General features: G+C 41.5%; 64 protein-coding genes, 6 tRNA genes and 1 other RNA gene (1 of these 71 running past the window's edge). 59 read left to right on the forward strand and 12 right to left on the reverse strand.

What is annotated here, in order from left to right:
* Window positions 1–120 precede the first annotated feature (120 nt).
* From PHC85_01690 to PHC85_01705, 4 genes are all read right to left on the reverse strand, one after another.
* Window positions 121–207: transfer RNA gene (locus PHC85_01690), tRNA-Leu, on the reverse strand.
* Window positions 208–232: 25 nt separating this feature from the next.
* Window positions 233–643 (reverse strand): 50S ribosomal protein L19, encoded by a 411-nt coding sequence (gene rplS, locus PHC85_01695; GenBank protein MDD5032810.1) that lies wholly within the window; start codon window positions 641–643, stop codon window positions 233–235.
* 21 nt (window positions 644–664) lie between these two features.
* Window positions 665–1,426: an RluA family pseudouridine synthase gene (locus PHC85_01700; protein MDD5032811.1), complete on the reverse strand. Its 762-nt coding sequence runs from the start codon at window positions 1,424–1,426 to the stop codon at window positions 665–667.
* Window positions 1,382–1,458, reverse strand: a tRNA-Val gene (locus PHC85_01705). Before PHC85_01705 ends, PHC85_01700 begins: the two co-directional genes overlap by 45 nt.
* 75 nt (window positions 1,459–1,533) lie before the next feature.
* On the opposite strand from PHC85_01705, the gene recJ reads away from it, so the two are divergent.
* Both recJ and PHC85_01715 read left to right on the forward strand, forming a co-directional pair.
* Entirely contained in the window at window positions 1,534–3,210 is a 1,677-nt protein-coding gene (gene recJ / locus PHC85_01710; protein ID MDD5032812.1) for a single-stranded-DNA-specific exonuclease RecJ, read from the forward strand.
* Window positions 3,207–3,665: a ribonuclease HI family protein gene (locus PHC85_01715; protein MDD5032813.1), complete on the forward strand. Its 459-nt coding sequence runs from the start codon at window positions 3,207–3,209 to the stop codon at window positions 3,663–3,665. Before recJ ends, PHC85_01715 begins: the two co-directional genes overlap by 4 nt.
* 34 nt (window positions 3,666–3,699) lie before the next feature.
* Here PHC85_01715 and PHC85_01720 read toward each other — a convergent pair whose 3' ends face one another.
* Window positions 3,700–3,915 carry a hypothetical protein gene (locus PHC85_01720; protein ID MDD5032814.1) on the reverse strand — a complete coding sequence of 72 codons (216 nt, stop codon included), beginning with the start codon at window positions 3,913–3,915 and terminating at the stop codon, window positions 3,700–3,702.
* A 37-nt stretch (window positions 3,916–3,952) separates the two neighbouring features.
* Between PHC85_01720 and PHC85_01725 the strand changes: the two genes are divergently transcribed.
* The 9 genes from PHC85_01725 (at window position 3,953) to PHC85_01765 (ending at window position 13,547) form a co-directional block, all read left to right on the forward strand.
* The gene (locus PHC85_01725; GenBank protein ID MDD5032815.1) at window positions 3,953–5,419 is read left to right on the forward strand and encodes a ComEC/Rec2 family competence protein; all 1,467 of its coding nucleotides are present in this window, start codon (window positions 3,953–3,955) and stop codon (window positions 5,417–5,419) included.
* Window positions 5,397–6,257: an MBL fold metallo-hydrolase gene (locus PHC85_01730; GenBank protein ID MDD5032816.1), complete on the forward strand. Its 861-nt coding sequence runs from the start codon at window positions 5,397–5,399 to the stop codon at window positions 6,255–6,257. Before PHC85_01725 ends, PHC85_01730 begins: the two co-directional genes overlap by 23 nt.
* An 84-nt stretch (window positions 6,258–6,341) precedes the next feature.
* A complete protein-coding gene (locus PHC85_01735; protein ID MDD5032817.1) occupies window positions 6,342–6,944 on the forward strand; it encodes a nucleoside-diphosphate kinase in 603 nt (200 codons plus the stop codon).
* A 286-nt stretch (window positions 6,945–7,230) separates the two neighbouring features.
* On the forward strand, window positions 7,231–8,604 hold the full coding sequence (locus PHC85_01740) for an MBL fold metallo-hydrolase (GenBank protein ID MDD5032818.1): 1,374 nt from the start codon (window positions 7,231–7,233) through the stop codon (window positions 8,602–8,604).
* A gap of 19 nt (window positions 8,605–8,623) precedes the next feature.
* A complete protein-coding gene (locus PHC85_01745; GenBank protein ID MDD5032819.1) occupies window positions 8,624–9,199 on the forward strand; it encodes a hypothetical protein in 576 nt (191 codons plus the stop codon).
* A 17-nt stretch (window positions 9,200–9,216) separates the two neighbouring features.
* The gene (locus tag PHC85_01750) at window positions 9,217–9,681 is read left to right on the forward strand and encodes an MgtC/SapB family protein (protein ID MDD5032820.1); all 465 of its coding nucleotides are present in this window, start codon (window positions 9,217–9,219) and stop codon (window positions 9,679–9,681) included.
* Window positions 9,668–10,777 carry an aromatic amino acid transport family protein gene (locus PHC85_01755; protein MDD5032821.1) on the forward strand — a complete coding sequence of 370 codons (1,110 nt, stop codon included), beginning with the start codon at window positions 9,668–9,670 and terminating at the stop codon, window positions 10,775–10,777. The genes PHC85_01750 and PHC85_01755 overlap by 14 nt, the downstream gene beginning before the upstream one ends.
* A 14-nt stretch (window positions 10,778–10,791) precedes the next feature.
* Complete coding sequence (locus PHC85_01760; GenBank protein ID MDD5032822.1) at window positions 10,792–12,048, forward strand: endonuclease Q family protein; 1,257 nt, start codon at window positions 10,792–10,794, stop codon at window positions 12,046–12,048.
* 245 nt (window positions 12,049–12,293) lie between these two features.
* Complete coding sequence (locus tag PHC85_01765; GenBank protein ID MDD5032823.1) at window positions 12,294–13,547, forward strand: PHP domain-containing protein; 1,254 nt, start codon at window positions 12,294–12,296, stop codon at window positions 13,545–13,547.
* A gap of 41 nt (window positions 13,548–13,588) precedes the next feature.
* Here the strand turns inward: PHC85_01765 and ssrA are convergent.
* The 4 genes from ssrA to PHC85_01785 form a co-directional block, all read right to left on the reverse strand.
* Window positions 13,589–13,928, reverse strand: a transfer-messenger RNA (tmRNA) gene (ssrA, locus tag PHC85_01770).
* Window position 13,929: 1 nt separating this feature from the next.
* Window positions 13,930–14,376 carry an SsrA-binding protein SmpB gene (gene smpB / locus PHC85_01775; protein MDD5032824.1) on the reverse strand — a complete coding sequence of 149 codons (447 nt, stop codon included), beginning with the start codon at window positions 14,374–14,376 and terminating at the stop codon, window positions 13,930–13,932.
* 107 nt (window positions 14,377–14,483) lie between these two features.
* A complete protein-coding gene (locus PHC85_01780) occupies window positions 14,484–15,248 on the reverse strand; it encodes a hypothetical protein (protein MDD5032825.1) in 765 nt (254 codons plus the stop codon).
* 112 nt (window positions 15,249–15,360) lie between these two features.
* Complete coding sequence (locus tag PHC85_01785) at window positions 15,361–16,104, reverse strand: hypothetical protein (GenBank protein ID MDD5032826.1); 744 nt, start codon at window positions 16,102–16,104, stop codon at window positions 15,361–15,363.
* A gap of 201 nt (window positions 16,105–16,305) precedes the next feature.
* On the opposite strand from PHC85_01785, the gene secE reads away from it, so the two are divergent.
* The 8 genes from secE (at window position 16,306) to PHC85_01825 (ending at window position 20,067) form a co-directional block, all read left to right on the forward strand.
* A complete protein-coding gene (gene secE / locus PHC85_01790) occupies window positions 16,306–16,491 on the forward strand; it encodes a preprotein translocase subunit SecE (protein ID MDD5032827.1) in 186 nt (61 codons plus the stop codon).
* 15 nt (window positions 16,492–16,506) lie between these two features.
* The gene (nusG, locus tag PHC85_01795; protein MDD5032828.1) at window positions 16,507–17,100 is read left to right on the forward strand and encodes a transcription termination/antitermination protein NusG; all 594 of its coding nucleotides are present in this window, start codon (window positions 16,507–16,509) and stop codon (window positions 17,098–17,100) included.
* 27 nt (window positions 17,101–17,127) lie between these two features.
* Window positions 17,128–17,328: a hypothetical protein gene (locus PHC85_01800; protein ID MDD5032829.1), complete on the forward strand. Its 201-nt coding sequence runs from the start codon at window positions 17,128–17,130 to the stop codon at window positions 17,326–17,328.
* Between the two features lie 5 nt (window positions 17,329–17,333).
* Window positions 17,334–17,681: a 50S ribosomal protein L20 gene (rplT, locus tag PHC85_01805; protein MDD5032830.1), complete on the forward strand. Its 348-nt coding sequence runs from the start codon at window positions 17,334–17,336 to the stop codon at window positions 17,679–17,681.
* Window positions 17,682–17,717: 36 nt separating this feature from the next.
* Window positions 17,718–18,233 carry a translation initiation factor IF-3 gene (gene infC, locus PHC85_01810; GenBank protein MDD5032831.1) on the forward strand — a complete coding sequence of 172 codons (516 nt, stop codon included), beginning with the start codon at window positions 17,718–17,720 and terminating at the stop codon, window positions 18,231–18,233.
* A gap of 1 nt (window position 18,234) precedes the next feature.
* The gene (gene rplK, locus PHC85_01815; GenBank protein MDD5032832.1) at window positions 18,235–18,660 is read left to right on the forward strand and encodes a 50S ribosomal protein L11; all 426 of its coding nucleotides are present in this window, start codon (window positions 18,235–18,237) and stop codon (window positions 18,658–18,660) included.
* 124 nt (window positions 18,661–18,784) lie between these two features.
* Window positions 18,785–19,636, forward strand: coding sequence for a thymidylate synthase (locus PHC85_01820; GenBank protein ID MDD5032833.1), 852 nt, complete (start codon window positions 18,785–18,787; stop codon window positions 19,634–19,636).
* Window positions 19,633–20,067, forward strand: a complete 435-nt coding sequence (locus tag PHC85_01825; protein MDD5032834.1) for a hypothetical protein — start codon at window positions 19,633–19,635, stop codon at window positions 20,065–20,067. Before PHC85_01820 ends, PHC85_01825 begins: the two co-directional genes overlap by 4 nt.
* 31 nt (window positions 20,068–20,098) lie before the next feature.
* Here the strand turns inward: PHC85_01825 and PHC85_01830 are convergent, their stop codons facing one another.
* Both PHC85_01830 and PHC85_01835 read right to left on the reverse strand, forming a co-directional pair.
* Window positions 20,099–20,926 (reverse strand): deaminase, encoded by an 828-nt coding sequence (locus tag PHC85_01830; protein ID MDD5032835.1) that lies wholly within the window; start codon window positions 20,924–20,926, stop codon window positions 20,099–20,101.
* 10 nt (window positions 20,927–20,936) lie between these two features.
* Entirely contained in the window at window positions 20,937–21,482 is a 546-nt protein-coding gene (locus PHC85_01835) for an adenylyltransferase/cytidyltransferase family protein (protein MDD5032836.1), read from the reverse strand.
* A gap of 82 nt (window positions 21,483–21,564) precedes the next feature.
* On the opposite strand from PHC85_01835, the gene argS reads away from it, so the two are divergent.
* The 16 genes from argS (at window position 21,565) to PHC85_01915 (ending at window position 38,514) form a co-directional block, all read left to right on the forward strand.
* The gene (argS, locus tag PHC85_01840) at window positions 21,565–23,106 is read left to right on the forward strand and encodes an arginine--tRNA ligase (GenBank protein MDD5032837.1); all 1,542 of its coding nucleotides are present in this window, start codon (window positions 21,565–21,567) and stop codon (window positions 23,104–23,106) included.
* A gap of 15 nt (window positions 23,107–23,121) precedes the next feature.
* A complete protein-coding gene (locus PHC85_01845; GenBank protein ID MDD5032838.1) occupies window positions 23,122–23,421 on the forward strand; it encodes a hypothetical protein in 300 nt (99 codons plus the stop codon).
* A 96-nt stretch (window positions 23,422–23,517) separates the two neighbouring features.
* Window positions 23,518–26,880 carry a class I tRNA ligase family protein gene (locus tag PHC85_01850; protein MDD5032839.1) on the forward strand — a complete coding sequence of 1,121 codons (3,363 nt, stop codon included), beginning with the start codon at window positions 23,518–23,520 and terminating at the stop codon, window positions 26,878–26,880.
* Window positions 26,881–26,883: 3 nt separating this feature from the next.
* Window positions 26,884–27,450, forward strand: a complete 567-nt coding sequence (recO, locus tag PHC85_01855; GenBank protein MDD5032840.1) for a DNA repair protein RecO — start codon at window positions 26,884–26,886, stop codon at window positions 27,448–27,450.
* Window positions 27,451–27,481: 31 nt separating this feature from the next.
* Entirely contained in the window at window positions 27,482–29,410 is a 1,929-nt protein-coding gene (locus PHC85_01860; GenBank protein MDD5032841.1) for a hypothetical protein, read from the forward strand.
* A 20-nt stretch (window positions 29,411–29,430) separates the two neighbouring features.
* A complete protein-coding gene (locus tag PHC85_01865; protein ID MDD5032842.1) occupies window positions 29,431–30,777 on the forward strand; it encodes a glycine--tRNA ligase in 1,347 nt (448 codons plus the stop codon).
* A 39-nt stretch (window positions 30,778–30,816) separates the two neighbouring features.
* Complete coding sequence (locus tag PHC85_01870) at window positions 30,817–31,053, forward strand: hypothetical protein (protein ID MDD5032843.1); 237 nt, start codon at window positions 30,817–30,819, stop codon at window positions 31,051–31,053.
* Between the two features lie 75 nt (window positions 31,054–31,128).
* Entirely contained in the window at window positions 31,129–32,415 is a 1,287-nt protein-coding gene (locus PHC85_01875; protein ID MDD5032844.1) for a pitrilysin family protein, read from the forward strand.
* On the forward strand, window positions 32,415–33,467 hold the full coding sequence (locus PHC85_01880) for an AI-2E family transporter (protein MDD5032845.1): 1,053 nt from the start codon (window positions 32,415–32,417) through the stop codon (window positions 33,465–33,467). The genes PHC85_01875 and PHC85_01880 overlap by 1 nt, the downstream gene beginning before the upstream one ends.
* Before the next feature lie 5 nt (window positions 33,468–33,472).
* Window positions 33,473–35,014, forward strand: coding sequence for a methionine--tRNA ligase (metG, locus tag PHC85_01885; GenBank protein ID MDD5032846.1), 1,542 nt, complete (start codon window positions 33,473–33,475; stop codon window positions 35,012–35,014).
* Window positions 35,015–35,017: 3 nt separating this feature from the next.
* Window positions 35,018–35,815: a TatD family hydrolase gene (locus PHC85_01890; protein ID MDD5032847.1), complete on the forward strand. Its 798-nt coding sequence runs from the start codon at window positions 35,018–35,020 to the stop codon at window positions 35,813–35,815.
* 11 nt (window positions 35,816–35,826) lie between these two features.
* A tRNA-Thr gene (locus tag PHC85_01895) sits at window positions 35,827–35,899 on the forward strand.
* Window positions 35,900–35,906: 7 nt separating this feature from the next.
* Window positions 35,907–35,979, forward strand: a tRNA-Thr gene (locus PHC85_01900).
* A gap of 26 nt (window positions 35,980–36,005) precedes the next feature.
* Window positions 36,006–36,884, forward strand: a complete 879-nt coding sequence (locus PHC85_01905) for a PCRF domain-containing protein (protein ID MDD5032848.1) — start codon at window positions 36,006–36,008, stop codon at window positions 36,882–36,884.
* Between the two features lie 10 nt (window positions 36,885–36,894).
* Window positions 36,895–37,575 carry a cell division ATP-binding protein FtsE gene (gene ftsE / locus PHC85_01910; GenBank protein ID MDD5032849.1) on the forward strand — a complete coding sequence of 227 codons (681 nt, stop codon included), beginning with the start codon at window positions 36,895–36,897 and terminating at the stop codon, window positions 37,573–37,575.
* A 12-nt stretch (window positions 37,576–37,587) separates the two neighbouring features.
* A complete protein-coding gene (locus PHC85_01915) occupies window positions 37,588–38,514 on the forward strand; it encodes a permease-like cell division protein FtsX (protein ID MDD5032850.1) in 927 nt (308 codons plus the stop codon).
* Window positions 38,515–38,521: 7 nt separating this feature from the next.
* Here the strand turns inward: PHC85_01915 and PHC85_01920 are convergent, their stop codons facing one another.
* On the reverse strand, window positions 38,522–39,166 hold the full coding sequence (locus tag PHC85_01920) for a formyltransferase family protein (GenBank protein ID MDD5032851.1): 645 nt from the start codon (window positions 39,164–39,166) through the stop codon (window positions 38,522–38,524).
* A gap of 124 nt (window positions 39,167–39,290) precedes the next feature.
* On the opposite strand from PHC85_01920, the gene PHC85_01925 reads away from it, so the two are divergent.
* The 24 genes from PHC85_01925 to PHC85_02040 all read left to right on the forward strand — a co-directional run.
* Window positions 39,291–40,154, forward strand: a complete 864-nt coding sequence (locus PHC85_01925) for a hypothetical protein (protein MDD5032852.1) — start codon at window positions 39,291–39,293, stop codon at window positions 40,152–40,154.
* A gap of 7 nt (window positions 40,155–40,161) precedes the next feature.
* Window positions 40,162–40,350: a hypothetical protein gene (locus PHC85_01930; GenBank protein ID MDD5032853.1), complete on the forward strand. Its 189-nt coding sequence runs from the start codon at window positions 40,162–40,164 to the stop codon at window positions 40,348–40,350.
* A gap of 183 nt (window positions 40,351–40,533) precedes the next feature.
* Entirely contained in the window at window positions 40,534–40,782 is a 249-nt protein-coding gene (locus tag PHC85_01935; protein ID MDD5032854.1) for a GIY-YIG nuclease family protein, read from the forward strand.
* Between the two features lie 12 nt (window positions 40,783–40,794).
* Window positions 40,795–40,865, forward strand: a tRNA-Gln gene (locus PHC85_01940).
* Between the two features lie 82 nt (window positions 40,866–40,947).
* Window positions 40,948–41,316, forward strand: coding sequence for a hypothetical protein (locus PHC85_01945; GenBank protein MDD5032855.1), 369 nt, complete (start codon window positions 40,948–40,950; stop codon window positions 41,314–41,316).
* Between the two features lie 64 nt (window positions 41,317–41,380).
* Entirely contained in the window at window positions 41,381–41,626 is a 246-nt protein-coding gene (locus PHC85_01950; GenBank protein ID MDD5032856.1) for a hypothetical protein, read from the forward strand.
* Window positions 41,619–42,071 carry an NUDIX domain-containing protein gene (locus PHC85_01955; GenBank protein MDD5032857.1) on the forward strand — a complete coding sequence of 151 codons (453 nt, stop codon included), beginning with the start codon at window positions 41,619–41,621 and terminating at the stop codon, window positions 42,069–42,071. Before PHC85_01950 ends, PHC85_01955 begins: the two co-directional genes overlap by 8 nt.
* A gap of 58 nt (window positions 42,072–42,129) precedes the next feature.
* Window positions 42,130–42,363, forward strand: coding sequence for a hypothetical protein (locus PHC85_01960; protein ID MDD5032858.1), 234 nt, complete (start codon window positions 42,130–42,132; stop codon window positions 42,361–42,363).
* Between the two features lie 12 nt (window positions 42,364–42,375).
* The gene (locus tag PHC85_01965; GenBank protein MDD5032859.1) at window positions 42,376–42,543 is read left to right on the forward strand and encodes a hypothetical protein; all 168 of its coding nucleotides are present in this window, start codon (window positions 42,376–42,378) and stop codon (window positions 42,541–42,543) included.
* A 12-nt stretch (window positions 42,544–42,555) separates the two neighbouring features.
* Window positions 42,556–42,753, forward strand: a complete 198-nt coding sequence (locus PHC85_01970; protein MDD5032860.1) for a hypothetical protein — start codon at window positions 42,556–42,558, stop codon at window positions 42,751–42,753.
* Between the two features lie 96 nt (window positions 42,754–42,849).
* On the forward strand, window positions 42,850–43,620 hold the full coding sequence (locus PHC85_01975) for a slipin family protein (GenBank protein MDD5032861.1): 771 nt from the start codon (window positions 42,850–42,852) through the stop codon (window positions 43,618–43,620).
* Window positions 43,583–44,347 (forward strand): DNA alkylation repair protein, encoded by a 765-nt coding sequence (locus PHC85_01980; GenBank protein ID MDD5032862.1) that lies wholly within the window; start codon window positions 43,583–43,585, stop codon window positions 44,345–44,347. Before PHC85_01975 ends, PHC85_01980 begins: the two co-directional genes overlap by 38 nt.
* A 144-nt stretch (window positions 44,348–44,491) precedes the next feature.
* Complete coding sequence (gene typA, locus PHC85_01985) at window positions 44,492–46,285, forward strand: translational GTPase TypA (GenBank protein ID MDD5032863.1); 1,794 nt, start codon at window positions 44,492–44,494, stop codon at window positions 46,283–46,285.
* A 117-nt stretch (window positions 46,286–46,402) separates the two neighbouring features.
* Entirely contained in the window at window positions 46,403–46,870 is a 468-nt protein-coding gene (locus PHC85_01990) for an 8-oxo-dGTP diphosphatase (protein MDD5032864.1), read from the forward strand.
* An 86-nt stretch (window positions 46,871–46,956) separates the two neighbouring features.
* Window positions 46,957–47,949 (forward strand): D-alanine--D-alanine ligase, encoded by a 993-nt coding sequence (locus PHC85_01995; GenBank protein ID MDD5032865.1) that lies wholly within the window; start codon window positions 46,957–46,959, stop codon window positions 47,947–47,949.
* A 24-nt stretch (window positions 47,950–47,973) separates the two neighbouring features.
* A tRNA-Ala gene (locus PHC85_02000) sits at window positions 47,974–48,047 on the forward strand.
* 43 nt (window positions 48,048–48,090) lie between these two features.
* Window positions 48,091–48,660, forward strand: coding sequence for an elongation factor P (locus tag PHC85_02005; GenBank protein ID MDD5032866.1), 570 nt, complete (start codon window positions 48,091–48,093; stop codon window positions 48,658–48,660).
* Window positions 48,661–48,727: 67 nt separating this feature from the next.
* Window positions 48,728–49,330 (forward strand): RNA polymerase sigma factor, encoded by a 603-nt coding sequence (locus PHC85_02010; protein MDD5032867.1) that lies wholly within the window; start codon window positions 48,728–48,730, stop codon window positions 49,328–49,330.
* Between the two features lie 61 nt (window positions 49,331–49,391).
* Window positions 49,392–49,733 (forward strand): hypothetical protein, encoded by a 342-nt coding sequence (locus PHC85_02015; protein ID MDD5032868.1) that lies wholly within the window; start codon window positions 49,392–49,394, stop codon window positions 49,731–49,733.
* A gap of 137 nt (window positions 49,734–49,870) precedes the next feature.
* Window positions 49,871–50,248 (forward strand): hypothetical protein, encoded by a 378-nt coding sequence (locus tag PHC85_02020; protein ID MDD5032869.1) that lies wholly within the window; start codon window positions 49,871–49,873, stop codon window positions 50,246–50,248.
* Window positions 50,249–50,309: 61 nt separating this feature from the next.
* Window positions 50,310–53,162: a class I tRNA ligase family protein gene (locus PHC85_02025; GenBank protein ID MDD5032870.1), complete on the forward strand. Its 2,853-nt coding sequence runs from the start codon at window positions 50,310–50,312 to the stop codon at window positions 53,160–53,162.
* Window positions 53,163–53,207: 45 nt separating this feature from the next.
* Window positions 53,208–54,239, forward strand: coding sequence for a sigma factor-like helix-turn-helix DNA-binding protein (locus PHC85_02030; protein MDD5032871.1), 1,032 nt, complete (start codon window positions 53,208–53,210; stop codon window positions 54,237–54,239).
* Window positions 54,236–55,414 carry a hypothetical protein gene (locus PHC85_02035; GenBank protein ID MDD5032872.1) on the forward strand — a complete coding sequence of 393 codons (1,179 nt, stop codon included), beginning with the start codon at window positions 54,236–54,238 and terminating at the stop codon, window positions 55,412–55,414. Before PHC85_02030 ends, PHC85_02035 begins: the two co-directional genes overlap by 4 nt.
* Window positions 55,415–55,462: 48 nt before the next feature.
* Window positions 55,463–55,508: the start of a type IV secretion system DNA-binding domain-containing protein gene (locus tag PHC85_02040; GenBank protein ID MDD5032873.1), read on the forward strand. 1,730 nt of this gene lie beyond the right edge of the window; only the first 46 of its 1,776 coding nucleotides appear in the window; the start codon lies at window positions 55,463–55,465; the stop codon falls past the right edge of the window.

Raw genomic sequence — 55,508 nt, forward strand, 5'->3', positions numbered from 1 at the left:
ATTCGGGTTCTTTTTTGGCGGATTCCCTTGCGGATTCTGGAAAAATTTTTGGCGAAACACAGTGGGCGTGCCTTCGGCACGCCCACACATTGGCTCGTTCAGAGCCTCTAAGTTCTATTCTGGTGCGCGGGAGAGGACTTGAACCTCCAAGGGATTGCTCCCATACGCCCCTCAAGCGTACGCGTATACCAATTCCGCCACCCGCGCCCGTCCGGCCAATTAGAGAGGTGATTTATTCCGTTTTATCTTCCGCTTCGGTCTTTGTTTCCGGGGCGCTTTCGGTGAGCACCTGTCCTATTTGCCGGGATTGTTTTATTTTCTTTCTCAGCGCTCTGGCCGCTCTTTCTCTTACATAATAGAGCTTGGCGCGTCTTGCCCTTTTCGGCCTTGATACGAGCTCAACTTTCTCTATTTTAGGAGAATATAAAGGAAAAGTCATTTCAACTCCGACTCCACTGGAAATTTTTCTCAAAGTAAAAGTCGCGCCCGGTTCCGAGCCGTGTTTCCTTGAAATCAGAAGTCCCTCAAAAGCCTGGCTTCTTTTTCTTTTGCCTTCCTGAATTTTTTGCCATACGCGGATTGTGTCGCCCGAGCGTATGTCTAATTTCTTTCTGTCTTCAATTTTTACCGGTGATAATTGCATGGATATTTCTTAACATATTATTTAAGCTGTTTCAAGCATTGTTAGAGTATTTTTCAAATCTTCGGGTAAATCGGCTTCCAGCTTGATTTTTCCTCCGTCGGGCAGGGAAATTTCCAAAGACGATGCGTGCAGAAAGTGTCTTTTCAGCCCGAAAGGGCATAGGGGGTTTTTGGAATACAATTTGTCGCAGACGACAGGCCGGCTTATCGCTTTTAGATGAACCCTTATCTGATGAGTGCGTCCGGTTTTGGGCGATACGCTAAGAAGCGTGAATTTATTTTCTCCCGCAAAAAATTTTTTTACTGTTTTGTATTCCGTAAGAGAATCGCGGAGTTTGCCAACGGCTTTTTTTGAGGCGACTCTTCTCGATGGATTTTTCGCGCTCCTTCCTATCGGCAGATTTATTTCTCCCGAATCTTCTTTTACTTCGCCTTCGACAAGGGCGGTGTAATTTTTTTTCGCTTCGTGTTCTTGAAATTGTTTTTTTAGAAATTCAAAAGATTTTTGGTTTTTGGCTATCACCATTATTCCGGACGTGTCTCTGTCTAAGCGGTGCACCAGCCCCGGCCTAAGTTTCGGTTCATCTCCGACCGTGGAAATTTCCGGCCGGTTTTCCAAAATCCAATCTGCCAGAGTTTTTTCTTCCGGTTTTGTTTTTTCGGCGCGATGCGCTAAAAGTCCGGCAGGCTTGTTTATTGCCAGGACGTTTTCGTCTTCATAGATAATTTCCGGATTCATTGGTGGGCGGTAGAGGACTCGAACCTCTGACCTCGTCGATGTCAACGACGCACTCTAACCAACTGAGCTAACCGCCCTTGCGCGCCTGCGTATTATATATTGCATCTTATCTTTAATTTGGGGAGTTTTTCAAGAGAATGTATACTTAGCATATGAAAAAAGAATGGAAACTTGCCGAGCAGGTGTCCGATGATTTGGAAGAACAGCTTCTTTTCACTCGAGGGATAAAAACGGAAGAAGAAAAAGAAAAATTTCTCAACCCTGATTATGAACGGGGTCTTTTTGATCCGTTTGAGATGTTGGATATGGACAAGGCGGTTTCCCGAATTTTGAAAGCGATACGCGGTGATGAAAGAATCGTTTTATACGGCGATTATGACGCGGACGGAGTTTGCGGCACCGCGATAATGCACGATTTTTTCAAAAAAATCGGATTTGAAAATTTTGAGGTTTTTATTCCGGACAGAAACATTGACGGTTACGGGTTAAACGAAAAAGCGATAAATGAAATAGTAAAAAGCGGCTGCGGACTGATTATTACCATTGATTGCGGAATAACCGACGTGGAAGAAGTCGCGCTTGCCGCGGAAAAAGGAATTGATACCGTTATCTTGGACCATCATCTTGAATCCGGCCCGATTCCCAAAGCTGTGGCGGTGGTTGACCCGAAGCGGAAAGGCGACGTCTATCCTTTTAATTTTCTTGCAGGCGCCGGGGTCGCTTTCAAAACCGTTCAGGCTTTAATACGGAAAGGCGAATTCAAAATTGTCCCAGGCTGGGAAAAATGGCTTTTGGATTTGGTCGCCATCGCGACAGTTGCCGATATGGTTCCGCTTGAAAGCGAAAACAGGGAACTCGTTTTTTACGGGCTTAAGGTTCTTCAAAAAACGGCAAGAACAGGTCTTCTTGTTTTTTTTAAAAAATTCGGGATAAACCAATCCAGCGTAAACGAAGATGACATCGCTTTTACGATCGGGCCAAGAATAAACGTGGCAAGCAGAATGGATCATGCCAACGCTTCTTTCGCCTTGCTCACGACCGAATCAAAAGAAGAAGCTAAAAGCATTTCAGAACACCTTTTTTTATTGAACCAGGAGCGCCGCGATTCGGTTGATTCCATTCTTGAAGAAGTAGGGAGAAGGATTTCTTCAGGGGAAATTCCTCTGGCTATAATAGAAGGTGATGAATCATGGAAAGCCGGAGTTTTGGGGCTTGCGGCAAACAGGATTTTGGAAAAATATCACAGGCCGGTATTTTTGTGGGGCAAGAACGGAGAAGCCGGAATGAAAGGTTCCTGCAGGGCCGAAGGAGAAGTTAATTTGGTGGAAGTGTTGAATCTTTTGCCCGAAGGCGTGCTTATTGAAGCCGGCGGGCACGCTTTTGCCGGCGGCTTTTCTGTCTTTCCCGGAAAAGAAGAAAGTCTTAAAAAGGAACTTTTAAACATTTTTGAAAAAATAAATTTGCCGGAAGCCGGAAAGATTATTGTTGCCGACAAAGAAGTAAAGATCGAGGAAGTCGACCGGAATTTTTGGAAAATTGTTGAAAAATTCCGTCCTTTTGGAATGGATAATCCGAAACCGGTTTTTTGGCTGAAAGATATGGAAGTTTCGAATGTTAAGATGTTTGGGAACGGAGGCATACATATTCAGATTGATTTTCAAAAAAGAAACGGAGTGATTTCCGCGATAGGATTTTTTATGAAAAACGAAGGCAATTTTGATATCAAAAAAGGAGATAAAATCGACTTGCTCGCGTCCGTGGAAAAATCGGATTACAAAGGATATGATGAGCTAAGGCTGAGGCTGTTTGATTTAAAAAAGATTTTATGAAAAAAGAAAAAACTCAAAATAAAATAATTATTTATACGGATGGGGGAAGCAGGGGAAACCCCGGGCCCTCGGGTATTGGAGTTGTCATAACGGATGAAAAAGATTACGTCGTTAAGAAATATTCAAAAGACATCGGAACCCGCACGAATAACGAAGCGGAATACGAAGCCGTGATTTTCGCTTTGCAAAAAGCGAAACAGGTTTTTGGAAAAGAAAAAATAAAAGATTTGGAAATTGAAATACGAATGGACAGCGAGCTTGTGTGCCGCCAGCTTAGGGGAGAGTATAAAATTTTGGAAGAAAAGCTTTTCCCTCTTTTTATAAAAATATGGAACTTGCGCCTGGATTTGGGAAAAATAATATATAAGGAAATTCCGAGGGAAAAGAACAGGGAAGCGGATAAATTGGCAAATCAGGCGATGGACGAGAGAAAAAAGCAGGAAACGATGTTTTAAAATAAATCACGCCCCTGCTGATAAACAGGGGCGGCTAACATATGTTCGGGTACTTTTTTCTTTCACACAGAGAAGGGGAACCGTTGAATTTTGAGAAGGATTTTATCAGCGTGAAGATTGTTTTTTCATACAATACGCTGATTTTTCTGGCCCATTTTTTGTTTATTCCGGCATCTCTTAGTCTGCAATAAACATGCAACGGGTTGGTTTTGTCAGCAATAAATTCATTCATGCCCTCACCTCCTTCCATGTCAAGAACGTTTATTAAAAAATACCACAATAGATAGATGCACTCAAGGATTTTTTTAATTTTTTGCGCCTGTTTCGCTTTGGGCGTATTTTTTTCGTCTTTTGCGGACCTGTCTTTGTTCTTCGGGCTTTTTTGGATATTTTTAAGTTTGGTTTTCGCGGGATTTTCTATTTCTCCTGTCTTTATCCACAGGAAAATTATTATTTTCTTATCAATTTCGCTTTTTGCCTTCGGCTCGGGCTGTTTTTGGTTTTCGTTTAAAGCGGTTTCTTCTTCGGAGATAAAAACGCTTGAAAATAAAATCGAAGAAAAGATTGTTTTGGTTTTAACTGTTTCCGAAGAGCCGGAAGAGCGCGAAAATCATACAAATATCGTCTTTGAAACAAAAGAAGGCGTAAAAATTTTTACATCAGCTAATCGCTACCCCGCCCTGAAATACGGGGACAGCGCCGAAGTCAAAGGCGTTCTTAAAAGCCCCGAAAAATTCAGTTCGGATTTCGATTGGCCCGCTTATCTTTCAAAAGACGAAATTTATTTTCAGATGTTTTATCCGGAAATCAAGCTTACTTCTTCAGGCGACAGCCTTTCCCTAAAGGGCGGACTTTATGCAATAAAAGAAAAATTTATTTCATCCATAAATCGTATTATCCCCGAACCGGAGTCCGCGCTTTTGGGCGGTCTTACGGTGGGCGCGAAACGCAGTTTGCCCGAGTCGCTTCTTGAAGATTTCAAAAAAACCGGAGTCGCGCATATTGTCGTTCTTTCCGGATATAACATTACTATAGTAGCCGACGCGATTATTAAGCTTTTTAATTTTTTGCCTTCGGCTTTCGGTATCGGTTTTGGTTTTTTGAGCATTGTTCTTTTCACCTTGATGACAGGCGCTTCGGCAACGGCGGTTCGCGCTTCAATTATGGCGGGAGTGGCGCTTTTGGCGCGTTCCACCGGAAGAGTTTATGAAGCGACGATGGCTTTAGTGTTCGCGGGTTTTTTGATGATAATTTGTAATCCTAAAATTTTGCGGTTTGATGCTTCGTTTCAGCTTTCGTTTCTCGCCACGTTATCATTGATTTATCTTGCTCCTGTTTTGGAAAAACGTTTTCTTTTTTTTCCGAAAAAATTCGGAATAAGAACGCTCGCGTCTTCCACGCTGTCGGCGCAAATTTTTGTATTGCCTCTTCTTTTATACAAAACAGGAATTTTTTCCGCTGTTTCGCTCCCTGTTAACCTCTTGATTTTGCCGTTCATCCCCGCGACAATGCTTTTCGGATTTTTGGCGGGTGTCGCGGATTTTATTTTTGCGCCGTTTTCTCTTCCTTTTGGATGGATTGCTCACGGATTTTTGGCTTATGAGCTTAAGGTCGTTGAATTTTTTGCAGGCCTGCCTCTCTCGTCTTTTTCTCTGCCTAATTTTCCATTATGGCTGATGTGGTTTTCTTACTTTATTTTGATTATTCTGATTTTTATATCACAAAAACAAAATGATGCGTCGATTCAAAAATAATCTTAAATTTATATTGCCGTCCTTGTTTTTCGCGGTCGCGGTTTTGGTTTGGTACGCTGTTTTTTGTGAAAACAGAAAAGGTCTTGAAGTGGATTTTTTGGATGTTGGGCAAGGAGACGCTATCTTTATCCAGGCGGAAAACGGAAACCAGGTTCTTCTGGACGCGGGCGAAGGAAAAGCCGTTTTGCGCGAGCTTGCTGAAATTATGCCTTTTTACGATCGTTCAATAGACGGGTTGATTTTGTCTCATCCTCACTCCGACCACCTCGCGGGGTTTTTGGAAGTTTTAAAAAGATACAAAGTCGGCATCGTTATTGAACCGTGTCTTGAAACCGATTCGCCGGAATATAAAGAATGGCTGACTTTGGTCGAAGAAAATAAAATTTCAAGAGTCTGCGCAAAAAAAGGAGAAACCATTGATATCGGCAGCGGCTTGGTTCTGGACATTATTCTTCCTGTCGGCGAAATTTCCGGCAGAAAAGAACATGACGCCATGCTTGCGGCGAAATTGAGTTATGGCAAAACATCCTTTTTATTCACGGGAGACATGGAAAAAAATTTGGAAAATTATTTGGCGTCCGTTTATAAAACGGATTTGAAAAGCAATGTTTTAAAAATCGGGCACCACGGGTCTGACACTTCCACTTCGGAAATGTTTCTGGGGTATGTTTCGCCGGAGTACGCGGTTATTCCCGTTGGAGAGAAAAATAAATATGGCCATCCCAAAAATGTAATATTGGAAAGGCTTGAAAAATTTGGCGTGAAAATTTTTCGCACCGACCAGTCCGGTCTTTTAAAGTTTAAAAGCGACGGTTCGCGAGTTCTTCTTGCCAATTGAAAAATATTTTTTTAAGATGTTTATAGTTAGCGTAAAAGTCGTTTTTTAAAGATTATCAACCAGAGCTTGAAAGGAGAGAATATTATGCATTTTTCAAAAGAAAAGACATTGGTTTTGATAAAGCCAGACGGAATTCAGCGTTCGCTTATCGGCGATATCATCAAAAGATTCGAACGAATAGGGCTTAAGCTTTGCGCTGTAAAAATGCTTGTCCCCAAGAAAGATTTTGTGGAGAAGCATTACACGGTTGACCCCGAATGGAGGAGGGTTACGGGAGAAAAAACCATAAAGAGCTATAAGGCGCAGGGCAAAACTCCGCCGTCGGAAAATCCTTTGGATATTACCGAAGCGATTTTAAAAAGACTGACAGAATATATGTCATCGGGTCCGGTTATCGCCATGGTTTGGCAGGGGGCTCATGCCATTAAATTGGTGAGAAAATTGGTTGGGGGCACGGAGCCGCTTTCTTCGGATACCGGAACAATAAGGGGTGATTTTGTCTTGGATTCTTATGAAATGTCCGACGGAGACGAGAGGTGTATCAGAAATCTTGTTCACGCTTCCGGCTCGGTTGAGGACGCTCAAAAAGAAATTGCTCTTTGGTTTTTACCCGATGAAGTAATAAACTATCGGCTTGTGCAGGAGGGAATACTTTATGACGTGAATTTGGACGGAATTTTGGAATAGATTGCCTGAAAAATTTTTGCTATAATTATTCCAGGTTGCTTCACGGACAAACCTTTGGATCAAATATAAAAGGGAGCCATAATTGGGATTTAACCGACTGGTTCGTCCGGGGTTTTATCTCTGAGGCGCCCACCTGGAGTGCAGCCAAAAGGTACTCCTTGGAGCAGCCAATAAAAAAATCCCCTAATTTTGTCGGGGATTTTTTTATTGGATATTTTTCGCCGTAAGCCTGTTTCGTAAAGCAGGCTTACTTTTGCCTGAGTCGTTTGATATACTAAAAAACATTATGTTGAAGTTAACATTTTTTGGCGGAGCGCAGGAAGTGACAGGCGCGAATTATCTTTTGGAATATCATTTGGGTGAAAAAAAAGACCAGCCGATAAAAATATTGGTTGATTGCGGTTTACTGCAGGGGACAAAAGAGCAAGAAGAAAAAAACAGGGAACCTTTCAAATATCTTCCCGGAGAAATCGATTTTTTATTTATTACACACGCGCACTTGGACCATATAGGCAGAATTCCTCAGCTTGTTAAAAACGGTTTTGCCGGACGCATAATTTCTACGGCGGCCACTAAAGACCTTTCCGAACTTTCTCTTTCCGACAGTCTTAATATTTTTGAAAAAGAAGCGGCGAAATGGAATATTGAGCCGATTTATTCCAAAGAAGACATAACGGAAGCGATGAGGCTTTGGGAAACAGTTGAATATGAACAGCAGCTCAAATTGGAGGGTTTTACGGCAACCTTAAGAGAAGCGGGGCATATTCTTGGTTCCGCGATGATTGAGTTTAATATAGAAGGCAAGAAAATTGTTTTTACCGGAGACTTGGGGAATTTTCCCGCGCCGCTTCTGCGGGCTCCTTACAATCTTTCGGAAACCGATTATCTCATAATAGAAAGCGCTTATGGCAATAAAGAACATGAAGATAAAGAGAGCCGGAAGATGAAAGTGGAGAGAGCGATTGAAAAAGTCGTTTCTAAAAACGGCGTTTTGATGATCCCTTCTTTTTCGGTAGAGAGAACGCAGGAGCTTCTTTTTGAAATCAACGACCTTGTGGAGAATAAACATATTCCAAGCTTGCCTGTTTTTTTGGACAGCCCGATGGCGATAAGGGCAACGGAAATTTACAAGAGATATGAAAAATATTTTAACAAAGAAGCGCAATACGTGATTGACTCGGGGGATGACATTTTTAAATTTCCCGGTTTGAAGATGACTCTTAAAAGCGAGGAATCAAAAGTTATAAATTCTATTCCGCCTCCAAAAATAATAATGGCAGGTTCCGGGATGTCCACCGGCGGCAGAATTATCCATCATGAAAAAAGATATTTGCCGGACCCCAACAGTACTTTGCTTATTGCCGGCTACCAGACAGCCGGAACTTTAGGCAGGCATCTTTCCGACGGCGCGAAAGAAGTGGAAATTTTAGGGGAAAGAATTCCGGTTAACGCCGAAATTTTGCCGGTAAGCGGATATTCGGCGCATTTGGACGCGGAGGGTCTCTATTCTTTTATAGAAAAAATCGCGGACCGCGCGGAAAAAATTTTCGTGGTCCAAGGCGAGCCGGCGGCGGCGTGTTTTTTGACTCAGCGGGTAAGGGATTGTCTTGGAGCCGACGCGGTTGCGCCAAAAATTGGAGATAGTTTTGAATTGGTGTAAAATTATGAATAAATAGAACATGAAGCCATCTCCTAAAGATTATCTTAAATTTAAAATTTGCGTTTCCGGGGCCGCTGAAACAGGGCATTGCGCCGTTGACGCTTTAGATAAGGCAAAAGAACTTGGCAGGGAAATAATAAGACAGCGCGCGGTTCTGGTAACGGGCGCGACAACTGGTTTTCCTTTGTGGTCTGCCGTTGGCGCGAAAGAAGAAAACGGTTTTTCCATAGGAATTTCTCCGGCGTCTTCGGAAAAAGAACATGTCGAATTTTATGAGCTTCCTACCGATTACTTTGATATCATAATTTATACCGGATTCGGCTATTCCGGACGCAACCTTCTTTTGACGCGCTCGGCAGACGCTGTTATTATCGGTTGCGGAAGAATAGGAACGTTAAATGAATTTACCGACGCGTTTGAAGACAATAAGCCTATCGGTATTTTGACCGGCACCGGAGGAATAGCCGATGAAATTAAAGAAATTGTTGAAGCGTCTCATCGCGGTCCGGGCAATGTCGTTTATAATTCCGACCCGAAAATTTTGGTTGAAAAAGTCATTGAATTGATAAAAAAAGAAAAAATACTGAAAGCGTAAAAAATAATTTTTTTGATATGTTTATGTCTTTGGAATCTCTTACCCCAGTTTTTTTTCAACTTTTTCTCGCCGCTGTCTTGGGAATGGCTGTCGGTTTTGAACGTTGGAAAATAGGCAAGCCGGCGGGAATGAAAACGTACGCTCTTGTTTCGCTGGGTTCGGCCCTTTTTACTATTTTATCCGTTTCCGGTTTTTCCGAATTTGTGGGGAGCGGAGGATATGACCCGAGCCGTTTGGCAAGCCAGGTTGTTGTTGGTGTAGGTTTTCTTGGCGCCGGAATAATTTTTTCTTCCCAAAAAGAAGTGCACGGCCTTACGACCGCGGCGGCAATTTGGGTTTCCGCCGCCGTCGGCACGGCGGTCGGTCTTAAATTTTACGCGGTTGCCGTCTTTACCGCGATGCTCACTGTTTTTATTCTTTGGTTTTTAAGGCTTATAGAAAGCAAAGTTCCAAGGGCGGAAGGAAAGGATGAAATATCTTAGAGGGATCGGAATTATTGTCGGACTTATGTTCGGGGCGGGAATTTTTGCCCTTCCTTATACTGTTTTAAAATCGGGGGTATTGTGGGGGCTTATACATTTTTTTGTAGCCCTCTTTTTAATAATTTTTCTTCATCTTCTTTATGCGGAAATTTCTTTTCGCGCGGGTGACGGCCACCGGTTTGTCGGTTATGTGCGGATGCTTCTGGGAGAAAAGTACAAGAGTTCGGCGCTTTTCATAACCCTCGCGTCGTACTACGGGACGCTTTTGGCTTACGGTGTTTTGGGAGGCATTTTCCTTTCCAATTTTTTTGAAGAAAAACCGGTGTTTTTTGCTACGCTGGCGTTTTTTGTTTTTGGCTCCCTTTTTCTCCTTCTAAAAATGGGGAATATCGCTTTTTTAAATTTTTGCCTTTCAATTCCACTTTTTGTTTTCGTCGTCATTCTTGCCTTTTTGCTTTTTCCGTCTTTTGACACGGCAAACTTTCATCTGTTGCCGCAAAATGAAATTGCTGGAAATTCAAATTGGTTTTTGCCGTACGGTGTCTGGATTTTCGCCCTGTCGGCTCTTGCCGTTATTCCAGACGCGCGAGACCTTTTTCGCTCGTCGTCTGTTAGAAATTTGAAGAGAGTCGTTTTGGCAAGCATTTTTTTGTGCGCCGCGGCTTATCTTCTTTTTACTTTCGCGGTGCTGGGCTCAAGCGGTTTGGAGACAAGCGATGACGCTTTGTCCGGGCTCTCCGGTATTTTGGGCAGTAAAATTATCTTAGCGGGTTCTATTATGGGTTTTTTGGCGGTTTTCACTTCTTTTCTCGCCTTGGGTTTTGACCTTCTTCAAATTTTCCGTTTTGATTTCAAAATTTCAAAAACCGCTTCGTGGTTTTTGGCGATAGCGCCTCCTCTTCTTTTTTTCCTCTTGGGTTTTCATAATTTCGGTAAAATTATCGGAGTGGTCGGCACGATAGGCATCGGCTTTACGGGTTTTTTGGTTATTTTAATGGGATGGAAATCAAGAAAAAATTTTTGGATTGCCGGAGTCTTAGCATCTTTGGCGATTTTTGCCGCGGTTGCTTACGAAGTTTTTAATATTTTTTTCTGACATTTTGACCAAACATGAAAATAATCGCTGATTTTCACATCCACTCCAAATATTCCCGCGCCGTTTCCCGCGATATGGTTTTGGCAAATATCTCTAAAACCGCCGCGAAAAAAGGAATTCAAGTTATGGGCACCGGAGATTTTACTCATCCCGCGTGGTTTGATGAAATTAAAAAAGAACTTAAGCCGGCGGAAGAAGGTCTTTTTAAAATCAAAAACGATGAAACAAGATTTATGCTTACCGCGGAAATCGCCAACATTTATTCAAAGGGCGGAAAAACGCGGCGCGTCCATAATGTGATTTTTTCTCCCACGATAGAGGCGGTGGAAAAAATAAACAATAAATTAAACTGGATAGGAAATTTGAAATCCGACGGCAGGCCCATGCTTGGTTTGGATTCTAAAAAACTTCTGGAAATAATTTTGGACGCCGACCCGCGGTGCGTTCTCGTCCCTGCTCACGCGTGGACCCCGTGGTTTTCCATTTTCGGTTCGATGTCGGGATTTGATTCCATAGAAGAATGTTTTGACGATTTGAGCGGCCATATTTTCGCGATTGAAACGGGGCTTTCATCGGACCCGGGAATGAACTGGCGGCTTTCCGCTTTGGATAAAATTTCTTTGATTTCAAATTCCGACAGCCACTCGCCTTCAAAAATCGGAAGGGAAGCGAATGTTTTTGACTGCGATTTAAGTTATGACGGAATATTTTCCGTTATAAAAAAGACCGAACCTGCCGACAGGCAGGCGGGAAAATTTTTGTACACGATTGAATTTTTTCCGGAAGAAGGCAAATATCATTTTGACGGGCACAGCGCCTGCAAGGTTTCTTTTTCTCCGGAAGAAACGAAAAAATTGGAAGGTTTGTGTCCGGTATGCGGAAGAAAAATGACAATAGGAGTTTTAAGCAGGGTAAACGTTCTGGCGGACAGGGGAGAAGGGGCAAAACCCGCGGGCGCGGTTCCTTATAAAAATTTAATTCCTCTTAACGAGATAATCGCCGAAGCTAAAGATGTCGGCGTTCAGACAAAAACCGTCGGCGGCATCTATGAAAAATTGCTTGACGAGTTTGGCACGGAAATGGAAATTTTGCTTGAAACGCCCGTTGAAAAAATTTTTGAAATTGCAGGAGCTCGCGTTTCCGAAGGATTAAAAAATATGCGCGAAGGAAAAGTAAAAATAAAACCCGGGTATGACGGCGAGTATGGAAAAATTTCTTTGTTCGGCGAAGGCGATGAAAAAGAAAAACAGACACAAAAAAGTTTATTTTAAAAATAAACAAGCCCCGGGCAATGCCTGGGGCTTTTAGAAAGAAAGGAGAGTGTAAAAGAACCGAAAACCGGATTCGAAAAAAGGAAACAAAGTCTCAAAAAATGAAACAGTCCTTAAGGGGTCAATGACCCACTCGCAGGCTCTTGGAGAACTCGATTCCTCCCTCCGCATCCACTCGTCAACAGAACTCTGTTTATATGATAAAATTTTATTTGTAAACCTACAAGCATTTTCTGTGGATAACAATGAACAAAGAACTTTCCAAAATTTTATACGAAATGGCGGAATATTACGAAATAGAAGGGACCGCTTTTAAGCCGCAGGCTTATACAAAGGCCGCTATGTCTATTGAGTCTTTAGCTTTGGATATTTCGGAAATTTACAGAAAAGACGGAATAAACGGCCTTAAATCTATTTCCGGCGTCGGTTCCGGTATCGCCGAGCGCATTGAAGAGTATATGAAAAGGGGAAAGATTGAAGATTACGAAAATTTAAAAAAGAAGTTTCCCGCGAACGTTTCAGAGCTTACTTCCGTAGATGGCGTCGGACCTAAACTTATAAAGCTTTTTTACGACAGGCTAAAAATAAAAGATATTAATGGTCTTGAGAAGGCAGCAAAAAAAGGGGAAATTAAAAATCTTCCAAGGTGCGGAGAAAAATTGGAAAAGAAGATTTTAAAATGGATTGAATTTTACAAAAAATCCGTTAACGATTCTTTGCCGGAAGAAATTTTCGGTTTGCCAAAAGATAATGGGCTGGGGTTTATTGAGGAAAAAGATATCAAAGGCGATTTGCATGTTCACTCCCATTACAATGCTGATAAAGAGTTTGTAAACAGGATGATACAAAAAGCGGCAGAGAGGGGATATGAATATCTTGGAATTTCCGACCACACGAAATTTCTCGCGATTGAACACGGGCTAAACGAGAAAGAATTGATGGAGCAGGCGGAACTGATAAAAAAATTAAGCTCGGAGCATAAAATTAAAATCTTTCACGGATGCGAAGCCAATATCTTAGCCGACGGTTCCATTGATATTTCCGACGACGCTTTGGCAAAGCTTGATTATGTGATAGCGGGAGTGCATTCGCAGATGAAAATGCCGAAAAAAGAAATGACGGAGAGAATAATAAAAGCGATGGAAAACCCCAATGTCGATATTATTTCTCACCCGACCGGACGAATAATCCGCCAGCGCGATGAATTTGAAATTGATTTTGATGAAATTTTAAAAACCGCAAAATTAACCGGAACTATTTTGGAAATTAATTCCAATCCGTACAGATTGGATTTAAAAAGTTCCAATATAAAAAAAGCGAAAAAAGCGGGGGTGATGATGATTATAAATTCCGACGCGCATCAGCCGGAACAGATGGATTTTATAAAATTTGGAATTGAAGAGGCTCGCAAGGGAGGAGCGGAGAAAAAAGATATTTTAAATATTTTGCCTTTGCAAAAATTTGTGGAGTTTTTTAAGAAAAAGAAAAAAGACAGATAAAGATAAAAAAACAAAACCGCCGATGGCGGTTTTGTGGTGTGATGTGGAGATGGTGGGATTTGAACCCACGTGAGAAAGAAAATCTTAAAATCGTCTACAAGCGTATTCCGGTTGTGTAGACGAAGCGTTTAGACCGGACGAAAAGCGCTTCGTTTTTTCTCCTTTTAGTCCCCGCGTTTTGGAGAAAAAAGCGGGCAAGCCTCAAAATGACGCCCGCGATCCCCTATGAGACATCCGGGACGGACGGCTTAAGCGTAATTACGCTAAAGCAGGTGCTAATTGAAAATTTGCACTTATTTGTTTGGCGAATGATTTGGGAGGTTTCGCCAGCCTCCGCTTGCGAACTTTGAGACTGTTCTCTCTACGATTCCTTTCACCCCCGTTATATTTCTTTTTTCAAATTTCTCTCAATTTCCCGTTTGCTTTCCCTCTCTTTTATCTTTTGCCTTTTGTCGTATTTTTTCATCCCGCGCGCCACCGCAAAAGAAAGTTTTACAAGACCATTTTTAACAAAAACGGACACCGGAATCAAGGTGAGCCCTTTTTGGGATTCTTTTCCGGAAAGATAATCTATTTCTTTTTTATTGAGAAGCAGTTTGCGCGTTCTTTGTGAATCATAATCTTCAGGCGTGTTCTTTGGCTGGTAGGGAGGCACTTCCATTCCAACTATAAACGCTTCTCCTCCTCTTATTACAACGTGAGCGCCAGCCAAGTTTCCGCGTTTCATTTTAAGCGATTTTACTTCAAAACCCAAAAGCCGCATCCCTGCCTCAAATTGTTCCAGGATTTCGTAATCAAAATTTGCCTTTTTGTTGTCCAGAAGCGTCATGAATATAATTATATTTTACCTTGAAATGTTTTACTAATGGGAAAAGAAAACGCGGGGTTTTTTGACCCCGCGTCCAATAACTTTTTTGTGCTGTATTTTGCGCAGAATTAAAAAGGGATATTGAAGGTCAATCCTCCTCGAATTTTATTACAAGCAAGATTGTCTTCGTCCCCGAATCTTTTTTGAAAAAAGATCATCGGGCTGAGCGTCGCTTTCCAAAAAGGCATTGCAACGGGCAAGGACAAAACCAGTCGTCCGTAGTTTAATGTTTTTGGTTCGCTTCCATAAGCTCCGTCGTTTCCGCCAAAACATAAATCCAGATTCAGCTTTTGCTTGTCAAAGGGCAGGTCAATCGCGTAGAGAGCTCCAAATTTCCACAAAACTCCGCCTTCAACAATGTCTTTGTCGGTCGGCCAGTCTTTTTCTATGACTCCATAGAACGAAACCCCTTTTACCGGCGGGGATATAACCCTGAAACAAAGAGCGTGGAGATCTCCGTTTATTTCGCCGATACGGTACATATCGCCAAACAAATATTCAAGTCCAAACCTCCAGCCGTTAATTGTTTTGAAGACGTCAAGCATATAATCGTTTTCATCTCCAAAATCGGAATTGAATCCGCCTCTCGGACTTACAGACGACCAAAATGTGCCGGAGAAATCTACAATCTCCGTTTCCATGCCCAAAGTGGCGCTTTGCTGAAACACGGGATCGTCAAAGACAAGAGACCCTGACATTCCGCCTGTATAATCGGTGTAATATCCGAAGTTTAGGTTTCCGCCGAGTTTTGTCTCCGCGCTTGCCATTTGCGCCGCCATCGCCGTAAATACTGCAAGAAAAGCGCAAAACATAAAAACCTTCCATTTCTTCATTTTTCCTCCCTCCCTTGTTTTCAAAGATTTACGAATTCTAAGATGATTTATAAAAGAAGTCAAGCATAGAAAAAGACGGAGTTTTGCCCCGTCTTTTGTTTAGGTTTTTGGCCTAATATTTTTTAACCACCGTAATTCTCGGGCAGGCTTCTTTGTAAATCGCCGCGAGAAATTCTTTTATCGGAATGAAGAAATTTGCAGTATTTCTCCATGCCTTTTCTACTTTATCATTGTTTTTTAGTATCTTTTTTCCTGACCAAACGCCGGCGCATAGGATAAGGATACCTTTGCCGATTTTGTACCAGATGTCCTCGAACACAACAGAAGAGAAACCGAGTTTTAAGAGAGGCCAACCTATTTGGAATAAAAGCATCCAAACTAAAAGCACGCAAAGTGCCGTTAAGCATGCCTCAGCCGGTGTTAACCACATCTTTCTTTTGCTGTCTTTCCCAAACCGGCAGAGAGGATGAAATTTTAGAAGCCCTTTGTTGTAGTCGATGATAAGAGGTCTTCCAAAAAAAAGCGCCGGCAGCGCCACGATGGCGGAAAGAGTTAAAAGCAGCGCAAAAAATAAAGTTCCTAAAAACAATCCCCAGTAGAGTTTGCAGAGGCTAAAGGGGATCGAGTCCTCTTTTGGGCCAAACCAGGAAAAAAGGTCGAAATGTTTGCTTCCGGCATTAAAAAGAAAGCAATACCGGAAGATGTGTCCGGCGACAAATCTACAATTGCCATCTTCGTCTTTAGGGTTTTTAAAATCAACCATCATCCCCATTAAAACAAGGATGAAAACGAAGTAACCGGGAATTACCATCGGCCATCCCCAAAGCCATTCGCAGATGCTAGCTAGCATGTTCATACCCCTCCTTTTTTGTTTTGCGTATTTTGTCAAAGCCGGAAATCGGCGAAATATCTTGTTGTATAATACATTTTTAATCTTGATTTGTCAAGAGCAAGAAAAAACTCCGGTATTGACCAAAACGCGATTACTTGTATATAATAGGAAATAACAAATGTAAGCCCGGAAGGGGGCTTTTTTAATAAAAAGAAGTTTTAGAATATGTTTGAGAAGTTAGTAAATTATCTGAAAGGCACGAAAGCCGAACTTGGATACGTGAACTGGCCGACAAAAAAGCAAACGGTTAATTTTACCCTGCTTGTTATCGGCGTTTCGCTTCTTGTGGCGGCTTTCCTCGGTTTTTTTGACACGATTTTTACCTTTCTTCTTGAGAAATTTGTTTTTTAGTTTTTTCATAAATATATGGAAGAAAACAATGCGATAACGCCGGAGACAAATGTTTCCAAGAGCGAGAACCCAAAGCCGAAACAGGAAGGCCGGTATTGGTATGCCATACATACTTATTCGGGCTACGAAGACGCGGTTGTCCGCAATTTAAAACAGCGAATAGAATCGCTTGGAATGGAAGACAAGATTTTTAACGTGGTTGTCCCGACGGAGAAAAAAATAAAAATTAAAGGGGGTAAAAGAAATATCGTTGAAGAAAAACTTTACGCCGGATACGTTCTTGTCGAGATGATGGTAACGCATGATTCGTGGTATGTCGTGAGAAATACTCCGAGGGTAACAGGTTTTGTCGGTTCGGGCACGACCCCGACTCCATTAAGAGAAGACGAGATAGATAATCTTTTTCAGAGAATGGGAGCGAAAGAGCCTAAGTATAAGGCGGATATCAGCGTGGGCGAACAGGTAAAAATAGTCGACGGTCCGTTTAAGGATTTTGAAGGCAGAGTAAGCGAAACCGATGAAAGCAGGGGCAAGATAAAAATCCTGGTTTCCATGTTCGGAAGGGAAACCCCTGTTGAACTTGATTTTTTACAGGTAAAAAAGATATAAATAGTAATTAAGAATCAGCCATAAGCCATGAGCAGAGTCGGAAAAACAAACAAATCATACAGCAAGAGATTAAAAATTACCAAAACAGGCAAGGTGCTTCAGCGCGGTCCCGGCATGGGACATTTCAATGCCAAAGAAAGCAGGAGCAAGCAGCTTCCGAGAAAAAAATTAAAAAGCTTCAATATCGGCAGCAAAAAAAACATGAAGCATTATCTGCCGTTTAGTTAATCAATATGACACGAGTAAAAAGAGGAACAACTTCATTAAAGAGGAGGAGAAAGGTTTTAAAACAGACAAAGGGATATTTGTGGGGCAGAAAATCAAAAGAGCGCGCCGCGAAAGAGGCGCTTTCTCACGCGTATCTTCACTCTTTTCACGACAGGCGGAAAAAGAAAAGAGATTTCCGAAAAATTTGGCAGATTAAAATCAATGCTGCCAGTCGCGAACACGACCTTTCTTACAGCAAATTTTTGGGTTTTCTGAAAAAGGCCAATATCGGAATAAACAGGAAAATTTTGGCGGATTTGGCGGAGAACAGGCCGGAAGTTTTCGAACAAGTGGTAAAAGAGGCGATTAAATAAAACAAACAGCGGAGTAATAAAAAACAAAAACAGAAATTGCAAAAAAGACCGAGAATAAATAATGAAATAAACGGATTAGAATTGCGCCTTTTGGACGAAGAGGGAAAAAATCTTGGCGTGGTTAAAACTGGCCAAGCGATTGAGATGGCGAGAGACAGAGGGCTAGATCTTATAGAAATTTCGCCCAATGCCGCTCCTCCGGTTGCCAGAATAATGGACCTCGGAAAATTCCTTTATAACGAAAAAAGAAAAGAAAAAGAATCGGCAAAAAGCGGGCAGGATTTTTCGGAGATGAAGAACGTAAGAATCCATCTGGGTACTTCGGAACACGACCTTGAAATGAAAGCCGGCCAGGCATCGGAATTTTTGAAAAAAGGGAATCGCGTGCGGGTGGAGCTTTTTTTGAAAGGGCGTGAAAAATATCTTGAAAAGAATTTTTTAAGAGGGAGGTTTGACAGGATTTTGAATTTGATAGCGGAAAATTACAAAATTCTCCAGGACGTAAAAACCGGCCCGAGAGGCATAAATATAGTAATAGAAAAAATAAAATAATATGGCAAAAGAAATTAAAACAATTTTAAAGCTTCAAATTCCAGCGGGAAAAGCGAACCCCGCGCCTCCGGTTGGTCCCGCCTTGGGTCAGCACGGAGTGAACATCGGGGATTTTGTGAATAAGTTCAACGAAGCCACGAGGGACAAGGGAACCGATATTATTCCGGTTGAAATTACCGTTTACACGGACAGGACTTTTGAATTCAAATTGAAAACTCCTCCCGCGTCGGACCTGCTTAGAAAAGCTGCCGGAATTGAGAAAGGCTCCGGAGCCCCTCATATAAAGAAAGTCGGAAAAATAAATAAACAGCAGCTGCGTTCTATTGCAGAGCGCAAGATGGAAGATCTGAATGCTAATGACGTGGAAGGCGCGGAACGTATTGTTAAAGGCACTGCCCGTTCCATGGGGATAGAAGTGGAGCAATAGTCGAATTTCGTTTTGGTGTGATCTGTTGTCCGCCCCGGCGTTTTGCCGGGGCGGACTTGTTTTATTTTTCGGGGATTGCTAACTTTATCTCAGAAAAAAAATTCTTTGAAAGGAGAAAAGAGATATGGAAGAAAGCAAAAATTCTTTAAAAGACCCAAGGTTTAAACCTATCTTTACTCAAATTGTCGGTAATACCATAAGCTGGTGTTGGTTTTTGATGCTTGGGGAAATACTTACAAGAGGGAGAAGATACGATATTACTTCTGGAAGCCTGGATTTTGAAGGAAATTTTAGACTATCGATGCCGTTAGTGGTTGAAATGCATACGCCTTCAGTAAGGCCTCTTGCTCCTTACATACCTGAAGGTAAAAATGTCCCGGCACCCACAACAGAAGAAGCTATACAGGAATATATGAAGTATCTTCTTTCCCGGGAAAAACAGCCGAATGAGCATTATACTTATGGCGAGGATTTGTGGTGGCAAGTGGAAGAAGTTATTAAGTATTATAAAAGGTATGGGTTTGGCAACGCATGTTGTCATATGGTTGTTGGCCGGCCGGAATCTTTCTTGTTTTACAATCGAGAAGTGGATTACACGGAGTTTGTAGCCGTTGAAGACAGGACATCGGGAAAACTGATTTTTAGCAGGCATATAACTAATACATGGAATAAAGACTTGCGGATAGAAGTGAGCTCCCAGTGTTTGAGGGGCGTGGATACATGGGTTCAAAACGGAAGATTGTATTTTTGCTGCTATTTTCGCTCGCAAGACGCGTGGGCGGGTTTTCCTCAAAATTACGGAGGTTTGCAGTTGGTTAAAGAATATATGGCTTCTTGCCTCAACCTTGAAGATGGTCCGCTTATTGCTATTTCTAAAGACCTGCATTTTTATAGAGACAATATTCCTTACGGATTGGAAATGATAGGGAAAAAAGCCGAAGAATTGTCTTGGTTTGAGCCGGAGGTTCGTTTATGAGAAAAAACACAAAAGTAGTTGATCCGCGTTTTTCCAAAGGTAAAGGGGACTATGAGAAAGTTATTTTTTCCATAGAAAAAGAAGGTAAATGTCCTTTTTGTCCTGACAATTTCAGATACCACAAACATCCAGTTCTTAAGAGAAGAGGAGATTGGTTTATAACCAAATCAAGCTGGCCTTATCTAAATGCCAGATTGCATTTGGTTTTAATAAAGAACTCTCATAAAGAAAGTGTCAGAGAATTGAATGTCAACGACATGAAAGACATCTTATTTTTAGTAAAATGGGCGTCGGGGGAGTTCAAAATAAGCGGTGGTGGATTAGCCATGCGTTTTGGGAAAACGGCGCATACAGGAGCGACTGTTTGTCATATACATGCTCATCTTATTGTTCCTAAAAGAAGGAAAAGCGTTTCGTTTCCTATTGGATAGAAAAATCCTTACCCCCTAGGGGGTAAGGATTTTATTTTACTTGTATGATCTTTATTTTTTTTGCTTTCAGCATTTCCAAGCCGTTTAAAGAAGCATGTTCGGTTTGGAAATAAAGCCGTTGGATTCCGGAAAAAGAAACTGGCTTCGCGCACATAGGGCAAGGAAATATCAGACTATACATTGATACTCCTTGCGTTTTTATACCTTTGGCTGCAGCCACGGCTATTATTTTTTGCTCAGCATGAAGCGATGAGGCAATATGGCTGTCTTTTCCTGCTTCAATGAAATCTCGCGGATCTCCCAAGGAATAAGGAGTGAATTCAGACGGCAAGTGCTCGTTGTGGCCTTTAACCAGTATTTTACCATTCTTGACGAAAGCGGCAGCGGTTCTTCTCCACCAACAAGAACTTTTTTCTGCTTCCTTTTTCAGTTCCGCCATTATTTCTCGGTCTCTTTTTCGGCAGGATACCAGATCGCAGCTTACTTCTGCTGAAGAGTTTACATTTTCGCTGCTCCACATGAGAAAAGTTGTGTCGTGCTCTATTTTGTTTGTCTTAGAGAGGTATCTTTCTGCAACCATAGAAGAAACAGTGTCTGTTGCCGTTATCACTTTCTTTCCGTTTATACCAGCCGCGATTTTTGGAGTGAGCACCTCGATTTTTTTGAAGGAAATTGATTCAATAATTTTTTTCATCAAAGCCGGATTAACTTGCCTGATCTCTTTGTGAAGAGTTAAAAATTCTTGAATCAGTTCATCCCCTACGATGAAAATTGTTTCGGCGCCAGCTGAGTGTCTTTTAAAGAATTCTATATATCCATTATGCAGAACAGGCACATAAAGAAGGATGATCTTTTTCATGCCCGACTCCTTAAACCTTGAGGTTTGTCAAAAAAGACTCAATGTGTTTTTTAAGGGTGTCTTGAATTTTCATCGAGGTTGAAGTGCTTTTTGCTTGTCTTTCCAACACGACTACTTCTTTGCAGAATTGCCGGATATCATCCAGCTGCTTCTGTGGGTAACTTTCTTCTTCTGCCACAAAAATGTCAGGTTGAATTTCTTTGATAAGTTGATATTTCCATTCTCCTTTTTCGTCTATATCATCTACCAGAGTGATTAGGTCAATGCAGTGCTGATAACTTAACATCTCCATCCTTTCGCTTTGAGGAATGACCGGTCTTAGAGGACCTTTGTAAAGTTTGACGGCCCTGTCCGTGTCCGCGCCCACAAGCAAGACATCACCTTGCTTTTTTGCTTCTATCAAATATCTAAGATGTCCGATGTGAAGCATGTCCCATGTGCCAATCGTGATTACCACTTTATAACCGAGAGTGTCTTTGAGAGTTTGGGTTAGTGTTTTTAATTTGTTAATGTCCAATACTATTTTCTTTTCCGCCGTATCTCTAAAAATTTCCATAGCCTATCCTCCTTTTTGCCTTTGTATTCTGGCTGCATACTATCAATTTGTAGGTTTCTAAGTCAAGTATTAGAATAAATCTATGCTTCGGGAAATTTTAAGACAAGAAATAGAAAAGGCGGTTTTGAAACTCTTTGATAAAAAGGCCGTTTTCAATGTTTCCTGGGACGGAAAATTTTCCGATTATTCTTCCAACGCGGGTTTGTTTCTTGGAGGAAAAGACGAGGCGGAGAAATTGAAAGATGAACTTGCCAAATCGAAAGAAATTGAAGAACTTTTTTCAGAAATAAAAGTGGCCGGAAACGGTTTTATTAATTTTCGGCTTTCGGAAAAAGGAATTGAAGATGGATTGAAATTCGCGTTGAAAGAAAAATTTGATTTTTTGAAAAGTGAAAAAATTCAGGTGGAATTCATTTCCGCGAACCCGACAGGCCCTCTTACTTTGGGAAACGGACGGGGCGGAGTTTTTGGCGATGTCTTAGGAAATGTTTTTAAAAAAGCCGGCGCCGAAGTCGTCAAAGAATATTATATAAACAACGCGGGAAATCAGATAGAAATTTTGGGCCATTCTGTTCTGAAAGACGACAAGGCTGAGTATAAAGGCGAATATATAGATGAACTTGGTAAAAAATTAGGAGGCGAAGAGCCCCTGGAAGTCGGCAAAAAAGCCGCGGACATAATTTTGGAAAGCATCAAAAAAACCGTTTCCGAAATGGGGATTGATTTTGATGTCTGGTTTTCGGAGAGCAAAGAGCTTCGAGAAACCGGGAAAGTTGAAGAAATAATGAGGTGGCTTAAAGAAAAAGATTTGGCTTATGAAAAGGACGATGCTTTATGGTTTCGGGCGACAAAATTCGGGGACAGCGAAGACAGGGTTTTAATCAAAACTGGCGGCGAACCGACTTATTTCGGCGTTGATTGCGCTTATCATAAAAATAAATTTGAGGAACGGAAATTTGACCGTGTTATAAACATTTGGGGCGCAGATCATCATGGCGATGTCAAGCGCGTAAAAGGATTCATTGATGCGCTGGGGCATAAAGACAAATTTGAAATAATTTTAATGCAGTTCGTCAGGCTTTTTCAAAACGGCGCTGCTGCGCGGATGTCAAAAAGGGAAGGAGTATATGTTTTAGTTGACGATGTTCTAAAAGAAATCGGCAAAGACGCTTTCAGGTATTTTATGCTCACGCGTTCTCCTGACACGCACATGGATTTCGATTTGGAGCTTGCAAAAGAGCAGTCAAAGAAAAACCCCGTTTATTATATCCAGTACGCCGGCGCGAGGATGAGCAATATTTTAAAAAAATCGGAGGCCGGACTTAAAAACGAAAAAATTGAAATTCAAAATTTAACAGAACCGCAGGAAAGGAGATTATTGCTGAAGCTTATCCAATTCCCGGAAATGATTGAGAGTGTTTCAAGGGATTATCAGGTTCATCGGTTGACTACTTATATATATGAACTTGCCGCCGCTTTTACCGATTTTTACGAAAATGTCCGCGTGCTTGAAGCGGAAGGAGATGAGCTAAAAAACTCTCGATTGTTGTTGGTTTCCGTTTCTAGACGTCTTTTGGAACAAGTGTTAGGATTACTTGGAATTTCGGCGCCGGAAAAAATGTAGTGAAAGGAGGCATGTATGAATATAGGGTTTAGTCTTTTGAAAAAAGAGTTAGCGGAAATGAAAGGCGGGCTTTTCGCGATATTCGCCTTATCTTGTATCGCCGGATTTTTTTTGCAGGGTTTTCTTGTCCACGGCGCCGTTTTTGGGGCAAATCTGCCGCGTATTTTGCTTGCTCTCATTTTTTTGCTTCTTCTGCTTGTGTTTATTCTTGCCGCGTGGCTGGCGACTAAAGATGGCAAAAAAACACTAGGACTGATTATCTTTTTGGCCACATTGCTGGGCATTATGGTTGGGATCGGCATGGAAGGAGTATAAAATGACGCAATTTTGCGCGCGGTCATTCCCGCCACCTGTTTAAGGTGGCGGTTTTTTATTGATAAAAAAGGCTTTTTTTAATAGTATGAATGAATAATGGATTTACCCGAAAGAGAGCAAAAGATTTTGGAGTTTTGGGAGAAGAACCTGATTTTTGAAAAAACGCTTCGCAAAGAAGCGGTTAATGGCGATTTTGTTTTTTATGAAGGACCTCCGACTGCCAATGGCAAGCCGGGCATTCATCATATTGAAGCGCGCTCTTTTAAAGATTTGATACCTCGCTACAAAACAATGAGGGGTTTTCGTGTTTTGAGAAAAGCCGGCTGGGACACCCATGGCCTTCCGGTGGAGCTTGAAGTCGAGAAAAAATTAGGGCTTAAAAGTAAAAAAGACATTGAAGAATATGGAATAGAAAAATTCAATCAAAAATGCAAAGAAAGCGTCTGGGAGTATAAAGACGAATGGGAAAAAATAACAAAACGAATCGGATTTTGGGTTGATTTGGAAAATCCGTACATCACTTATGAGACGGATTATATAGAAACGCTTTGGTGGATTATAAAACAGGCGGATGAGAAAGGATTTTTGTACAAAGGACACAAGGTGGTGCCAAATTGCCCGCGTTGCGGCACGGCGCTTTCTTCTCATGAAGTCGCGCAGGGGTATAAAAATGTAAGCGAAGAATCGGTCTATGCGAGATTTAAAATCAAAGGCAAAGAAAATGATTATATTTTGGCGTGGACAACGACTCCTTGGACATTGCCGGGAAACGTGGCTCTTGCGGTTGGAAGCAATATTGAGTACGTAAAAATTAAAAATAAAGATGCCGGAGATAATTTAATTTTAGCGAAGGAACGATTGGCTGCTATTGATGGCGAATACGAAATTTTGGAAGAATTGAAAGGCGCTGACCTCGTCGGTCTTGAATACGAACCTCTTTTCTCGGGCGCGATCCCCGAAAATACGCCGAATTTTGAAAAAGCTTTTAAAGTTTATTCTGCTGATTTTGTTTCAACCGAAGATGGCATCGGTGTGGTGCACACCGCGGTAATGTATGGGATAGACGATTATGAACTCGGAGAAAAAATTGGGCTTCCGAAATTTCACACGGTTAATTCTGACGGAACTTTCAATGAAAGCGTGCCGAAGTGGAAAGGAAAATTTGTAAAAGACACTGACAAAGAAATTATTTCCGATTTGGAATCTCGCGGATTTTTGTTTAAAACCGAAAATTATTCTCATGATTATCCTTTTTGCTGGAGATGCGGAACTCCGCTTCTTTACTACGCCAAAGACTCGTGGTTTTTCAAGATGAGCGGACTTCGCGACGAGCTTGTAAAAAATAACGAAAAAATAAACTGGATCCCCGGACATATTAAAGAAGGAAGGTTTGGCGAGTGGCTAAAAGACGCGAAAGACTGGGCAATATCCCGAGAAAGATATTGGGGAACTCCGATGCCGGTTTGGGAATGCGAAAAGTGCGGCAAAAGAAAGATAGCGGGTTCAATAGATGAAATCCGCGAAGAGTTCGGAAACCCGAATAAAATTTTTCTGGTGCGGCATGGAGAAGCGGAAACTACGCTGAAGGGAGTTGGAAATTCAATGCCAGAAACGGAGAAGTACCCACTTACGGGAAAAGGGAGGGATCAAATTAAAGAATTAGCAAAAATCTTAAAGGATGAAAAAATAAATTTTATTTATGCTTCGCCGATTTTAAGGACAAAAGAAACAGCGGAAATAATAGCGGACAAGCTTGGGCTTGAAATTATTTTTGACGAACGGCTAAGAGAAACAGGGCTTGGAGAATTCAATAACAAAAAAATTGAAGAGCTTCATAGTATTTATCCGACGAAAGAATCTCGCGCGGGCGAAACCGTACGCGGAGTTGAAAGCGGAAGAGACGTGAGGAAAAGATTTGAAGAATTTTTAAGCGAAATAAATCAAAAACACAAAAACAAAAATATTGCGGTTGTTTCTCATGGCGACCCGCTTCAGATTTTTTACGGCCTTTGCCGCGGCGAAGATTTAATGGATTCGTTTCGCGGCTGGTATCCGAAAAAAGGTGAGACGAAAATAGTTTATTCAAAACCCGTTGATTTGCACAGGCCTTTTATAGATGAAGTGAAATTGAAATGCGAATGCGGAGCGGATATGAAAAGAGCGGCGGAGGTTATGGATTGCTGGTTTGATTCCGGGTCAATGCCGTTTGCTCAGGTTCATTATCCTTTTGAAAATAAAGGATTGGTTGATGATAAAAAACTTTTTCCCGCGGACTTCATTTCCGAAGCCATAGACCAGACGCGCGGATGGTTTTACACTTTGCTCGCGGTTTCCACGATGCTCGGCTTTAAAGAGCCATACAAAAACGCTATTTGCCTCGGGCATGTTCTTGATAAAAACGGGCAAAAAATGAGCAAAAGCAAGGGGAACGTCGTAAATCCCTGGGAAATGATAGACAAATACGGAGCTGACAGCGTGAGGTGGTATCTTTACACCGTAAACCAACCCGGAGAGCAGAAGCGTTTTGATGAAAATGACCTGAAGCTTTCAAAGAGGATGTTTACGACGCTTTTTAATGTTTTGTCTTTTTACAAAATGTTTTCAGCGGCTGGGCAGCCGGAAAAAATTGGAGTGGAAGAACCGGCGCACGTTTTGGACAAATGGATTTTAAATTATCTGGCGAAAACAGAAATTGAGATAACCGATCTTTTGGAAAAATACGATATAACCTCCAGCGCTCGAAAAATTGAAGCGTTTATAAACGATTTGTCTGTTTGGTATTTAAGACGTTCTCGTGAAAGATTTAAGGGGGAAGACGAAAAAGATAAAGCCGCCGCCCAAAAAACGCTTGGTGAGGTTTTGCTTTCAGTTTCAAAACTTCTGGCTCCCTTCGCGCCATTTTCCGCGGAGGCTGTTTATAAAGAACTTTGCGAAGAAAAAGAATCGGTTCATTTGGAAAATTGGACAAAGGCTGACGAAGAATACGATGAAAAAATTTTGGAAGAAATGGCAAGGGTCAGAAATGACGTTTCAGTCGGTTTGGACTTGCGGCTTAAATCTGGAATAAAAGTGCGCCAGCCGCTTTCATCTTTTGAAACGCCGAATAAATTTGGCGCCGAATTTTCCGCGTTGATAAAAGACGAGCTTAATGTAAAAGAAATAAAATTCGGCAAGGAATATAAAATTGATGCAAGAATTACCGACGAGCTGAAAAAAGAGGGGATGTTAAGGGAAATAACCCGCGCGATACAGGATTTGCGCAAAAAAGCCGGGTTTGTTCAATCTGACAAAATTATTTTGGCGGTTGATACGGATGCCGGAGGCAAAGATTTTATGAGCGGGTTTGAAGAAAAGATAAAATCCGCGACCAATTTGTCGGAAATAAAATTTGTTTCTTTTGAAGAAGGCGAAAAATTTGAAGTAGGCGAATCAAGCTTCAGGATAAAAATCGAAAAATAATTTATGGCTTATTCCGTCTATACCAGCGAAGCTGTGGTTTTAAAAAAACGGGATGTCGGCGAAGCCGACAGAAGTTTTTCCGTTTTTACCAAAAATTTCGGGAGAATTGAAGCGTTTAGCCGGGGTGTCCGGCTTTTAAAATCCAAACTCCGCTATAATCTTTCACATCCTGCCGTTTTAAGGCTGTCTTTTATTCCCACGCAAAACGGATTATGGCGGATTATTGATGCCGAGGAAATTAAAGTTTTGAGAAATACCAAATTGGATTCGGCAAAATTTCAATGTGTTCTGAAATTTTTTGCTTTGCTTGAGAGATTGCTTCAGGGTCAGGAAGAAGACGCGGCTCTTTGGAAAGAGACTAGAGATTTTTTGGAAAAAATTGAAGAAGAAAAATACGGAGCAGAAGATATAAATGATTTTTTTGTCTATACCGGGCTTAAAATACTTGGTCACATGGGCTATGCCGACAGAAATGTTTATTCCGGAGATTTTTCTTTGAAAGATGTCAGGCCAAACAGAAAATTTTTTGTTGATTCTTTCAAACGCGGTCTGGAAAATAGCCATCTGTAAAAAAGTCGTTCCCATGATATAATTTAAAGAAATGAACGGAGACAGTTTGGACAAACTTAAAAAGCGGCTTTATCGGGGAAACGGAAATTTCGATGACCGCGTGAAGAGGAAAAACGCGGAATCGGACAAACCGGACATCAAGACATATTGGCAGGACGGAATTTCTAAAAAACCGCTTCCCGAGAGCGAACTAAGGGGAACAGAAGATTTAATGGGTCCCAAAATCGGAAAAAAGAAAAAAACCATTATTCTCACTTTGGCGTTTGCTTTTCTGGCGTTCGCTGTTGTTGTCGCGCTTGGAATCAGCGGAGTTTTTTCTTTGGGTAATATAGTGTCTTCAAGAAATATAGATATGGTTATTGAAGGTTCTCCGAATGTGGAGTCCGGAGTTCCCACAAGATGGAGAGTTCTTTTGACCAATAAAAACGAATCAAAACTTGAATTGGCGGATTTAATCATTGATTATCCTCTTGGTTCTTTGTCCGTGAAAGGAGAAAATGTTTCAAGAGAGAGGCGCGCTTTCGGAGAAATACTTCCCGGGCAGACAAGAGACGAGGAAGTCGCTTTAATTTTTGTGGGGCAGGAAGATGATCAAAAAGAGGTTGTCATAACTCTTGAATACAGAGTGGAGGGTTCAAACGCGATTTTTGCCAAGACCGAAACAAAAACAGCCAGGATCTCACGTTCCCCCGTAGGAATTTCTTTTAATATGCCTCAGGAAACTGACTCCGGACAGGAAATCGCCGTAGAAGTAGAGTGTGTTTCAAACAGCAGCGTCGCCCTGAAAGATGTCTTGCTTAAAATAGAATATCCTCCCGGTTTCCAATTTTTGAGCGCGGAGCCGGAGCCTTATAAAGATAAAAATTCGTGGCTTTTGGGCGATTTGAATCCGCAAGAAAAAAGAAGTATTAAGATAAAAGGAATTTTGGAAGGTCAGGACATGAGCGAAGCGAATTTTAGGGCGTCGGTGGGGGTTAATGATGACGATGCTTCTTTGCTTGGTTCCGCCGCCACAGCCGTCTTAATCAAAAAGCCATTTTTAAATTTGGGTTTTCTTGTTAACGGCAAAGATATTGAATCGATTTCCGGGGCGGGAGGAAAATCTCTTTCTGTTTCAATTCCTTGGCAAAATAATTTGCCGGACGAAGTAAGGGACGTTTCCATAAAAGTGGTTTTAAAAAGCGAAGCCGTTGATTTTAGGACGCTTTCCGTCCAAGGCGGGGATTATAGCGCTTCTGGAAATTCTATCGTTTGGAATTCTTCCAGTTTTAATAAATTTGCGGCGCTTTCCCCCGGAGATGAAGGCGTTGTCGACTTTTCTTTTCTTCTGAAAAATGTTTTTCCCGTTAATTCGTCGTCAGACAGGAATTTTTCCATAAAAATGGAAGCGGAAATGTCTGGGACGAGAAACAGCGAGTCGGGTGAAAGTTCCGTGGTAAAAAGCATTGCCGATAAGGAAATAAAAATTTCTTCCGAGCTTCAGCTTGCGGCAAAAGTGCTGAGAGGTTCGGGTCCTTTTGCAAATACGGGTCCGCTTCCGCCGAAAGTCGGAGAAGCGACGACTTATACCGTGGTTTTTTCCGTTTCTAATCTGTATAATGATGTTCGCGACGCAGTTGTGCGGGCGGTTCTTCCTTCATATATATCATGGACAGGAACGGTAAGCCCTTCGGATGCCGATATAAGCTTTAATTCGTCGACAGGAGAAGTTTTTTGGAAACTGGGAGTTGTTGAGGCGGGAACGGGTCTTTTAAAACCCGCGAAAGAAGCAGCTTTCAAAATATCTTTTACTCCGGCGTTAAATCAGATGGGTTCCACGCCGACGCTTGTTTCTCAAATTTCTTTGGAAGGCAGGGACACTTTTACGGATTTGCCTCTTCGCGATTCGGCAAATGATTTGGACATCGGTTCCATAAGCGAGGTTCAGGCGAACCAGAATTTAGGAAAAGTTTCAGAATAAAATTTTTAGATAAAAACAAAATGGCAAAAGAACAGGATAAAATGGAAAAAATAATTTCGCTCGCGAAACGTCGGGGGTTTGTTTATCCGGGCTCGGAAATTTACGGAGGACTCGCCGGCATTTATGATTACGGACCGCTTGGCGTCGAGATGCGCCACAACATAAAGCAGTATTTTTGGAAGAAATTTATTATTGAGCGCGAAGACGTCTACGGTATGGGTGCCGCCATTTTGATGCCGGCTAAAGTCTGGGAGGCATCGGGGCATACGGGAGTCGCCGGATTAGTGGATCCTCTTGTTGAATGCAAAATTTGCCATGAAAGGGTGCGGGCCGACCAACCGGAAGCGATAGCTGACCACGAGAAACTTCACAAGAACGAAAAAACCAAAATGGAATGGACAGAGCCGACAGTTTTTAATCTGTTGGTCAGCACCAGGCTTGGCGCTTCGGAAAAATCCGCCACTCAAGTTTATTTGCGCGGTGAAATTACCCAGGGGGTTCACGTCAATTTCAAAAACGTTTTGGATTCAATGCATCCGAAGATTCCGTTTGGTATCGGACAAATCGGAAAAGCTTTCAGAAATGAAATCACGCCGCGAGATTTTCTTTACCGTCAGCGTGAATTTGAACAGATGGAATTGCAGTATTATATCAAGCCCGATGAGGCCGAAGGCAAAAAACAATACGAGTACTGGAAACAGTTCGCTTTTGATTGGTACCTTGGTTTGGGCTTTAAAAAAGAGAATCTTCGTCTGCGTCAGCACGCGCCGGATGAACGCGCTCATTATGCCAAAGATGCTTGGGATATAGAATACGATACCCCTTTCGCCGGATGGAAAGAGGCTTGGGGGCTTCACCATCGGGGAGATTGGGATTTGAAGCGCCACAACGAATATTCAAACACAGATATGACTTATTACGACGAGGAGACAAAGGAAAGGTTTATTCCCTGGGATATTGAATGTTCCGGCGGAGTTGACAGGGCTTTTCTTTTTGTATTGCTTGAGGCCTATACCGAAGACGAACTAGGAGGCGAGACTAGGGCGTATTTAAAACTTTCTCCGAAACTGGCGCCTGTCAAAGCAGCGGTTTTTCCTCTTCTGAAGAACAAACCGGTTTTGGTAGAAAAAGCGAGAGGAGTTTATAAAATTTTGAAAGATGAGTTCGGAGCGATTATGTTTGACGATAACGGGAATATCGGCAAACGATACAGGAGGCAGGATGAAATAGGCACTCCGTTTTGCGTAACTATAGATTTTGAAACTTTGGAAAACGACACGATGACGATTCGCGACCGCGATACAGGAAAGCAGGAGAGAATTGACATAAAAGAAATTTCGGCATATTTTCAGGAAAGGTTGAAGTAAACTTTTGTCGATATCTTTTTGGAAAAAAGGAGGAAAAAAATGCCGTTAAAATGTTCTTTTTGCAATAACGATTTAGACTTGAGCCGTCCGGAAGCCTTAGGGATAAGCGCCTTTCCTTCTTCAAACGCTTTTCCTTGCAAGGCGTGCGGACTTTTCCATTTCATAAGAGAAGATACCGGAGAAGCGCTAGTTGCGGAGATTATCGTTAAGGAAGCTTTTTTTCTGAAAAACGGAGAAGTCATTCAGGTTCAGCACGGGCCTCCTGTCTTTGCGTGACAGGCGCAGTTCAACAATATAGGACGGGCTTTCGGGCCCGTTTTTTATTTTATTAATTCGTGCTATTTTTAGAAAATGATAAATTTCAAAAAGAAAACTTTAAAAAATGGGCTCAAAATAATAGCCGCGCCGATGAAGAACTCCGAAGCGTCCACTCTTTTGGCCTTGGTCGGAACAGGCTCGCGCAATGAAAACAAGAAGATAAACGGCATCTCTCATTTTTTGGAGCATATGTATTTTAAGGGAACCAAAAAGCGTCCGAAGATGGGTCAAATTCATACGGAAATGGACAGGATGGGAGCCGCCCATAATGCTTTCACTTCCAAAGAAACAACCGGGTTTTGGATAAAATCTTCAGGAAAAGATTTTGATAAAGGCTGTGATATTGTGTCTGACATGCTTTTGAACCCGGTTTTTAAGCCGGAAGAAATAGAAAAGGAAAGGGGGGTGATACTTCAGGAAATAAGCATGTATGAAGACGAACCCCGCCGCCGAGTTTGGGAAGTTTTGGAAAACGTAATTTTGGGCGACCAGCCGATTGGCTGGAATATTGCCGGAACCAAAGAAACTGTTTCAAAAATTTCCAAAAAAGACATAATTGATTACCGCGATAAAAATTATCTGTCTGAAAATACCATTATTGTCGCGACTGGAGATTTTGAAGCGGAGGACGTTTTTAAAAAAATAGAAAAATATTTCGGCGGGTTTAAAAAAGGGAAAAATAGACCGGCTGAAAAAGCTGTTTTGCCGAACAAGGAAACAAGGGCGAAAATAATTTACAAAGATTCCGACCAGACTCATCTGGCTTTGGGAATTCGCGCTTACGATATGTTTGACGAAAGGCGCTATCCTTTGGGGCTTCTTTCTTTAATTGTGGGCGGAAATTCTTCTTCTCGTCTATGGATGGAAATACGGGAAAAACTCGGGCTTGCTTATTATGTTTTTTCTTTTGCGGAGCAGTTTCTTGACTGCGGTTATTTCGGAATAGGAAGCGGCATACCGCATGAAAAATTGGAAGCGGTTTCCAAAAAAATCATCGAAGTCCTTAAATCGATAAAATTGAAAGGAGTTTCGGACAAAGAATTAAAAGATGCCAAAAGTTATACCCGGGGTCAGATGGCTTTAAAGCTTGAAACTTCCGATGAAATAGCGTCTTTTTGCGCGGGCCAGGAGATTTTTTACGACGAAATTCTCCAGCCGGAAGAGATTCTTAAAAAGATTGAAAAGACGAGCAAAAATGATATCCTAAAGATAGCGAATGATATTTTCGTTTCGGATAAAATCAGCATGACAGTGATAGGGAAACATTCTAATCCGGAACAAAAAGAAGATTTTTACAAAAAATTATTTTCAAGAATATAATGCCGGAACAGCATAAAAAAAATATAGTGGAGATAAGTTTTGGTACGATAATAAAAACCGCTATTTTGGTGATAGCGATTGCTGTTCTCTATTATATACGCGATATAGTTGCGATGATCCTTTTCGCCATAGTCGTTGCTTCGGCTGTCGAGCCGGGAGCGGAATGGTTTGAAAAAAGAAAAATTCCCCGCGTTTTTGCCGTCATATTCATCTATGTAGCGGCTTTCGTTGTTCTGGGCGCCACTTTTTATCTTATCGTCCCGAATTTTATTTCAGAAATTTCCAATTTTATTTCTTCTCTCCCCGCTTTTTTCCAGAATCCTACCTTCCTTCAAAAAATTATTTCACTCGCGCCGTCGTCTTCCGACGGTTCTCTCGCCTCTCTCTTCCAAGAGATTTTCGTGCAATTTCAGAGCCAGATAAGCAAGGTGGCTTCCGGATTTTTCAAAACAACCGCCAGCGTTTTCGGGGGAGCGATGTCTTTTGTCCTTCTCATCGTTCTTTCTTTCTATCTTTCAGTGCAAAAGGACGGGCTTGAAGATTTTCTAAAGATAGTCACCCCTATAAAATACGAAGATTATATTCTTGGTTTGTGGCAAAGGTCGCGAACAAAAATCGGGCTTTGGATGCAGGGGCAGATACTTCTTGGAATTTTAGTTGGTGTTTTGGTGTTTTTGGGACTTACAATTTTGGACGTGGAATATTCTTTGTCCTTCGCTTTGTTCGCGGCAGTTTTCGAAATTATACCGATATTCGGACCGGTCCTTGCTTCTATTCCGCCCATAGCCGTGGCTTTTTTGGAAAGTCCGACCCTTGCCTTGGAAGTCGCCATCCTTTTTATAATCGTACAGCAATTTGAAAATCATCTTATTTATCCTCTTGTCGTGAAAAAAATAGTAGGCGTTCCCCCCACTCTCGTGATTTTGGCTCTTCTTGTGGGAGGCAAGCTGGGCGGTTTTTTGGGGATACTTTTGGCTGTTCCGCTCGCAACCGTCTTGAAAGAATTTTTTAACGATGTCGCGGCAAAAAAACACCCGATTGCGACAAAATAAAGGATATGGATGACGCGAAATCCCGTTTCTACATTTCCACTCCGATCTATTACGTAAACGCAAGTCCTCACATAGGACACGCTTATACTTCTGTCTTGGCTGATTCTTTGGCCCGGTATAATTATCTTTCGGGAAAAGAAATTTTTTTTCTCACCGGCACTGATGAGCACGGAGCGAAAGTCAGTCGCGCCGCTGACGCGAAAAATATTCCGGTAAAAGATTTTGTGGATGAAAATTCGGAACGTTTTCGCGCCCTGGCGACCGCGCTTAATCTTTCTCTAAATGATTTTATCAGGACGTCTGACGAGAAAAAACATTGGCCCGGGGTTGAAAAACTTTGGCAGACTCTTGCCAACAATGGCGATATCTACAAAAGCACGTATAAAGGGCTTTATTGCGTCGGATGCGAAGCTTTTATTACGGAAAAAGATTTAGTGGATGGAAAATGCGTTTATCACGGGAAGGAACCCGAAATAATAGAAGAAGAAAATTATTTTTTCCGTCTTTCAAAATATGGCGATAAAATAAAAGACGCCATTGAAAAAGGAGAGATGAAAATTTTTCCGGACAGCAGAAAAAACGAAGTACTTTCTTTTATAAACGACGGGCTTTCGGACATAAGCGTTTCTCGCCCGGCGCGGGACGTGAAATGGGGAATTCCGGTGCCGGCTGATCCGAGCCAAATTATTTACGTGTGGCTTGATGCTTTGGCGAATTATATTTCTGCTTTAGGTTTTGGCCGCGGCGATGACAGTCTTTTTCAAAAATTTTGGCCGGTGAATTTGCACGTTTTGGCGAAGGATATTTTAAGATTTCATGCCGTAATATGGCCGGCGGTTCTTCTTTCGGCAGAGATGCCTCTTCCGAAGGCGCTTCTGGTTCACGGGTTTATAAATGTTTCCGGCAAAAAGATGTCAAAATCAATCGGCAACGTCGTTGACCCTTTTGATTTGATAAGCCGTTATTCCGCCGATTCCCTGCGCCATTATCTTTTGCGGGAAATTTCTCCTTTTGAAGACGGCGATTTTACGGAAGAAAAATTCAAAATTTCTTACAACGCCAACTTGGCGAACGGCCTTGGAAATTGCGTCTCGAGAATAGTAAAAATGGCTTTGTCGTATTTTGAAGGAAAAGTCATTAAGCCCGACGAGGCGTCATTAAGCGCGGTGCCGCTAAAGGAAAAAGGAGAAGAAACTTTTTCCCTTCCTTATATTTTTGAACATCAAGTTTGGCCGGAATATGAAAAATTGATGTCTGACATGAAGATAAATGAAGCTGTGGAGCATGCCGGTTCGGCAGTATCGCTTTTGGACAATTATATTCAGCAATACGAACCGTTTAAACTTATAAAAACAGACCCGCAAAAAACTTCCGTAGTTTTATGGAGTCTTTTGGACGGTATCGCCAATATTTCCTGGCTTATCTATCCGTTTATGCCGGAAACCGCCGAGAAAATAATGAAATCGCTCGGCGTTTTGGCATCCAAAAAAAGTTGGCAGGATTTTTCAGTAACTCCGGTTGAAAATCTTTTTCCGAAAAAATTGTGATTTATGCAGCCAAAATTTATAGATATACACTGCCATTTGGATTTTGAGCAATTTGACAAGGACAGAGAAGAAGTTATCGGCCGGATGGTTGAAGAAAATATGCTCGCGATAAATATCGGAGCGGATTTGGAGAGCTCCCTGCGTTCCGTAGAGCTTTCTCAGAACTACGATTTTATTTTCGCTTCGGCGGGTATCCATCCTCATGAAGCTGAAAAAGATATTGACTGGGATAATTTTTTAAAGCTTGTAAAAAGCGATAAGATCGTGGCGATTGGAGAATGCGGATTGGATTATTACCGAGGTTTGGGGGATAAAAAATTGCAGGAAGAATTATTCCGAAAACAGATAGAAATCGCGATTAAATTAAAAAAACCGCTGGTGATTCATTGCCGTGAAGCCCGCCTCGACTTGCCGAGGCTTGCCGAGGCGAGTCGGGCCCATAATGAAGTCTTGAAAATTTTGTCCGATTATCCGGGCGTAAGAGCCAACATCCATTTTTTTTCGGGGAACTGGCGGCAGGCGAAAAAATATCTTGAACTCGGATTTTTTCTTTCTTTTGCCGGTCCGATTACTTTCTCTCGCGATTACGACGAAGTTATAAAAAATATGCCGCTTGAGAGAATAATGGCGGAGACAGATTCTCCTTTCGCCGCGCCCAGTCCGTGGCGAGGCAGGCGCAATGAGCCGGTTTTTGTGAAAGAAATAATTAAAAGAATAGCGGAGATAAAGGAAATTGGTTTTGAAGAAACGGAACAAAAGATGCTAAAAAATGCGGTTGATTTTTTCGGTCTGAAAATCTAAGGTATAAGTACGCCGAGATAGCTCAGTTGGCAGAGCAACTCCATGGTAAGGAGTAGGTCGGGAGTTCGAATCTCCCTCTCGGCTTAAGAATGCCAGAGTAGCTCAGTTGGCAGAGCAACGCACTCGTAACGCGTAGGTCGGGAGTTCGAATCTCCCCTCTGGCTTTTGTTAAAGATGAACTTCTGATAAAATGGATATTGAAAGCACAAAGAAAAAATTGGAAGAACTGGAAAGCGAACTTCAAAAACCCGATTTTTGGTCAGACAAAGAAAAAGCGCGGACGGTTCTTAAGGAAATAAACGCTTTGAAAGAGCGTTTGTCTTCGCTTAATAAATACGATAAAGGAGATGCGGTGGCGAGCATTTATTCCGGAGCGGGGGGAGAGGACGCGGAGGATTGGTCAAGAATACTTTTTGAGATGTATCAGAAATTGGCCGAACGCAGAGGATGGGGGCTTAAGATTCTTCATGAACACAGAAACGACACCGGCGGTCTTAGAAATATCACTTTCGAAATTTTGGGCAAAAAAGTTTACGGAGACATTAAAAAAGAAATGGGCGTGCATCGTCTCGTAAGAGTGTCTCCTTTTTCCGCGAAAAATTTGCGTCATACTTCTTTTGCGCTTGTTGAAATTTTGCCCAGGGAAGTGGAGCGGCAGGAAATAGAAATAAGGCCGGAAGATCTAGAAGTGGATTTCGCGCGTTCGTCGGGACCAGGAGGCCAGAACGTAAATAAAAGGGAAACGGCGGTGCGACTAAAACATAAACCTACCGGATTAAACGTTCATGTTGACTCGGAACGGTCTCAGCAAAGGAACAGAGACAGGGCGGAGGAGCTCTTGCGTTCAAAATTGTTCAGCCTTTACCAAAAATACAAAAAAGAAGAAATAGACGCGCTTAAAATTACCGGCAAAATGGAACCGGAATGGGGGAACCAGATACGTTCGTATGTTTTTCATCCGTACAAATTGGTAAAAGATCACAGAACTGCCGTGGAAACGGTAAAAGTTGACGAAGTCTTGGCCGGAAATTTGGAAGAATTTATAGAGGCGGAGAAAAATCTGCCGTAAAATACAATCCATGATTTATTTTAATAATGTTTCAAAAGTTTATTCCGATACTTCAACAGCTCTTCAAGACGTGGATTTTTCGATTGAAGAAGGAGAATTTGTTTCAATTGTCGGACAATCCGGCGCCGGAAAAACCACTCTGATTAAACTTTTTTTGGCGGAAGAAAGGCCGACTGCCGGAAAAATATTTCTTGATTCTTTAGATATCCATTCTCTTCCAAGGGGAGACCTCCATGTATTAAGAAGAAGAATAGGAACTGTATTTCAGGAATTCCGCCTTCTTCCCACAAAAACCGCTTATGAAAACGTAGCTTTTGCCATGCAGGCCGCGGGGAAAACCGAAGAGGAAATAAGAAAAGATGTTCCTCAGGTTTTGGAAGTTGTCGGTCTTGTTGAAAAAAGTTTTCATTTTCCGAGCGAACTTTCCGGGGGCGAAAAACAGAGAATAGCGATAGCGCGCGCCATCATAAACAGGCCGGACGTGATTGTGGCGGACGAACCGACCGGGAACCTGGACCCTTTGAATGTTCAGGAAATCATAGAGCTTCTTAAAAAAATAAATGAACTTGGAACTACCGTGATTTTAACCACTCACAATAAGGATATAATCAATTCGCTTAGCCGCAGAGTTATCACGCTTGAAAAAGGCCGCGTGGTGCGGGATGATAAAAAGGGCAGATATGTATTATAAATTTCTGTAAATATGCTTTGGGTAAACATAAAAAGAGTTGCGAAAGCGGGGCTCACTAATTTCTGGAGAAATGGCTGGGTATCCTTGGCGACGATTTTGGTAATGGTCATAACCCTTTCGGTTTTCGGTTCTTTGATCATAGCAAAGGCGACCCTTACTACTGTTTTGGACAGGCTTCAGGATAAGGTTGACATTACCGTGTATTTCAAAACGGGGGCTTCGGAAGAAGATATTATTTCGTTAAAAAATTCTCTTGCGGATTTGAATGAAGTAAAAGACGTTGAGTATGTTTCTTGCGAAGCGGCGCTTGCGGCTTTTCAGCAGAGGCACGCCGATAACAGTTTGATAATCCAGTCGCTTGAAGAAATAGACGGCAATCCGCTTGGGGCCAGTTTGAACATAAAAGCAAAAAATCCTTCTCAATACGAAAGCATCGCCAAATTTTTGGAATCGGGAACGCCGGCGCAGGAAGGAGTTTTTTCTGCCATAGACAAAGTCAATTACCACCAGAACAGGTTGGTGATAGACAGGATGGCGAATATTTTGCAGACATCGCGAAACCTTGGTTCCGGACTTAGTTTGGCGCTCGCGTTTGTGGCGCTTTTGGTTACTTTTAATACCATACGGCTTGCGATTTACACGAACAGCGAGGAGATAAAAGTAATGCGCCTTGTCGGCGCTTCAAATAAATATATCAGGAGCCCTTTTGTGGTTGAAGGGACTCTTTACGGAGTTTTTGCCAGTATAATTTCCATGGCTCTTTTTTATCCGCTTACTTTGTGGTTGGGTCCTATGTCTGAAAGGTTTTTGGGCGATATCAATATTTTTACTTATTATGTTTCCAATTTTTTTGAAATTTTTGCCGTTCTTCTTATTGTGGGTGTTTCTTTGGGGGTGGTTTCAAGCTGGATCGCTACGAGAAGATATTTAGGGGTGTAATAAATTTTTACAAAAAATCATACCAATCCGGAACCTTTAGGGTTTCCGGATTTTTTCCATCCCAGGAAATTTCTCCCCGTAAAATAAGATCGGTTATAAATGATTGCCAGGCGTGTTCTATTTTGTTGGTTTTCGCGGCTAGCGTTTCAGCAGTATCGCTTTCTTCCACCAAAACCGGGAAACGGAAAAAAATCGGTCCTTTGTCGTATTCTTCGTTTACAAAGTGCATGGAGACCGCCGATTCTTTTATTTCACCTTTTTTAAACGCTTCAATTACGGCTTCGTGCACGAAATGCCCGTACATTCCAGGACCTCCGAATCGCGGCAATGGCCCGGGGTGTATGTTTATTGTTTTTGCCGGCGGCAGACCAAGCGCAAGCTTGAGCCATCCGGAAAGCGACACCCATTCGGCTTCATATTTTTCAAGAATTTTTTTGTATTCTTCGCTCGTCCACGGACCTTTAAACAGCTCAAAAGGGATTTTCCATTTTTCCGATTTTTGGCGGACTCCGCCGTTTTCATGATTTGACACGACAGCGACTATTTCCGCGTTCAGAATTCCTGTTTTTGAATTTTTAACGAGTTCTTCAAAACCCGAGCCGCCTCCGTCTTTTGTTCCCGAAGCAAAGATTATAAGTTTTGGTTTGAGCATATTGAAAAAATACAGCAAAAATCGGCGGCTTGCAATTAAAACAAGGTGTGTTAATTTATACCCAGAAAAAGAACTTTGACTTGGTATATTAAATTCTTGGGATTTTCCGAAAAGGAGGTAGTATATGGCGAAGAATCAGATTGTTGAATTGAACAAGGCGATTGCCGTTTCGGGAAAAAAGCTGGCGAAACTGAAAAAGGCGGAAGTAACGGCGCGGAAAACGTGGACAAGAGAATATCGCAGGTTTTTGAAAGCCGCCGAAGGGCTGGCTAATTTGAAGAAAAGGAAAACGAAAAAGCGCGGAACTCTTGTGAATATCGTGAAGGATTGGCGGGAGAAAAGTTTCGCTTTGACAAAAGCGCGAGATGAAGCGCGGCAATCCATGGCGGAAGAAGAAAGGAATTTCCACATGCTTGAAACAAAGCGCCAGATTTTTATCGCCCGACACGAAGAAAGGGTAAAAGCGGACGACGAACTGGTAAAACAAACTTTTGCTTTGAGCTGTGCGGTGGCGCGCGCCCTGGACGAAAGGAATTCGTATCTTAATTCCCGTGTTTTCCCGAAGCTTGTCGGAAAAGAAGGAAATCTTAAGTCTCAAATTACTATTGATAGTTCTGACGGGCTCCGGCGAGTTGTTGCCATGGTCAATGCCATTAGTAGGATTGATGTGGATTTGGCTGCTCGGGCGAAAGAAAAGATTGAAGAGTTTTTCAGCAGATTCCAGGAACAAGTGAAGATGGATTCGGTGGCGCAAATGTTTTACGAGTTAACACGGAAGATTTTGGTGGAAAAAACCAGTTTTCAAATAGGCCCGGATTTGTACAGATTTTTAAGTCTGGATATTGACCAGCAATCTTTTCCCGGACTCAAAGAAGCTCAGGAGCTTCTGATTAACGGATTAAGAAGCGAGAAATCTTCTTCTTATGTTCGGCTTTATGAAAGAGAAGGGCGGAATAATCCATGGAAACGGTTGAATGTTGGAGGATAAATTATCTATGCCTTATTTTGAACTGATTTTGTGCAGAGCCAGTGGGGAAAAAAGAGCCAAGGATCTTATTATACAAGGAATTCCAGCAGAATCCGAAAATGTGCTCAGAGCTTTTTTCCAGCGAGTTAGAAAGAAAGGAGGGTTCAATCGCAAAAGGATAAAGGAAATTCATCCGTTTTCCGATGAAGAAAAATGAGAAGTTTGATGAATTATTTGCCCCGATATGATGTCGGGGCAATTTTTATTGCAATAACGCGTTTTGGGTAGTATCTTGAAATATATCATTCCGGGATCGCCCGCCTAGACTCGACCGTCTAGTCGAGGCGGGTCTAATGGCCCGCCTCGCGTCGGCTCGCGAGTCGAGGCAGATAGGACAAATATGTATAAAGTTTATATTTTAAAGAGTCTTACAGCAAAAAAGTCTTATGTCGGGTTAACCGTTGATTTAGATAGGAGATTGAAGGAACATAATTCGGGAAAGCATTTTTATACGCGTAGATATTTACCATGGGAAATTGTATCTTTTGAAGAACGAGAGAATTTGCTAGAAGCAAGAAAGCGTGAAAAATATTTAAAATCAGCAGCAGGCAGAAGATATTTGAAGAAATTTATATTTGGGAATATTTGAGCCTGTAATTTTTGCGGGATCGTCTAATGGTAGGACACATGCCTCTGGAGCATGGTATCTAGGTTCGAGTCCTAGTCCCGCAGTCAGCTTGAGATAGGTTCGTTCGAGTTCCTTCTCACCTGCAAGTTTTTATTAACTTGTTAATAGCTAATTTATTTATAAATAATGGAAAATTTTTTATTTTGGTGGTCTATTGTGTCTACATTTATTGGTGTAATACTTTTATGCTTTTCAATATGGCAATACAAAGATGGAAAAAACCAATCTGGTAAAATTAGGGCTCAAGTTAAAGTATGGATGGAACAAGCAAATGGTTTAAGTTTAGCATTGCAACGTATTGTTGCTGATAATTTGAGCAAAAGATATTCTACCACTAACGATGTATGTAATGCTGTATGGGCTTTGCAAATATCAGCTTTTTCTTTATATCAAAGTTTGTATGAGGAAAGATGTGTAACAGAAGAAGAATATAAAGCGAGACAAAAAAAGATTGCTGATATGGTAGAAGCAAAACAATCTGAACAGATTAAATAAAAAAATATTAATGCTTGAGGTTTAGCGAAATAATAAAATAAAAATTATTAGTAATTAAAAAAATATGAACACATCGCAAATTTATATCGCCATAGCAATCGCGGCATTGGCGATAATCGCAATTGTTCTTTTTGTGGTCAGAAAAAACAAGCCGCGCGAAAAGCTTTCCACACTTGGCGCTTTCGCGCTTCTTTTGGTTATAGCGGGGATTGTATTTGGCGATAGCCAGCCGATTGGCTATGGTCTAATGACTGTTGGCGGAATTTTGGCCGCGATTGATATTGTAAGAAAATTGAGAAAACATGAGTAATAAATACGAAGGACAAATTGAAGTTGTTGGCTCTCCAATTATCGTTAATCGCAGAGGGGAAATTTTACTTATCAAATCTTATAAATGGGGTGATAAATATCTTATTCCTGGGGGACATGCGGAAGTGGGGGAAATGATTTTTGAAACGGCAAAACGCGAGGGCGAGGAAGAGACAGGATTAAAACTTGAACCACAGTTTTGTGTGAATATCGGAGAACTAATCTATGACCCGGATTTTTACAGAAAAGCGCACCTTGTGTATTTTCATATTGTTTGCAATGCTCTTACTGATGATATAAGGCTTGACGAGAAAGAGTTGAAAGAATTTATTTGGATTGAGCCAAAAAAAGCGTTGGATTTGGCACTTACCAAGGGAGTTAAAAAGTCTTTAGAGAACTATATTAATGGAATTCGGATAGATATAAATTCTTTTGTTAACGATTAAAACTAGACGAGTGTATAAGGGTTGCTTTTTTGGCCGTTTTGTCGTATCATTACGAGTAATGAAAGGAAACAGAAAAGAAGAGGAACTTAATCAGGCTCAAGTGACACTTCTTTCGTTTTTGGAATCATATAATCAAACTATTCCAGCGAGCTTCCCTCACGCATCAGTCCCGATATTGAAAAAATTTCAAGGCGCTCATCCTACACTTTTTAAAGATACCGATTTATGGTCTGTCGCTCAGCACAGAAAAAGATTGATGGATTGGCTCTTTACTTATCGTGAGGCTATTTAATTTGAAATAAATATGAACTCGTCCAGGTCGTCTATTTGGATAGGATTGTTTTTAGGATCTATCGTCGGAAGTTATATACCCGCCCTTTGGGGAGCGGGTATATTTTCTTTTTCTTCAATAATTTTTAGCGGCATCGGCGCTATTTTGGGCATTTGGGTTGGTTTTAAACTTGGGCAATAGTAATATTAAAACATGGAGCAAGAAGAAATAGTTAAAAAATTAGATGCGCTTGAAAAAGCGATTGAGGAAAATACAAGAATCACGCGGCAGTTGCGGCTGTATTTTATCTTAATGGTTGTGATTTCCGCGGCCGTAGTTATTTTGCCGTTGATAGGACTTTTGTTCGTGCTGCCGGGTTTTTTGTCATCGTATGGCAATTTGGGTATTTAAAATTTATTTATGAAAGGGAAACTCCTTTCATAATCGGGTTATTAAAAGAATCGCTTTCGCCTTAGGTATTTTTATTATTAATTTTATAACAATGATATGGACATATTCTATTGGATTTTAGGTTTCGCTATTTTTATTATTCTTATTTCCATAAAGCAGGTAAACCAATATCAAAAAGGCGTGAAATTTATGTTCGGTAAATATACAGGAATGATGGACCCGGGTTGGCGTTTGGTTTTTCCCGTAATCCAGTCGTATCAAAAAGTGGATTTGCGCGTTAAGGCCGTTGACGTGCCGAACCAGGAGGCGATTACCAAAGACAATATTTCCGTGGGGGTAAACGCCGTTATTTATTACAAAGTTCAGGACGCGAGCAAGGCGTTTTTGGAGGTGGAGAATTTTTTCTACGCTGTTTCCCAGCTCGCGCAGACAACGATGCGGAATGTGGTGGGACAGGTTGTCTTGGACGACCTTCTTTCTCAGCGCGACAGGGTTTCGGAGAATATAAGAACCATAATAGATTTGGCGACCGATCCGTGGGGCATAAAAGTGAATAATGTGGAGCTTAAAGATATTTCTCTGCCGGAAGAAATGAAGCGCGTCATCGGAAAACAGGCCGAAGCGGAGCGTGAAAAGCGGGCGATAATTATAAAAGCCGAGGGTGAGGTTGTTGCCGCTTCAAATATGGCAAAAGCCGCGGAAACCCTGGCTTCGTCGGACGGAGCCTTGCATTTAAGGACGCTTCAATCCATAAACGACATAAGCTCTGACCAATCAAACACTATCGTTTTTGCCGTGCCTCTTGAAGTTTTGAGGGCATTTGAACGATATGGCAGAACATCTTCTAAGAATGAAAACAGGGAATAAAGTTGGAAAAGAGTCGGTTTTAAATCTGAAAAAAGAACTTAGAAAATTACAAAATCCGAAACAGGAGGAAAACCTTTCGCGTTTTTTTAAAACAGGGAAAGGAGAATACGGCGAGGGCGATAAGTTTTTGGGAATAAAAGTTCCGGCTCAAAGAAAAGTTGCGAAAAAATATACCGGTTTGAGTTTTGGAGAAATATCGCGGCTTTTAAAAAGCAAAATACACGAAGAACGGCTTGTCGGACTTTTGATTTTAGTTGCTCAGTACAAAAAATCGCCGGTTGAACCAAAAGAGAAAGAAAAAATTTTTAGGTTTTATCTTAAAAATACAAAAGGCATAAATAATTGGGATTTGGTTGATTTATCGGCTCCGAATATTGTCGGCGGTTGGCTTTTTGATAAGCCATCCAAACGGGCAATTTTATACAAACTTGCGCGTTCAAAAAATCTGTGGGAAAGAAGAATCGCTGTTTTGGCGACAGCGATGTTTATAAAAAATAGTGATTTCAACGATATTTTAAAGATTTCAGAAATTCTTTTAAACGATAGACACGACCTTATTCATAAAGCCGTCGGTTGGATGCTTAGGGAAGTGGGAAAGCGAGATAAAAAAATTTTGGAAAAATTTCTAAATAAGCACGCGCTAAAAATGCCGCGCGTAATGCTTCGCTACTCAATTGAAAAATTCGGTGAAAGGGAAAGAAAGATATATTTGCGTCGGATGAGTTAACAGAAATTTAAATTACACGCTTGCAGAATTCGATCAGCAAAAACATCCCTGGCGCGCGCTATCAAGCTTTTATTTGACTCTTTCCTTTTTTCTTGGTATCATTCCATCAATCTCCCGCGGGTCGGGAAATTTTATTTTAGAGATATGGAAATCAGAAATATCGCGATAATAGCTCACGTTGACCATGGGAAAACGACCATAACGGATGCCATAATGCGGCAGACAGGAGCCGCTGAAGAAGGCGTTTCCATGGACTCAAACGCGCTCGAACTGGAGCGCGGTATTACCATTTATTCAAAAAACACGAGTGTAACGTATAAAGGGACTAAAATAAATATTGTTGATACTCCGGGGCATGCCGATTTCGGTTCGGAAGTGGAGCGCGTTTTGCGTTCCATAGATTCCGTGCTTCTTGTCGTTGACGCTCAGGAAGGCCCGATGCCCCAAACGCGTTTTGTGCTTAAAAAATCTTTGGAGCTCGGCATTAAGCCGATTGTTGTAATAAATAAAATAGACAAGCCCGCGGCAGACCCGGATCGCTGCGAAGAAGAAGTATTCGAACTTTTTCTTGAACTTGGCGCTTCGGACGAGCAGGCGGATTTTCCGGTGGTGTACGCTATCGGCAAGCAGGGTATTGCGAAAAGAAAGCTGGAAAACGAGTCAAAAGATCTTTCTCCTCTTCTCGATATTATTCTTGAACGAGTTCAGGTTTCTTCTTCCGAAGAGAAAAATAAAATGCCGCTTCGGTTGCAGCCGTTCAATTTGGGTTATGATAATTTTTTGGGGCGTTTGGCGGTCTGCCGTGTTTATGAAGGCAGCGTCGTTCCCGGACAAAATGTTTTTATAAAAAAGCCGGATGGAAATATCCGTTCCGGAAAGATAATCAAAGTATTTACTTTTAAGGGGCTTCAAAGAACGGAAACGGAATCCGCCGAAGCCGGAGACATAGTTCTTATCTCAGGTCTTCCCGATATTTATATCGGAGAAACGATTGTTGCCGACCAAGACACTCCGCTTTTGCCTTCCATCGCCGTTGATGAACCGACGATTGAAATAAATTTTTTGGTGAATAATTCTCCTTTTGCCGGACGCGAAGGAAAATTCGTCACGTCCAGACAAATAAGGGAATATCTTGAGCGCGAGATTGAGGTGAATGTCGGGCTTAAAGTGGATTTTTCTTCAAACGAAAGTTTCCGCGTTTCCGGAAGAGGCGAACTTCATATCGCGATTCTTCTTGAAAATATGAGAAGAGCCGGATACGAGCTTCAGGCATCCCAGCCGAAAGTTATTATCCGCGAAGAAAACGGAGTTAAAATGGAACCGTTTGAAGAAGTTATAGTTGACGTGCCAAAAGAATATCAGGGTGTCGCTATCGAGCGTTTGGGGACAAGGGCTTTTATTATGAAAGATCTGCGTATTGAACAGGAGACCGTAAGGATGTTTTTTGAGGGACCCACGCGCGGGCTTTTCGGATATCGCAGTCAATTTGTGATAGACACGAAAGGTGAAGGAATTCTGTCTTCGCGGTTCGTTGAATTTAGGCCTTTTGTCGGAGAAATAAAAAGAAAAGCCGCGGGCTCTATGGTTTCTATGGCATCGGGCAAAGCGCTCGGTTTTTCTCTTTGGAATTTGCAGGAAAGAGGAACTCTTTATATCGGTCCGACAACTGAAGTTTACGAAGGGATGGTTATCGGAAACACTTCAAAGGGCGAAGACATGTCGGTGAACCCGACGAAAGGAAAGCAGCTTACAAATATGCGCGCTTCTGGTTCTGACGAAGCGATAGTCCTTACTCCTCCGTATAAATTAAATATTGAACGCGGTCTTGAAACAATGTCCGAGGACGAATATCTTGAGATTACGCCTTCTTCGGTGCGGCTAAGGAAGCAAAAGCTTACTGAGATTGACCGTATTAGGGTAAAAAGAAAAGAACGATAAAATAAAATTTAACGCGGAACAACGTCTTTCCTTTTCGGCGAGGCGTTTTTATTTCATCCAGATGATACTTTTATTGGAACGCTTGCCCTTGTTTTTTAGCCGCTATATAATTTTTTTATGAGAATTGCCACACTTTGTTTTTTGATGGACGGCGATAAAATTCTTCTTGCAAAGAAAAAGCGCGGTTTTGGTGTCGGAAAATGGAATGGGGTCGGGGGAAAAATGCAGGAGGAAGAAACGATTGAACAGGCGGTTTTAAGGGAAGCGAAAGAAGAAATCGGCATCGATTCTTGCGAAGACCGCCTTGAAAAAGCCGGAAGCATAAAATTTTATTTTAACGGCAAGGAAGATTGGAATCAGGAAGTGCATATTTACGCGCTGAAAAAATGGGAAGGCGAACCGCAGGAATCTGAAGAAATGAGTCCGAAATGGTTTTTTCATCACGAGATGCCTTTTGACGAAATGTGGGCTGACGACAGACATTGGATGCCCTACTTTCTTTCGGGTAAAAGATTTGAAGGGGAGTTTTATTTTACTGAAGATGGAAGCGTGATTGAAAAATTTGACATAAGGGAAATTTTTTGAGGTTTAAAACTTTTTCTATAAAACACCGTCTATTAAAACAGACGGTGTTTTTCCTTCTGCAAAAAATGCGATTATTTTGATATAATATGATGATGCGGAATCTAAGAGTCGGTGTCGCTCGCGGAGGCCCTTCTTCCGAGTACGAGGTGTCTCTTAAAACGGGGGGAGAGATTTTGAGGCATTTGCCTGAAAAATACAAAGGCGTTGATTTGCTTTTTGATAAAAAAAGCAACTGGCATTCGTGGGGTTATCCTAAAAAACCGCACCAGATTTTCGCGCCGGAACGAGGCGGTGTCGATATTGTATTTAATGCTTTGCACGGAGAGTTTGGCGAAGACGGCAGGGCGCAGCAGCTTTTTGAGTCTTTCAATATTCCTTACACCGGTTCGCAAATCGCGCCATCGGCTTTTGCCATGAAGAAACATTTGGCGCGGGATATGTTTTTAAGGCATGGACTAAAAATTCCACGAGGGTTTGTTTTAAAAAAAGATGAAAATGAAAAATGGGATGCGGAATATTTTGCCGGAAGAGTTTTTAATTCTATGCCGCCTTTGTGGGTGGTAAAGCCCGGAGCTGCCGGTTCTTCCGTTGGCGTAAGTATTTGCAAAAGTTTTTCAGAGCTTGTATTGGGAATTGGAAATGCCGGAAAATACGGCAATGTAGTTTTGGTTGAAGAATTCATAAAAGGGGTGGAAGCTACATGCGGAATTTTAGAAGATTTTCGCGGAGAGAGGGAATACACTTTGCCTATTATTGAAATTGTGCCGACTAAAGAAAATTTTTTCGGATACGACTCAAAATATAGCGGTTCAACGAGAGAAATTTGCCCGGCAGGGTTTGAGAGAAAGGTGAAAAGAGAAATTGAAAATATGGCCAAGGAAGCTCACCGGGCGCTTGGGTGCCGCCATTATTCGCGAGCTGATTTTATCGTTTCAGACAGAGGTGTTTTTCTTCTTGAAGTTAATACTTTGCCCGGACTTACCTCAGAATCGCTTTTTCCAAAAGCTGCCAGCGCGGCTGGCCTGGAATTTCCGGCGCTTCTTGACCATATCATTTCTTTGGCGTTGAATAGGCATTGATGGGTTTACTCTGAGCCAGTCGAAGGGCCATTAGCTTAGTGGCAGAGCACCCGGTTTGCATCCGGGAGACGGGAGTTCGATTCTCCCATGGTCCACCAAAGTTGATATTTTTTCTTTTTTGTCTTAGAGTACAAAATACTTATGCTTGAATATACCGAATTAAAACCCGGAACAAAGATAATTTTGGATAAAAAACCGTACGTTGTTTTAGAGTACAGTTTTGTCCGCATGCAGATGAGAAAGCCAGTGGTGCAGACCAAACTTAAAGACCTTATAAACGGGGGCGTTGTTGAACGTAGTTTTTATCCTCGGGATATCCTTGAAGAAGCGGAAATTGAAATTAAGGAAGTAAAATTCTTGTATCAAAACAAAGGCGAATTTTGGTTTTGTCCGCCTGACAATCCGGGGAACAGATTTAAAATGGATGCCGATATAATCGGCCCCGCAGCCGTTTTTTTAAAACAAAATTCTCTTGTTAAGGCGCAGTATTTTGACGAGAGGATAATAGGCGTTGAACTTCCGATAAAAATGGAGCTTAAGGTTGTTGAAGCTCCGCCGTCAATAAAAGGGAATACCGCTCAAGGCGGAACAAAGCAGGTAAAACTTGAAACAGGAGCCTCTGTCAATGTGCCGCTTTTTATAAACGAAGGAGACATTGTGCGAGTGAATACCACGACCGGAGAATACGTGGAACGCGCGAATAAAGCATAGACAAGTCCGGGAAACCTCCCAGCGTTTTGCTCTGTTGTAATTTTACGCAATGCATTATATTTGACGTATGGAGAATCGATTTTATCTGCAGCTTGAAGAAGAAATAAAAACTGAAACCGAAAAGAATTTCAAAGATGAAGAAATTCTTGAAAAATCCCTTGAAAATCCGAGGTTTTTTGAGTTTTTCGTGGACAAATATCAAAAGAGTTTCTTAAGGACGGCTACGAGAGTTTTGAAAAATAAGGAGGAATCGGAGGAGGCGGTTCAGGATGCTTTTGTTAAAATCTATCTAAACGTAAAAAAATACCAAAAACAGCCTGGCGTGGAGCTGAAAAGCTGGGCGTATAAAGTGCTTTTGAATTGTGTTTTTACGAAATACAGGAAGACCAAGAAAACGTTGGCGGATTCGGAATATTTTGACGAATTGCTCTATGACACGCCGGACAGTTCCCAGTCTTTCGTGGAGAAAAAAGAGAAAAAAGACGAAATAGAAAGCGTTTTGAAAGAACTTCCTGAAGATTTAAGCGAACTTTTAAAACAGCATTATCTTGAGGATAAGCCGTACGCCGAGATTGCCAATACAAAAGGCATGAGTATGGCGGCTTTAAAAATGAAACTTTTTAGGGCCAGAAAGAAGTTTAAAGAAACAATGGAGGAGATAGGCAAATAAGAATTATTCAATAATCGCAAAGTTAGCGGTTGGGTTATTTAATTATTAGCAAAATAAAAAAATGGAAAGCGATTTAAAAGAAAAAATAATGAGGAGAGTGTACGCGATTTGGTTTTTTAGAAAAGTCGCGCCTGCTGTGTTTTTATACATGCCGTTTCTCGCGGCTGTGGCTTTTCGCGAAACCGCGCGAGAGTTTTTTGTGGCGAGAATCGTGGATAATTTTTTGCAGGCGACCCATGTTTCCGGATTCTTCGGGGCGATAAATTTTGTTTTTGCCGCGATTGAAAACACTCCGGTTTTGCCGACATTGGTTATTGCCGTTTCGCTGGGATTTTTCGTTCTGCTTTTGAGAAAACTGGCTTATTCTATAAAAGATTTGAGTCTTGAAAGAGTGAGAATATAAAATAAGGCTTAAGATAAGGTTTTTTAACCCCTGCCCGGCGTATATCGGGTAGGGGTTGCTTTTTTCTGTGTTTTGTGATAAAATATGTTTTAGATTGAAAATAAAATTTTCCTATAAAATAAGGAGGATAAAAAATTATGGCGGAAATATGCGGAATGATGGATTGGGTAAGGTTGTCGGTCACAAAAGAGAGCAGAATAAAAAAGAGGCAAATACTGATTCTGCTTGGGCTGGTGTATTTTCTCTTCGGTCTTTTGCTGGGGGGATGTTATCAAGGTTTAGCCGGTATTCCAGCGGAAGAGCTTGGCGGTTTTGCAAATTTTATGGCCGGTTATCATCGGATCGCGATTCCCCCGGTGATTGATAATGTAGCCGCATCATTAATTTTGCAGTTGGAATGCGGTGTTGCCTGGCCATTGATTTTGTTTGTCGTTTTGTTCGGCTGGGTTACGAGTTCTTTCTTTTCTTTTTTTATTTTTATTATTCTTTTCATCGCTTTCCGTCGCCTGCTTTAATCACCATGCGAGCGAAAGACCCCTTTTAGGGGTCTTTTTTTTGTGGTAATTTATAAAAATAATGCCGTATAACCATAAAAAAGTTGAAAAAAAATGGGCGGAGTTTTGGAAGGAAAACAAAACTTTTACTCCGGATTTAAATAAGGCGAAAAATCCTTTTTACGCCCTTTTTATGTTCCCGTATCCTTCGGCCGAAGGACTTCATATCGGAAATTTTTACGCTTTTACCTGTGTTGACGTGGTGGCGAAGTACAAAAAACTTCGCGGTTTTGACGTGTTTGAGCCTATTGGATTTGACGCTTTCGGTATCCATTCGGAAAACTACGCGCTTAAAATCGGCGAAAGGCCGAGAAAAATGCTTGATCGGACGGAAGAAAATTTCAGAAAGCAATTGATGTCTTCCGGTATTGGCTGTGATTGGACGCGTGAAGTTGATACCACTTTGCCGGAATACTACAAATGGACGCAATGGATTTTTACAAAACTTTTTGAGCGAGGTTTGGCTGTGCAAAAAGAAGCGTTTTTGAATTGGTGCCCCGGTTGTAAAACTGTTTTGGCCGACGAACAGATTGTTAATGGAGTTTGTGAAAGATGCAAGTCGGTTCCGCAAAAGAAAATGATGAAGCAATGGTTTTTCAAAATAACCGATTTTTCGGAGCGGCTTTTAACGGGGCTTGAAAATATGGATTGGAGCGAAATAACAAAATCGGCTCAGAAAAATTGGATTGGAAAATCGGAAGGAGCGGAAGTGGAATTTGAAATAAGCGGAGAAAAAGTAAAAGTTTTTACAACGCGGCCGGATACGCTTTTTGGCGCGACTTATTTTGTTCTTTCGCCGGAGCATTCGATTGTTAAAAAAATAACGACTGATTCGCAAAAAAGCGAAGTTGAAAAATATATTAAAGAAGCGGGGTCTAAATCGGATTTGTTAAGGACGGAATCAAAAGAAAAAACGGGAGTTTTTACCGGAGCTTTTGCCGTAAATCCGGTAAATGGAGAAAAAATTCCGGTTTGGATAGCGGATTACGTTCTCATGGGTTATGGCACCGGCGCCATAATGGCCGTGCCGGCTCACGATGAACGCGACTTTGAGTTCGCGAAAAAATACGGGCTGGAAATAAAACAGGTTGTAGCCCCGGCTGTTTTTGACCATGAAAATCCTCCGCAAGAAGGAAAAGAAAATACAAAAAGAAATATTGTTCATGTTCTTGTTAAGCATCCAAAAGAAGACAAGATTTTATTTTTGCGGTGGAAAACTCAGCCATGGAAAACGCCGATTACTGGCGGCATTGAAGAAGGCGAAGATGAAATTGCCGCAGCCAGGCGGGAAGTTTATGAAGAAACCGGATACAAAAATCTTGAATTTGTAAAAAAACTTCCGTATCTCATTTCCGCCAAATTTTATGCTGCGCACAAAGACTTGAACAGGCAAACGTTAGCCCGCGTTATAATGTTTAAACTTTTGGATTTGGAACAGGATGAAATTTCTGAGGAAGAAAAGAGAGACCATGATGCGGAGTGGATGGACATAAAAGATGTTGCTGATTTATCTCCTGTTTCAGAAATGCCGCATATTGTTGATTGGCTAAATAACGGAGATAAAATTTTTGAAGGCGACGGCATAAACATAAATTCTGATTTTCTTGACGGAATTGCCACAGACAAAGCGAAAGAAAAAATAATCGCATGGCTTGAGGAAAAAGGAATCGGTAAAAAGATGATAAATTACAAACTTCGCGACTGGTGCATTTCGCGTCAAAGATATTGGGGACCGCCAATACCTATTATATATTGCGAAAAATGTGGTTCGACTGGCTCACCACAGGCTATGGTTGTGCCGGAAAAGGATTTGCCGGTTTTGCTTCCTGACCTTAAAACCGGATGGGAGCCGTCCGGAGATGGTAAAGGGCCGCTTTCAAAAGTTTCTGAATTTATAAATGTTAAATGTCCGAAATGCGGGGGAGAAGCAAAAAGGGAAACCGATGTGATGGATAATTTTTTGGATTCGGCATGGTATTTTTTCCGTTATCTTTCGCCCGAAAAAGAAAATAGAATTTTTGACGAAGCGATTGGCAAAAGATGGCTTCCCGTTGATATCTATATCGGAGGAAACGAGCACGCGGTGCTTCATCTTATGTATACCAGATTTATAACTATGGTTTTTCACGACCTTGGTCTTGTTGGTTTTGACAATCCTTTCAAGCGGTTCCGCGCGAACGGAATGATCTTGAAAGACGGGGCGAAGATGAGCAAGTCAAAAGGCAACGTTATTAATCCGGAGGAGTATGGAGAAAAAATCGGTTATGATGCCCTGAAATCTTATATTCTCTTTTTGGGCCCCATGAGCGAAGACAGGTCTTTTTCAGATGAGGGTGTTTTGGGAACGATGCGCTGGGTGGAAAGAATTTCTCGCCTTGAGGAAAAAGTTAAAGATGGGGCAAAAGACGGAAAGGAAATTGAGGCGAAATTGAATAAAATCGTAAAACAGGTATCCGATGATTTTGAAGATCAGAAATATAATACGGCGGTCGCCAAGCTCATGGAACTCACTAATGTTTTATCGTCTGTAAAAGAATTTTCAAAAGAAACATGGCTAAAATTTTTGGGTATAATCGCGCCGTTCTTGCCGGCGCTTGCCGAAGAAATGTGGTCAAAATCGGGGAAAGACAAATCTATTTTTAGCGGCAAAAATTGGCCGGAATATGACCCAAAAATGGCTGAAGAAAACGAAGTTGAAATAGCTGTTCAGATAAACGGGAAATTCAGAGGTAGCGTAAAAGTTGCGAGAAGCGCCGGTCGTGAAGAAGTTGAAAAATTGGCTTTAATGGATGAACGTTTGGCAAAATATATAGGTCCTGAGAAACCGGGAAAGGTGATTTTTGTGAAAGATAAATTGGTGAATTTTGTTAAATAATTTTAACCCTTGACCCGTTTTCTATACTATGGTACATTACAAGATATGAAAAATACGGTTTCTTTCAACCCAATTTTAGTAACAAAAAAACTTTTAAACGGTCTTGACGAGAGACCGAGAGATGTTTTGGAAAAAAGGTTCGGTCTTTATGGAACCGGCGTAAAAACACTTGAGTCCATTGGCGGCGTTTACGGCATCACGAGAGAAAGAGTTCGGCAAATAGAAGCTTTTGCTTTGGACAAAATCAGACAGTCAAAAGATTTCTCTTCTTTTGGCGACGTCTTTGACGAATTAAAAAATCACATAGACACTGAAGGCGGGCTTGTTCAGGAAGAACATTTTCTTACGAGCAGAGCCAAACAGGATGACCATAAAAATCACATTCTTTTCCTTTTGGTTGTGGGAGAACCCTTTGAAAAAATAAAAGAAGATGATCACTTCTATCATTCCTGGACAACCGATATGGAAAAAGCGGAAGCGATAATGAAATCTTTAAGGCGTTTTCACTCCGAATTTGACCAGAAGAAAGTTCTTTCGGAAAAAGAAATGCTTTTTGCCTTGGAGAAGAGACTAAAAGACGCCGCTCAGCATGAATTTGAGGAAAACATTCTGCATTCGCTGCTTAAGGTTTCAAAAATTCTTTCTTCCAACGCTTTAGGCGAGTGGGGCTCGGTTTATTCTTCTTTTATAAAACCCAGGGGAATGAGAGATTTTGCGCTTTTGGTAATGAGGAAACACGGGTCTCCCATGCATTTTTCGGAAGTCGCCGGAGCAATAAAAGATATTTTTAAAAAACCGGCGCATGTTCAGACCGTTCATAATGAACTTATAAAAAATGAAGATAATTTTGTTTTGGTCGGCCGCGGACTTTATGCTTTGAAAGAATGGGGGTATGAAGGAGGAATAGTGCGCGATGTCATAAAAAAAGTTATTTCACAGAGCGGCCCGCTCGCGAAAGAAGATATCATAAAAAAGGTTTTAAAAGAACGATACGTCAAAGAAAACACAATTTTAGTCAATTTGCAGAATAAAGAGTTTTTCAAAAGGAACGAAAAGGGTTATTATACCCTTATATGATAAGTATCTGGGAACTTTTTTCTGAAAACTATATTTTCTCCAATTTTTTATCGTGGCTTTTAAGCCTCTGGTTTGTTTGGCTGCCGGCGGGTCTTGCTTTTGCCTTTTGGGAATTATGGCTCAACGCGATAAGAAAGAAATTTTTGAGGAATATGCAATGCGTTCTTCTCGAGATAAAAGTTCCGAGGGATATAATCAAAAGTCCCAAAGCCATGGAAACCGTTTTGAATTCTTTATATACGACTTTTGCCGGAAACTGGTGGGCGAGATCAATAAAAGGCTATTTGCCGACTTATTACAGTCTGGAAATGGTCGGAATAAACGGCTCTGTCCATTTTTTCATTTATACCCAGAAAGGTTTTAGAAATCTTGTAGAATCGCAAATCTATTCTCAGTATCCGGACGCTGAAATATCCGAAGTCTCGGACTATTCTTACGCTTCTGATTTTGAAAACAGGGAAAATTGGAATATGTGGGGCGCGGAACTCGGGCTTACTAAAGAAGATCCTTATCCTTTAAGAACTTATATTGATTTTGACTTGCAGATGCCTCTATTAAAGGAAGAGCAGAAAGTGAATCCTATCGCTTCTTTTGTGGAATTTTTAGGTTCGCTTAAACAGGGCGAACAAGTATGGATTCAAATTTTGATAAAAGGAGCTTCGGGAAAAGATTGGATTGAAAAAGCAAAAAAACTTATCGCGAAATTGCTTGAAGAAGCGAAAACGGAATCAGGAGAAAAAAGGCCGTTTTTGACCGAAGGGGAAAGGGATACGATAAAGGCGATAGAAAAAAATGTTTCCAAGCTTGGATTTGAAACCGGAATAAGAATTATATACATGGCGAAAAAGGAGGTGTTTAATCAGCTGACCGTACCTTCAATTATCGGACTGTTGAACCAATATAGTTCGCAGACTTTGAACGGATTTAAGCCGGCTAATTCAACCGCCTCAAAACAGCCGTTTAAACAATTCCGCGAGAACCTAAGAAAGAAAAAAATGCTGAAAGCTTATCAGCCTCGCGGTTATTTTTACCGTCCGAACAAAAGAAAGCATTTTGTGTTGAACACCGAAGAGCTCGCCACCATCTATCATTTTCCGGGAAGAGTGGCGGAAACTCCGACTTTTGCAAGAGTTGAAACAAAGAAAGGCGAGCCTCCTGCGGCATTGCCGATTTAAACCAGCCATGGCTGCCGGCTTTTAATTTTAATTGACACCAGCTTAAAAATGGAAGATCCCAATAAAGTAACTTATTTCGGGCGCACTAATTTTC

The sequence above is a fragment of the Candidatus Paceibacterota bacterium genome, assembly GCA_028711505.1.
GTDB lineage: Bacteria > Patescibacteriota > Minisyncoccia > JAHISW01 > Tagabacteraceae > JAQTSC01.

Coding starts and splice junctions, on each gene's coding strand:
- rplS (MDD5032810.1), bottom strand. CDS start 643: ATGCAATTATCACCGGTAAAAATTGAAGACAGAAAGAAATTAGACATA.
- recJ (MDD5032812.1), top strand. CDS start 1,534: ATGAAAAAAGAATGGAAACTTGCCGAGCAGGTGTCCGATGATTTGGAA.
- PHC85_01715 (MDD5032813.1), top strand. CDS start 3,207: ATGAAAAAAGAAAAAACTCAAAATAAAATAATTATTTATACGGATGGG.
- PHC85_01720 (MDD5032814.1), bottom strand. CDS start 3,915: ATGGAAGGAGGTGAGGGCATGAATGAATTTATTGCTGACAAAACCAAC.
- PHC85_01725 (MDD5032815.1), top strand. CDS start 3,953: ATGCACTCAAGGATTTTTTTAATTTTTTGCGCCTGTTTCGCTTTGGGC.
- PHC85_01730 (MDD5032816.1), top strand. CDS start 5,397: ATGATGCGTCGATTCAAAAATAATCTTAAATTTATATTGCCGTCCTTG.
- PHC85_01735 (MDD5032817.1), top strand. CDS start 6,342: ATGCATTTTTCAAAAGAAAAGACATTGGTTTTGATAAAGCCAGACGGA.
- PHC85_01740 (MDD5032818.1), top strand. CDS start 7,231: ATGTTGAAGTTAACATTTTTTGGCGGAGCGCAGGAAGTGACAGGCGCG.
- PHC85_01745 (MDD5032819.1), top strand. CDS start 8,624: ATGAAGCCATCTCCTAAAGATTATCTTAAATTTAAAATTTGCGTTTCC.
- PHC85_01750 (MDD5032820.1), top strand. CDS start 9,217: ATGTTTATGTCTTTGGAATCTCTTACCCCAGTTTTTTTTCAACTTTTT.
- PHC85_01755 (MDD5032821.1), top strand. CDS start 9,668: ATGAAATATCTTAGAGGGATCGGAATTATTGTCGGACTTATGTTCGGG.
- PHC85_01760 (MDD5032822.1), top strand. CDS start 10,792: ATGAAAATAATCGCTGATTTTCACATCCACTCCAAATATTCCCGCGCC.
- PHC85_01765 (MDD5032823.1), top strand. CDS start 12,294: ATGAACAAAGAACTTTCCAAAATTTTATACGAAATGGCGGAATATTAC.
- smpB (MDD5032824.1), bottom strand. CDS start 14,376: ATGACGCTTCTGGACAACAAAAAGGCAAATTTTGATTACGAAATCCTG.
- PHC85_01780 (MDD5032825.1), bottom strand. CDS start 15,248: ATGAAGAAATGGAAGGTTTTTATGTTTTGCGCTTTTCTTGCAGTATTT.
- PHC85_01785 (MDD5032826.1), bottom strand. CDS start 16,104: ATGAACATGCTAGCTAGCATCTGCGAATGGCTTTGGGGATGGCCGATG.
- secE (MDD5032827.1), top strand. CDS start 16,306: ATGTTTGAGAAGTTAGTAAATTATCTGAAAGGCACGAAAGCCGAACTT.
- nusG (MDD5032828.1), top strand. CDS start 16,507: ATGGAAGAAAACAATGCGATAACGCCGGAGACAAATGTTTCCAAGAGC.
- PHC85_01800 (MDD5032829.1), top strand. CDS start 17,128: ATGAGCAGAGTCGGAAAAACAAACAAATCATACAGCAAGAGATTAAAA.
- rplT (MDD5032830.1), top strand. CDS start 17,334: ATGACACGAGTAAAAAGAGGAACAACTTCATTAAAGAGGAGGAGAAAG.
- rplK (MDD5032832.1), top strand. CDS start 18,235: ATGGCAAAAGAAATTAAAACAATTTTAAAGCTTCAAATTCCAGCGGGA.
- PHC85_01820 (MDD5032833.1), top strand. CDS start 18,785: ATGGAAGAAAGCAAAAATTCTTTAAAAGACCCAAGGTTTAAACCTATC.
- PHC85_01825 (MDD5032834.1), top strand. CDS start 19,633: ATGAGAAAAAACACAAAAGTAGTTGATCCGCGTTTTTCCAAAGGTAAA.
- PHC85_01830 (MDD5032835.1), bottom strand. CDS start 20,926: ATGAAAAAGATCATCCTTCTTTATGTGCCTGTTCTGCATAATGGATAT.
- PHC85_01835 (MDD5032836.1), bottom strand. CDS start 21,482: ATGGAAATTTTTAGAGATACGGCGGAAAAGAAAATAGTATTGGACATT.
- argS (MDD5032837.1), top strand. CDS start 21,565: ATGCTTCGGGAAATTTTAAGACAAGAAATAGAAAAGGCGGTTTTGAAA.
- PHC85_01845 (MDD5032838.1), top strand. CDS start 23,122: ATGAATATAGGGTTTAGTCTTTTGAAAAAAGAGTTAGCGGAAATGAAA.
- PHC85_01850 (MDD5032839.1), top strand. CDS start 23,518: ATGGATTTACCCGAAAGAGAGCAAAAGATTTTGGAGTTTTGGGAGAAG.
- recO (MDD5032840.1), top strand. CDS start 26,884: ATGGCTTATTCCGTCTATACCAGCGAAGCTGTGGTTTTAAAAAAACGG.
- PHC85_01860 (MDD5032841.1), top strand. CDS start 27,482: ATGAACGGAGACAGTTTGGACAAACTTAAAAAGCGGCTTTATCGGGGA.
- PHC85_01865 (MDD5032842.1), top strand. CDS start 29,431: ATGGCAAAAGAACAGGATAAAATGGAAAAAATAATTTCGCTCGCGAAA.
- PHC85_01870 (MDD5032843.1), top strand. CDS start 30,817: ATGCCGTTAAAATGTTCTTTTTGCAATAACGATTTAGACTTGAGCCGT.
- PHC85_01875 (MDD5032844.1), top strand. CDS start 31,129: ATGATAAATTTCAAAAAGAAAACTTTAAAAAATGGGCTCAAAATAATA.
- PHC85_01880 (MDD5032845.1), top strand. CDS start 32,415: ATGCCGGAACAGCATAAAAAAAATATAGTGGAGATAAGTTTTGGTACG.
- metG (MDD5032846.1), top strand. CDS start 33,473: ATGGATGACGCGAAATCCCGTTTCTACATTTCCACTCCGATCTATTAC.
- PHC85_01890 (MDD5032847.1), top strand. CDS start 35,018: ATGCAGCCAAAATTTATAGATATACACTGCCATTTGGATTTTGAGCAA.
- PHC85_01905 (MDD5032848.1), top strand. CDS start 36,006: ATGGATATTGAAAGCACAAAGAAAAAATTGGAAGAACTGGAAAGCGAA.
- ftsE (MDD5032849.1), top strand. CDS start 36,895: ATGATTTATTTTAATAATGTTTCAAAAGTTTATTCCGATACTTCAACA.
- PHC85_01915 (MDD5032850.1), top strand. CDS start 37,588: ATGCTTTGGGTAAACATAAAAAGAGTTGCGAAAGCGGGGCTCACTAAT.
- PHC85_01920 (MDD5032851.1), bottom strand. CDS start 39,166: ATGCTCAAACCAAAACTTATAATCTTTGCTTCGGGAACAAAAGACGGA.
- PHC85_01925 (MDD5032852.1), top strand. CDS start 39,291: ATGGCGAAGAATCAGATTGTTGAATTGAACAAGGCGATTGCCGTTTCG.
- PHC85_01930 (MDD5032853.1), top strand. CDS start 40,162: ATGCCTTATTTTGAACTGATTTTGTGCAGAGCCAGTGGGGAAAAAAGA.
- PHC85_01935 (MDD5032854.1), top strand. CDS start 40,534: ATGTATAAAGTTTATATTTTAAAGAGTCTTACAGCAAAAAAGTCTTAT.
- PHC85_01945 (MDD5032855.1), top strand. CDS start 40,948: ATGGAAAATTTTTTATTTTGGTGGTCTATTGTGTCTACATTTATTGGT.
- PHC85_01950 (MDD5032856.1), top strand. CDS start 41,381: ATGAACACATCGCAAATTTATATCGCCATAGCAATCGCGGCATTGGCG.
- PHC85_01955 (MDD5032857.1), top strand. CDS start 41,619: ATGAGTAATAAATACGAAGGACAAATTGAAGTTGTTGGCTCTCCAATT.
- PHC85_01960 (MDD5032858.1), top strand. CDS start 42,130: ATGAAAGGAAACAGAAAAGAAGAGGAACTTAATCAGGCTCAAGTGACA.
- PHC85_01965 (MDD5032859.1), top strand. CDS start 42,376: ATGAACTCGTCCAGGTCGTCTATTTGGATAGGATTGTTTTTAGGATCT.
- PHC85_01970 (MDD5032860.1), top strand. CDS start 42,556: ATGGAGCAAGAAGAAATAGTTAAAAAATTAGATGCGCTTGAAAAAGCG.
- PHC85_01975 (MDD5032861.1), top strand. CDS start 42,850: ATGGACATATTCTATTGGATTTTAGGTTTCGCTATTTTTATTATTCTT.
- PHC85_01980 (MDD5032862.1), top strand. CDS start 43,583: ATGGCAGAACATCTTCTAAGAATGAAAACAGGGAATAAAGTTGGAAAA.
- typA (MDD5032863.1), top strand. CDS start 44,492: ATGGAAATCAGAAATATCGCGATAATAGCTCACGTTGACCATGGGAAA.
- PHC85_01990 (MDD5032864.1), top strand. CDS start 46,403: ATGAGAATTGCCACACTTTGTTTTTTGATGGACGGCGATAAAATTCTT.
- PHC85_01995 (MDD5032865.1), top strand. CDS start 46,957: ATGATGATGCGGAATCTAAGAGTCGGTGTCGCTCGCGGAGGCCCTTCT.
- PHC85_02005 (MDD5032866.1), top strand. CDS start 48,091: ATGCTTGAATATACCGAATTAAAACCCGGAACAAAGATAATTTTGGAT.
- PHC85_02010 (MDD5032867.1), top strand. CDS start 48,728: ATGGAGAATCGATTTTATCTGCAGCTTGAAGAAGAAATAAAAACTGAA.
- PHC85_02015 (MDD5032868.1), top strand. CDS start 49,392: ATGGAAAGCGATTTAAAAGAAAAAATAATGAGGAGAGTGTACGCGATT.
- PHC85_02020 (MDD5032869.1), top strand. CDS start 49,871: ATGGCGGAAATATGCGGAATGATGGATTGGGTAAGGTTGTCGGTCACA.
- PHC85_02025 (MDD5032870.1), top strand. CDS start 50,310: ATGCCGTATAACCATAAAAAAGTTGAAAAAAAATGGGCGGAGTTTTGG.
- PHC85_02030 (MDD5032871.1), top strand. CDS start 53,208: ATGAAAAATACGGTTTCTTTCAACCCAATTTTAGTAACAAAAAAACTT.
- PHC85_02035 (MDD5032872.1), top strand. CDS start 54,236: ATGATAAGTATCTGGGAACTTTTTTCTGAAAACTATATTTTCTCCAAT.